The organism is Pseudotabrizicola sediminis, assembly GCF_004745575.1.
Taxonomy (GTDB): Bacteria; Pseudomonadota; Alphaproteobacteria; order Rhodobacterales; family Rhodobacteraceae; genus Pseudotabrizicola; species Pseudotabrizicola sediminis.
Genome location: NZ_RPEM01000014.1, coordinates 1 through 55,253 on the forward strand (window position 1 = coordinate 1; position 55,253 = coordinate 55,253).

A 55,253-nucleotide genomic window follows, 5' to 3' on the forward strand; every position below is an offset into this window, starting at 1 on the left:
AAATTCTACAAATGCACCCCGTCAAAAATGGGGGGATTACCGCTTGACCCTTGCCGATTGGGTGGGTCTCCACATTTTCCGGGCAAATCCAACCCACCTCCGCTCTGTGATCAGTTCAATCGGCTCAGGCCCTGATCTCGACGCCGAAACGGGGTCAGTTTTGCGTGCCTATTGACAGAGAATCCTGAGATTTCAAATCATGCGGATCAACCCGCCTAGGCTTTCGAGTTTGACGACGCCCGAGGATGAAAGTTGGTTTGTCGCGGCGCACTCGTAAATTGCCAGACACTCGCGGCGACGGAGGCGGAAGAAGCAGGGGATGCTCCGTTGCTGTCAGGCCAATCTCTGCCCGACGCAGAACACTCGTCATAGTGGTCGCCACGACCTACAGAACGTCCGCTATGGAGGATTGTCGCAAGTGCCGGGAAGCACCACAATCGGGCTGCTCTCCGCCCTTCACGCGCGACGCACTGTATCAAACCTCGGCGAAATCACTTCAGGTTCGCCATCACTCGCGCCAGAATCACCCTTGCGCCCTCCATATTCTCCGGCGCTGTTCCTGCGAGGGCGCGAGCTTCGACGTCCTGCACGGCCACACGAGCATCGACGAGAACGGTTTTTCCCTTCTCGGAAAGCGAAATGAGCACCATCCTGCTGTTGTTCGGCTCGGTTTGTCGATCGATGAAGCCATCCCGTTCGGTGCGCTGAAGAGTGTTCGTCGTGGTCGAGGTCTCCAGGTCGAGGCGGCGGGCGATCATGGCCGGGCGCATGCCTCCGTGCCGCCCGATCAAATCCAGGATCGCATACTGGGCAGGTGCAAGGCCAAGCGGGGCGAGTGCCGCCGCTATTTCTCGTGACGCGATACGTGCAGCTGGCAGCACCAAATTCGTAAGAAAGCCCCGTTCGTCGGTCATATCAGTGGTCCTCGCAAGCCCCAAGAGATCGGTGCGAATCTGTCGTCTTGCAAGGGGCAATCCATCCGCGACCTCAATATACTAGCATGCTCCTATTATCAAACGCCAACCGACTTACTAGCTTACTAGTAAGTTCGAGCGCCTCGACCTGGACGCGCCTCCCAGTTCTTCTGTCAATGAGCCATCGTCAGACGTACCACTCGTGACGACCATTCAGATGTAGCGCAGTCTCGCGCGCGGCAGGGCGAGTATCATATTTAAGAACAGTGCCCAACCGCTCGTTGAAATGGTTCGACGCTGCCCCCCGGAGACGGATGTAGGCCCCGCCTCATGGGCCTCTGAACTTTTCTTCATCAAAGTTACTAGCATGCTATTGTAATCCGAGCTTCACATGAATATACTAGCATCATAGCCCAAATGGAGTAAATGACATGATCCACCAGCGCCCTTCACAGCTCACCCTTCCGCTGCACATGCCGCGCGACCCCGTCAGCCATATCACGCCGCCGGTGGGCAAGCCTGCCCTTGCGGATGTTCTTGGCAAGGACTTCAACAATCTCGCACGCTTTCCGGCCATCAGCCCGGCTGAGGCATCGCGCCATGCGCCCCAGATCGGTCTGGCAGGTGAAAGTCTGGTAACGTCCTGGGCGGCGCGGCGCGGGCTTGCCCCCGTCTCGATGCCTGCTGGCGCGCCGTTCGATCACATCTTCACGGTTGGTCCGCATCTGGTTCGCGCTCAGACGAAGACAACGACCGGTCCGAGGCGGGATGGTCGTTACAGTTTCAACATGAGCAGGGGGAATTCTGGCGACCCCAATGGAACCTCCGCCTATGCGTCGAATGCATTCGATCTCGCAGCATTGGTCTTCCTTGATCTCGGGGTGATTTACTTCACGACCGAGAAGAAATCACGCTTCCGCTTCACTACTGAGGAGGCGCAGTTGATGTCGCATATCGAGTTCGAATGCTTCTGCGACTGCCTTCTGCAACTGGCGGTGATCGACCGTAGGGCCTTCGACGTCCTGACCGATGAACCGGATTGCGAAGCCGACTGCTGACTGAGATCTGCCAAGCCTGACGGCCCGCACGGGCCACGTTATCCAATCCACTTTCGCCAAACTCATTGATCCGCACGCTGGCGGACTGCCCCTTCTATTGCCCTGGAGACGCACATGACCGATCTCACCACCTCTTCAAAAACGACCGACATCATCCCCGGCAACAACGCGGCGCCGCACGCAGACTGGCGCAGCTTCGCCGCCGAGATCTTGACTACGCTGGCGGATCCGGAGCATCGGATCTGGGCATATGCCGCGTGGCACGGCAGTTCTGTGGTATCGCAGACGGATCACATCCCCGACGCAACGCCGGCGCGCGCAGATGAGGCGGCTGTTGATCCTTGGGCCGAAGATTATGAGGCGAGCGGCATTCTCGGCCTCGACTATCATGTGAATGACGCCACTGACCCGTCCCGGCCTGACCCCGACGCGCCAGAAGACAGTAAAAGGGGTCGTCCGCGCGCATCAGTGTTGACGGCAGTGATGCGGATCGCGCGGCAGTTCGCCACGCTGCGGAATCTTCTCGGAACTCTTGCGGCGCCGGGCGCGATCACTTTCCTGTCCTCTGGAACGCCCGAACTCGACAGCACCATCGAGCAGATCCTGAACGCAATCACCGTATCGGATCAGCGCGCACCAGGCGTGCCGAAACTGACGGCATGTACCATCGAGGAGGTATTCGCGATCGGGGACCGCAAGCGGTCGGGTCCGTTCGGCGCTTTCAGTGTCGGTGTCAAAAGGTGGATCGAAGACGGCCATCCGATCGTCATCACTGGTGCTGGGTCCGCAGTGATGCGTCCGGAACTGCAGGCCATGGTCAGCAATGTCATCCATCTCGTGCCCTTCAGCCGCGAAATGCTGTGTGAGGTGCTCAACAGCCTCTATCCCGGTGGCGAGGTGCGGGCCGACAATCTTCCGGATTGCTTGGGTGCGGCAGAGCTCGGGTGCCTCTCGCCCGAAGCGCTGACCATTGCCACACGTGCCGCGACGCCGACGGATGCAATCCGGCGGCTGGTCGCAGACATTCCGTTGCCAACCGTAGCCGGGCCCGGACTTGCGGACTTCCCGCTGCAGCCAGCGGTTCGGGAACCTGTTGAACAGCTGCTTGCGGATATGCTGGCCTGGCAGAACGGGGACATCCCATGGTCCGATGTGTCGCGCGGCATTCTGCTGGTTGGGCCCCCGGGCTGTGGCAAAACCGAACTGCCTCGTCTCATTGCGAAAGAAGCCGGGATCACGGTCCATCCGGCCTCGATGGCCAAGTGGCAGTCCACCGGTGCGCGGTCGTCCGACATCTGCCGCGAGATGCGCAGTTTCTTCACCAAGGCTGCGGCAGCGGCACCCTGCATTGTCTTCATCGATGAGTTGGATACTTTCGGAGATCGCGGTCGACCCCAAGACCACAACAGCTCCTGGACCGACATGGTGATCGGGGCACTGCTCGAATGTCTCGATGGATATGAAACCGGCGAAGGCGTCGTGGTGATGGCCGCGACGAATCTTCTGCACAAGATCGATGCCGCCCTGCGCCGGCCCGGCCGTTTCGACCGTGTTGTGACCGTTGGCCACCCCACGCCGGATCTGATGCCCTCGGCCTTCCGGTGGCACCTACGCGATGACCTGGAGGGGGCCGACCTGCCGGCCATCGCTGCGGCGGCGACCGGTATGACCGGAGCCGAGGTCGCTGAAAGTGTCCGGCGCGCACGGGCGTTGGCGCGGCGTGCCTGCCGTCCCCTCACGCCGGAAGATCTGGGCACTGCTATCGCGGAGAGGCGTCCGCCGCTCGCCGAGCAGTTGCGTTGGCAGGTGGCTGTCCATGAGTGCGGTCACGCGATCGTCGCGCATGCAACCGGCCGGGCGCGACCGAAGCTGCTTTCCTTGCATACGGGGGGCGGCTCGGCCGACATGACGCGGGCTGCGAGCAACTTGCGCCGCGCTGATATCGATGATGAAATCGCCTGCTGTCTCGCTGGCCGCGCTGCGGAGCGCCTAATCGTCGGCTCCGCGAGCGGTGGGGCTGGCGGTACGGAGGACAGTGACCTCGCCCATGCGACCAGAGTGGCCGCGGGCATTGAACTGTCCTACGGTCTCGGCACCAGCGGAACCGCTTGGCATGGATCGCCGGACGCCGCACTGTATCAGATGCGCCTTGACCCGAACATCCTCGCACGGGTTCAGATTCATCTTGATGACGCGGAGGCCTTCGCCTTCGAGTTGCTGAAGACTAACCGAGCGCTTCTTGAAGACATGGCGCGGGAGCTTATGCGGACCTGCCTGCTGACTGGCCCGACGCTGGCGGCACTCCTCGCACGCACCGACCCGCAACCCACGGTGCGCAGGGCGGCGGGCCCGCCCCAGCAGGCACCTTCGGACCTCACCCGGACGACCACGCCAGCGCGTGCCGACAGGTTGTGGGGGCGGCGACGGAAGTGACGGGGGCTGAGATCGCGGCCAGTGTGCGCCATGACCGCGCTCACCGACCGCTCGGTCCCGACGATCTGATGGCAGCCGTCAACGAAATCCGCCCGCCGCTCGAAGACAAGTTGCGTTGGCAAGTGGCGGTCCATGAGGTCGGCTATGCGATCATGGCACACGCGACCGGCTGCGCTCGTCCGCACCTGCTGTCGTTCCATGCTGTCGGCGGTGGGGCCGAAATGACCCGTGTGCCGAATGCCCTGTACCGTAGCGATCTGGATAGTGACCTGGCCTGCCTACTTAGCTGGCCGGGCCGTGGAACTCCTGGTTCTCGGCTCGGCGAGTTGCGGCTTCGGAGGGCCGAAGGACAGCGATCTGGCACATGCGACAAGAACGGCAGCGGCGATCGAGCGGTCGTTCGGCCTCGGCGGCAGCGGAACGGCACATGTTGCGGGCTGGCGGACAGCACGCTCCAGCAGGTGCGTCTGGACATTGAACTTCTCGTGCGGGTGCAGATCCGCCTCGACAATTCCGGGGGTGTTGCGCTCGAGTTGCTGAAAACCAATCTCGCGCTTCTTGAGGAAATGTCCACGCACCTGAGGCGCACCACGGTCTTGAGTGACCCGGCCCTCGCAGACTTCCTTGCTCAGATAGATCATCCGTCCCCAGACATGATCAAACAGCCAAGCCCGCGGCAAACAAAGCTTGGGGACGCCCATGTCACGAGCAGCAACAATGCCCAACCTCTCGTGGAAATGCCGGGCTCCCGCACGACCGGACCGCAGTCGTAATCAGTAGCCATCTCTGAATTCTACCCCATCACTTCTTTTCAATAGGAAACCGCGCCCGTGAGGGCGCGGCGCGGCGCCTTACATATTGGGTAATTTGTCCAAGAAGCCGCGAGAAAACTGGAAGACCGAACTTGGGCCAAGATCACCGACAATCTTGAAATCCATGACCACCGGCTTCGTTGTGACGGTTCTATGTCCAGGCAACTTCGCGGTGCATTCGACGCGGCAGTTATTCCAGCACCGATGACCAGGAGGCCGCGATGTACGACTCCCTGGCGCTCCGCGCGCGGAAAAAAACTTGTTGATATACGCGGCAACGAGAAAGAAGCGCATATTCGGAGCACTGGCATACATGGAACGAGCTGGATGTTCTGGAACATCCCGACTTGGTGGCCACGGCGCCATCTGATTTACCTCGGAAAACATTTTGTGGAACACCGGCAGGGCATGGGGCTTCCCATCGACAAATCTTCCGGAACATTTGAGGCTCCGGCGATCAAACTTTCCCCTTTGACCGCTTTCGGAAAACGGGGAAATCGGTTGCACGTGTTCCGCGACTTTGGACGAGAGAAGTCCCAACATACAGTGAAACAGTCAAGCGCAAAATCGACATTTTTTATCGCTTTTTGCGGGAGTTATCCACAGGCAATCCCATGTTCCGGATAAGTATCCTTGGGATCTTGTGAACGGCTCAACTATATTTGGATGCGAGCCACAGACCTGATGCGCCTGAAACCGACCATGGCCACGACCCTCCTCGATCCGCGAATAGCGGGCCAAAGCAAGACACCGAGAGACCAAAAAATGAAGAGCTTCCAGAACGCCATGACTTGCGCAACCGGGCTGCAACGCGACGATGTCGCTGTGCATTATGGAGCTGGTCCCAGCCTCTCTTTCAAGCTTTTTGCAGCTTTCTATTTGCCCCTCGAGTGTCGGTCTGTCGAGATTCAGAAGGCATATGAAAAGTCCTTGGTGTCGCATAGCTGTGGAATGAAGAACGCGCCCGTCGTTTCCCGCCCGAGTCTATCGATCCGACTTCCTGACCTCACTGACATCAGGAGGCTTCGACGATGCCCGGACCGCGCCTAAGTAAAGCGAGCCTCTCGAATGCTCTGTCCGCGTTAATGGACCTTGGGATGACGCCTCGCCAAGTGTCGATAAACACCGACGGGACCTTCACCATTGACCTCGGTGAGACGCATGCGGAACAATCAGCAGACCGTGCCACCGTGCCGAAGAAGTGGGCTTCACAGGGAGTGATCAAGTGAGATACCGATTTCCCGGTCTTTTGCGGGACAAGACCGCTGCAGGGACGGTTCGCTGGCGCGTTCGTGTCGAGGGACTTCCGAACAAAAAGGTTCGGATCTTTTGCGGACCCGGTGAGCCGGGCTTCGAAATGCAGTACTGTGCCGCGCGTGCAAGCCATTCCGTGGAGGTCGTGAAGCCGGTGTGTCCACAAAAGGGTACTCTGGACGAGTTGTGCGACAAGTTTCTGGAATGGATGCAAGTCCAAGTCGAAGGAAAGAACCTGTCCCCGCTGACGCTTTCCGGACGCCGTACAGGCTTGACGCAGGCGCGCGAAGTCAAGGATCCGGACGGCGACCGCATGGGATCTCTCAGTGCCGACATGCCCGAGGACGCGTTCATCCATATCTACGACTCCTTCGGGTCGAGGACCGGCGCAGCCGAGACCAGCCTCAAAGCTCTACGTGCAGCGTACAAATGGGGACAGGATAGAGGTTTTCCCAAAAACAGCGCTGTGTTGAGGGTGAAGTCCACCCATCGAAGCAAGGGAGGGGCAACGCCATGGAGTTCAGCGGACGCGATTAAGTTTCTGAAATACCATGGCCCAGGCACCATGGCCCGGCTCTGGTTTTGTCTTGCTTACGCAACGCATGGCAGAATCGGGGATGCTCCAACCCTTGGGCCAAGCAATGAGTTCGTTCATGATGGTAAGCGGCATCTCGAATGGCAGCCAAGAAAGAAGGGGTCGGCATACGTTTCATTTCCATTCGACGGCGCGCTGGCCGAGGAACTCGAAAACCATCCCAAGCGTGAGACCTACCTTGCAACGGACTACGGAAGGCCGTTCGCTTCGTCCGGCAGCCTCGACAACCGTGTCCGGAAGTGGATCATTGCGGCTGGCCTGTGCGTAGAAGCAACGGCGACTGACGGAAGTCTGGTCTACGAAGGCACGGGCAAGAGAAAGGTCGTCAAGAAATTGGCCACCCGCTCGCAGCATGGCATTCGCAAAGGTGTCGCGGAACTTATGGCTGAAAACGGAGCTACGGAATACGAGCTCATGGCGTCTTTCGGCTGGACGGACGCGAGGACCGCAGCAATCTATACGAAAAAATTCCAGCGACGTGGTGCAGCAACTGCCGCTTCAAACCGGATCCTGACTGCGCAAGGTGGACCACGGACCAAGCGTCGTGGTCCACAAGGCCACGAAAACACCAGAAAAATAAAGGAAAAATCAATGGTGTGGCAGCCCGTAGGGGAGTCGAACCCCTCTTCCCAGGTTGAAAACCTGGTGTCCTAACCGATAGACGAACGGGCCACTGGCGGGGTGAATAGGGCAGCGGGCGGCAGCGCGCAAGGGGAAAAGTGACGGCCCTGCCACCGATGCATCACGGCTCAGCCGTCGATGCGTTTGGCCATGATTGCGATGGCCTGCTGATAGACGGTGGCAGCGTTCCACTGCTGGATCACGGCAAAGTTAGGCTCGCCTTCCTGATAACCGGCACCGGGGCGCCAGCCCTTCTGGCGCAGGAAATTCGCGGTCGAGGCCATGGCATCGGTCAGGTTGTTCAGGTCGACCTTGCCGTCACCATTGCCATCCACCCCATAGATCAGCGCATTGCCGGGCAGGAACTGGGTATGACCCCATTCCCCATGCTTGGCCCCCACGGTTGATGCAGTGATCGCGCCCTCATCCACCAGTTTCAGCGCGCCGATCAGATGCGGGCGGAAAAACGCGCTGCGGCGGCAGTCATAGGTGAGCGTGGCGATGGCCGAGACAATTCTGGTATCCCCCATGAAACCGCCAAACCCGGTTTCCATCCCATGGATCGCCACCAGAACCCCGGCCGGCACGCCATAGCGCTGCTCGATCGCGGCAAACAGATTGGCGTTCTTTGCCTTGCGCGACCTGCCCTGACTGACAATCGTATCCGCCCCGCGCACCTGCATGAATTTTTCCAGCGTATAGCGAAAGCTGCGCTGGTTGCGGTCTGCCGCGATGGTGGGCCCGGAATAGCTGGACCCCATCAGCGCCGCCAGCCCGCGCTGCCCCACGCCTTCGGCCCGCGCCTCTGCCGCCATCTCAGTCTTCCACGCCTCATACCGCCCGCCGGTATCGGAACACGAGGCGGCAGAGGCGGACGAGGCGAACAGCGCAACACAGATGGCGAGGGAAAACGATTTCAAGGCAGGCATCAATACACTCCGGCAGATGAATTTCCGTGCAGTGTAGTGACCCCCTCACGCGGCACAAGCGATTGCTGGGCCCGGGCGTGGGGATTGCCGTCAAGTTTGCGTCAGCAGGGCGGGTTTCCGTCAGACCGGCGGGCCAGACGGTCGGGCGGCTGCGAGTCAGACCGCAGGCGCGTCTGTCGTGCCGGTGTGGCCTGCTTCCAATGCGGCGATCCGCGCCTCCAGCGCCGCGTTTTCTTCGCGCGCCTTGATCGCCATCGCCCGCACCGCGTCAAATTCCTCACGCGTCACGAAGTCGCGATCCGCCAGCCAGCGGTCGATCAGGCCCTTCATCGCCGTTTCCGCCTCGGTCTTGGCCCCTTGCGCCACGCCCATGGCGTTGGTCATCAGGTGGCTGAGGTCGTCAAAGATCTTGTTGCGGCTTTGCATGGGGATGTCCTTACGCTGTCCTGTTCCTTATATGGTCTGGTCCGCTCACGCCGCAAGACGGCGCTGCACATTCAAGAGACCACGCGCCGCAATCGGGCACGGCTCATTGACAAGTCGGCCCCACCTGCCGACAACGCGGGGGTTCGATAGCCGAGGTGCCATGTCCTATATCCCGTTCCCGCAGATCTCGCCCGAGATCTTTGCCATTGATCTGTTTGGCATGACCTTTGCCCTGCGCTGGTATGCGGTGGCCTATATCGTCGGGCTGATCGGCGGCTGGCGCCTGGTGCTGGACACGCAAAAGCGCGCCCACCTGTGGAACGGCACGCCCCCGATGACCGCCGATCAGGTGGAACGCCTGCTGACCTGGGTGATCATCGGGGTCATCCTGGGGGGGCGGCTGGGATTTGTGCTGTTCTATCAGCCGGGGGTCTATCTGCAGAACCCGGGCGCGATCCTGCGGGTGTGGGAAGGCGGCATGTCCTTCCACGGTGGGTTCCTTGGCGTGGTGGTCGCAGGCATCATCTTCTGCCGCCGCGAAGGTATCCCCATGCTCAAGGCCGCCGATGTCATGGCGTTGGCCGCCCCGCTGGGGCTGTTCCTTGGCCGGGTGGCAAATTTCATCAATGCCGAGCTTTGGGGCCGCCCGACAACCCTGCCATGGGGCGTGGCCTTCCCCGGCGAGGCGGCGCAGACCTGCCCCGGTGTTGCAGACATCTGCGCGCGCCACCCCAGCCAGTTGTATGAGGCGCTGCTCGAAGGCCTGCTGCTGGGCGCGGTCCTGTTGTGGCTGGCCTACCGGCGCGGCTGGCTGAAATGGCCCGGCGCGCTGACCGGCCTGTTTGTGGCGGGCTACGGCGCGGCCCGCTTTGCGGTGGAATTCGTGCGCCAGCCCGATGCGCAGTTCATCACCGAAGGCAACCCCCTGGGCCTTGCCCTGCAGGTCGGCGGCTATGGCCTGACCATGGGGCAGATCCTGTCGCTGCCGATGATCGCGGTGGGGCTATGGCTGACCTTGCGCGCCCGCCCTGCATGACGGAACTCGTCGGAACACCCCTTGGCCAGATCATCGCCGCGCGGATCGCGGCCACCGGGCCGATCACCCTGGCCGAGTATATGGCCGAATGCCTTTTGCACCCCGACCACGGCTATTACACCACCCGCACGCCCTTTGGCGCGGCAGGCGATTTCACCACCGCACCCGAGATCAGCCAGATGTTCGGCGAGCTTCTGGGCCTATGCCTCGCCCAAAGCTGGCTCGATCAGGGCGCGCCGAACCCCTTCACGCTGGCCGAACTTGGCCCCGGCCGTGGCACCCTGATGGCCGATGTGCTGCGCGCCACCCGCGCGGTGCCGGGCTTTCACGCGGGCGCGCAGGTGATGCTGGTCGAGGCCTCCCCCGCATTACGCAGCGAACAACTCGCCCGGCTGGCCCCGCGTGACATCACCCACGCCGACAGCATCGCGGCACTGCCAGACCAGCCCCTGTTCCTGCTGGCCAATGAATTCTTCGATGCGCTGCCGATCCGTCAGTTTCAGTTCGACGGCACCCATTGGCGCGAACGGCTGGTCGGGGTGCAGGGCGGCCTGCTGGCGTTCGGCCTGTCCGACCCGCTCACCCTGCCCTTCGTCGCCCCCGCCTTCCGGGACCCCGCACCCGGCCGCGTGGTCGAGGTCTGCCCGGCGGCGCAGCCCATTGCCGAAACCATCGGCCAGCGCATACATGCTCATGGCGGCGCGGCGCTGATTGTGGATTACGGCGGCTGGCGCTCGGCGGGCGATACGTTTCAGGCGGTGCGCGCCCATGGCTTTGCCGACCCGCTGGCCACTCCGGGACAGGCTGACCTGACCGCGCATGTGGATTTCGAAGCCCTGGCCGCCCATGCCGGGCTGCCGCATGCCTATACCGGGCAAGGGCCGTTCCTGTTGCGGCTTGGCATCGAGGCCCGCGCCGCGCGGCTTGCCCATTCGCTCACCGGCGCGCCGTTGCAATCGCACCTTGCCGCGCATCGGCGCTTGACCCATCCGCAGGAAATGGGTTCGGTGTTCAAAGTGCTGGGCCTTCACCGCCCCGGCACCCCACCACCACCTGGATTCGCCTGACACAATGACACTGGCCCCCATCACCTCTGACGCGCTGACCGTCCGGCACGGCTTCTTCACCCGCAAGGGCGGGGCATCCTCGGGCATCTTTGCCGGGTTGAATTGCGGCGCGGGGTCGACCGATCTGTCGGATGCGGTGGCCATAAACCGCGCCCGCGTGGCGGCCACGATGGATGTGCCGCTGGACCACCTTGTCGGCGTGCATCAGGTGCATTCGGCGCAGGTCATCACCGTGACCGGCCCGCTGCCGGTGCGCCCGCATGCCGATGCGCTGGTCACCGCCACGCCCGGCGTGGCCTTGTCGGTCCTTGCTGCCGATTGTCAGCCGGTGCTGTTTGCCGACGCCCGCGCGCAGGTGATCGGGGCCGCCCATGCCGGCTGGCGCGGGGCCATGGGCGGTGTGCTGGAAGCCACGGTCGACGCGATGGAGGCGTTGGGTGCCTCGCGCGACAGTATCGCCGCCGTGATCGGCCCCTGCATCAGCCAGCGCGCCTATGAGGTCGGGCCCGAGTTTTTCGACAGCTTCGTGGCGGATGACCCCGCCAACAGCCGGTTCTTTGCCAATGGCACCGGCGACCGGATGCTGTTTGACCTGCCCGGTTATGGCCTGCACCGTCTGCGCCAAGCCGGTGTGGGGCATGCCGAATGGACCCGGCACTGCACCTATCACGACGCCGAGCGATTCTTTTCCTTCCGTCGCACCACCCATGCGGGCGAGGCGGATTACGGTCGGCTGATATCGGTGATCCGGCTGTAGCCATCTCCGCTGCGGTGCCGCCGGAATATGGCAGCAATTGGCGCAAAATCCGAAAACAATGCTGCATCATTCACCCGGATTGTCGCCAAATCCAGCCATATCAAACAGATAGCAAAGTCGACACTGCAAGCCAATTGCCTTGCCCCGCAGCGGTCTGACCACAATCTTACACAGATCACGCCCCGACCCTGCCCCAAAGTCTGGCCAGACTGGTCGCAAGAGCCAATGCTTCAAAGACCAAGGAACAGTGATCATGAAAAAAGAACGCCGCTGGCTGAAATCCGCAATCGCCGCCAGCCTTGACCCTCAGATCGCGCTGCCCTGGGCGCGGGCTGCGCGCCGGAAGCCGCAAGCACTGAAAGCGGTCATCGCCCCTGCCCGGGCACAGGCCGCGCGCTGATCGAATCGCGTTGAAAACAAACGGGCCGCGCCTTGCGCGGCCCGTTTGCGTTTGTCCGCAGGGCACGCACTAGCGGTTCAGATGACTGTCCAATTTTAACCACATTTGACCGGTTTTCGTTGCTCAAAACGCAACAATCCAGGCCCCTGTTGCCGACTGGTGAAAAAGAACGATCAATGCCAGAAAAACTTTGACGCAGCGCCGGATTTTCGCCATGTTCCGACCATAGCGATTTACCATCGAAATGGTGGACTGGTTCCCGGTGTAAGACCCCCGCGCATCTGCGGTGGCAGCGTAAACCAGAACGGTCGTTGCTTTGGCAAAAGCGGTCCCGGTGCTCCTCTGGCACGTTAACGGGGCCGCTTTTTGCATTCTGGGTATCAGCCGCCCACGAACCGCAGCGACGCGGTCAGGCCGTTTTGGCCAGCCGCGCTTCCAGCACATCGAACGGCACGCCGGGGTCATCCTTGGCGCAGCGGATCACCAGACTGGTTTTCACATTGGCCACATTCTCGGCCTTTAGAAGGTCGCCGGTCAGAAAGCTCTGGAACGACGACAGATCGGGGGCCACGCATTTCAGAATGAAATCGATCTCGCCATTCAGCATATGGCACTCGCGCACCAGCGGCCAGGCGCGGCAGCGCGCCTCGAACGTCGCCAGATCCGCCTCGGCCTGGCTTTGCAGCCGCACCATGGCAAAGACCTGCACCTCGAACCCCAGCTCGCGCGCGTCGATATCGGCGTGATAGCCCTTGATGTACCCCGCCTCTTCCAGCGTGCGCACGCGGCGCAGGCAGGGCGGCGCCGAAATGCCGACGCGCTTGGCCAGTTCCACATTGGTCATCCGCCCGTCAGCCTGCAATTCCGCCAGAATCTGACGGTCGATCGGATCAAGCTTTGACACGGCCATGGGGCACTCCTTTTGCGCCTATCTAGGCGCGGCCCCTGCTTCGCGCAACAATGTTTCAACACTGCGCAGGAATATTTCGTCAATCCACCGCGCAGCCCGCTGTTTACGCAATGCTGCGTGCGGTCACAGGGGCTTTCCGCCCCGCCCGCAACCGCCTATATCTCTCTTGCACGAAAACGGATGAGGGCACCATGGGCAACACTCGGCATACACGCGTTCTGATCATCGGGTCGGGCCCGGCAGGATATACGGCGGCGGTGTATTCGGCCCGCGCCATGCTGAACCCCATTCTGGTGCAGGGCCTGCAACCCGGCGGCCAGCTGACCATCACCACCGAGGTCGAAAACTGGCCCGGTGACACCCATGTGCAAGGCCCCGATCTGATGGTGCGGATGCAGGATCATGCCACCGCGATGGGGGCAGAGATCATCAGCGATTACATCACCTCGCTCGACCTGAGCCGCCGCCCCTTTGTGGCACAGGCCGATTCCGGCACCACCTACACCGCCGATGCCGTCATCCTTGCCACCGGCGCGCAGGCCAAATGGCTGGGCCTGCCGTCGGAAGAAAAGTTCAAGGGCTTTGGCGTGTCCGCCTGTGCCACTTGCGACGGGTTCTTTTATCGCGGCAAAGAGGTCGTGGTGATCGGCGGCGGCAATACGGCGGTGGAAGAGGCGCTGTTCCTGACCAACTTTGCCACGAAGGTGACGCTGATCCACCGCCGCGACAGCCTTCGCGCCGAAAAGATCATGCAGGACCGGCTGTTCAAGCACCCCAAGATCGAAATGCTGTGGAATTCCGAAGTCACCGAAATTCTGGGCGACGAGGCACCGCTTTCGGTCACCGCCGTCCGCACCCGCAACCTGCTGACCGGTGAGGTCAAGGATGTGCCCTGCCACGGCTTCTTCGTCGCCATCGGCCACGCCCCGGCATCGGAACTGGTGAAAGATCAGCTGGACCTGCACTCGGGCGGTTATGTCACGGTGGAACCCGGCACCACCCGCACCGCCATCCCCGGCGTGTTCGCGGCGGGTGATCTGACCGATCATGTCTACCGCCAGGCCGTCACCAGCGCCGGCATGGGCTGCATGGCGGCGCTGGATGCCGAACGTTTCATCGCCGCGCAGGAAGCGATGCTGAAGGCCGCCGAATAGACGCGCGCCTAGTACCGCGTGCGCGACCGCTCACGCGACGGCAGCTCGCCTGCGTGGTCCAGGGCACCGGACGGCGCGATGTTGCGCGCCTTGTCCGCCATCGCCCCCTTGCCGGGGTCGGCCTCGGGGTCTTCGGGGTGCAGCGGGCCGCCGTCTTCCAGCATGACGTTGGCCTGCGCCCCCGACTCCTTTAGTTCCATCGCGTTTTCGGCCAGATCCTGCTGGCTGACCGCAGCTTCGGGTTCACCATCGGCCTCGGCCCGGCGCTGGCGTTCCTGTGTCACCAGATCCAGCGCAAGGCCCAGCACCCGCGCCTTGCCTTCGGTGCCCGCGTTCTGGGTGGCGGCGGCCACCCCGGATGGGTCTGCCTTGCCCCGCGCCTCACGGCGCTGACGGTTGGCCATCTCGCGCGCACGGTCGCGCCGGTCACGCAAGCGCTGCAACGTGTCGTTCAGCTCTGACTGGCCGATCTGCTGCAGATCCCCGCGCCGGGCGGTTTCGACCAGTTTCGCCTCGTCCAGATCCAGAAGACGCAAATCATCCGCGTGAAAGGTGTGGCTGTCTTGTGCGGTCATGGCTGCATCTCCTTTTTGAAACATCTGTCCTGAAAGGAACGCCCGACTGCCCCGGTGGTTCCGCACACCCGGGGGGCTGCGCCACCGCGGCCCCGGATGAACGAAATCATCGGGCCGCGCGCGCAATGCGGAAAGGCTTCCGCTTTGCGGCGCGGATGCAGCATTTTCGCCCTCGTTTGCGGCCATACCCCTGTTTTGCTTGAATTGGGCCGCATTCACACGCTACAGCCCCGCGCGAATGACGAGGGTAAGCCCTCGCCCGGCTGTGCATGTGAAAGGCCCGTATCCGATGTCGCTTCCCAACCTCGCCCCGATCCCCGAGCTCTATGTTTCGTATGAATCCGCCCAGAAGCTGAAGGCCGAGGCGGGCAATCTGCCATCCTGGGATATGACCGCGCGGCAGATCTGCGATCTGGAACTGCTGATGAACGGCGGCTTCAACCCTCTCAAGGGGTTCATGTCGGAAGCCGATTACGACAGCGTGGTGGAAACCATGCGCACGGCCAGCGGGGCATTGTTCCCGATCCCGATCACTCTGGATGTGAACGAGAAATTCGCCGAAACCATCGAGCCGGGGCAGGACATTGCGCTCCGCGATCAGGAAGGCGTGATCCTCGCCATCCTGTCGGTCACCGACAAATGGCTGCCCAACAAGGCGAATGAGGCCGCGAAGGTCTTTGGTGCCGACGATCTGGCCCACCCTGCCGTGAACTACCTGCACAATCAGGCGGGCCGCGTTTACCTCGGCGGCCCCATCACCGGCATCCAGCAGCCGGTGCATTACGACTTCAAAGGCCGCCGCGACACGCCCAACGAACTGCGCGCGTTTTTCCGCAAGATGGGCTGGCGCAAGGTGGTGGCGTTCCAGACCCGCAACCCGCTGCACCGCGCGCACCAGGAACTGACCTTCCGCGCCGCGCGTGAAGCACAGGCCAACCTGCTGATCCATCCGGTCGTCGGCATGACCAAACCGGGCGATGTCGACCATTTCACCCGCGTCCGCTGCTATGAGGCGGTGCTGGACAAATACCCCCAATCCACCACCACCATGAGCCTTCTCAACCTCGCCATGCGCATGGCCGGCCCGCGTGAGGCCGTGTGGCACGGCATCATCCGCAAGAACCACGGCTGCACCCATTTCATCGTGGGCCGCGACCACGCGGGCCCCGGCAAGAACTCTGCGGGGCAGGATTTCTACGGCCCCTATGACGCGCAAACCCTGTTCGCCGAACACGCGACAGAAATCGGCATCGAGATGGTCGATTTCAAACACATGGTCTATGTGCAGGAAAAGGCGCAATATTACCCCGCGAATGAGGTGCCGGAAAACACCACCGTGCTCGACATTTCCGGCACCGAACTGCGCCGCCGCCTGCGCGAAGGCATCGACATTCCCGAATGGTTCAGCTTTCCCGAAGTGGTGCGCGAATTGCGCCGCACCTCGCCGCCGCGCGCGCAGCAGGGGTTCACGGTGTTCTTCACCGGCCTGTCCGGCAGCGGAAAGTCCACCATCGCCAATGCGCTGATGGTCAAGCTGATGGAAATGGGCGGCCGTCCGGTCACGCTGCTGGACGGCGACGTGGTGCGCAAGCACCTGTCCTCGGAACTCGGCTTTTCCAAGGAACACCGCGACATCAACATCAAGCGCATCGGCTATGTGGCGTCGGAAATCACCAAAAACGGCGGCATCGCCATCTGCGCCCCCATCGCCCCCTACACCGCCACCCGCCGCGCCGTGCGTGAAATGGTCGAGGCGTTCGGTGCCTTCATCGAGGTGCATGTCGCAACCGCCATCGAAGAATGCGAACGCCGCGACCGCAAGGGGCTGTACAAGCTGGCGCGTGAAGGCAAGATCAAGGAATTCACCGGCATTTCAGACCCGTATGAAGCGCCCACCAAAGCCGAACTGGTGGTCGATACCGAAGGCACCGATGTCGACCATTGCGCGCATCAGGTGATCCTGAAACTGGAATCGCTCGGCCTGATCCGGGGCTGACCTGAACCGATCCCCCGCCATCCGGGCTGACCGGATGGCGGGGATCTGACCGGCAGAACCCGCTGCCGCCCCTCACGCCTTAACCTGTCCGAAAGCCGCCCCTGCGATGCTGGTGTCACCATCTTCGGGCAACAGCAGGGGAAATGGCGATGAAAGACACCGGCCTGATCACCGCCGGCGCCACAGGCGCAGATCCCATCCCCACCGCCCGCAGGCGCGGCTTTGCCCCGGCCCGGCACCCCGCCTACCGCAGCCTTGTCGCCGGTACGCTGGTCCGCACCCCTGATGGCACCGTGCTGATTGATGATCTGACCCCGGGCGATCTGGTGCTAACCGCCGATCACGGCCCGCGACCTCTGCGCCGCATTCTGCGCCGTCGTATCGGCGGGCGCGGTGCCGCCGCCCCGGTTCTGATCACGGCAGGCACCTTTGGCACCTGCCGCGATCTGCACCTGTCGCAGGATCAGCGCATTGTGCTGTCAGACCCGCGCGCCACCGCCCTTGTCGGTGCCGCACAAGTGCTGGCCGAAGCGCGCCATCTGCTGAACGGCACCACGGTCCGGCTGTCCCCCTGCGCGGGGGTCGATTACATCCAGCTGGTGTTTGACCGGGCCGTGCTGATCTTTGCCGAAGATATGCTGATTGAAACCGCCTCTGCCGACACCCATCCGATGGGTCCGGCACTGCGCCCCATAGCCAGCGCGTCCGATCTGGCAGCCATGATGCAGGCGCTGATCCGCCCGCCCGCGCCGCCTGCCCTCATCCCGGCAGGCAGCCCCTTGGCCGCCCCCGGGGTCAGATCTGCGGCCGCAAAGCCGCAAACCCCCTAATGCGCGCTGACCGGGGCCAGATCGTTCTGCCGTGCCAGTGAAAACGCCATGCTGCGGTCACGCACCAAAGCCAGCCGCTCGCCATCCGGGCGATGCACCGAATACACCGTCTCGACATCGCCGATCTGCTCACGCAGGTCATCCGGCAAATCGGCCACCATAACCGGTCGCACGTAAACGATCGGGCTTTTTGCCTCGGCAACCACTTTGAAAGGACTGTTCATCTATCGTCTCCTTATCCGCGGCCGATACGGATGGTCTGCACCACCGCATCCGGAACCGATCGTTTCAGATCAATGTGCAGCAGGCCATGATCCATGCTGGCCCCTGCCACCTCGACACCGTCGGCCAGAACAAAGCTACGCTGAAACGCGCGTGCAGCAATCCCCCGGTGCAGGAACACACGGTCTTGTGTGTCTTCGGGCTGCCGTCCGCGCACCACCAACTGCCGGTCCTCGACCGTAATGGCCAGGTCATCCTCGCGGAAACCGGCCACCGCCAGCGTGATGCGATAGGCGTTGTCCGCCGTGGCTTCGATGTTGAACGGCGGATACCCCTCGCCCGAGGCTTTCGCCGTCCGTTCCACCAGCCGTTCCAGCTGCTCGAACCCCAAGAGGAACGGATGTGCGCCAAAACTCAGTTTCGTCATCTGTCTGATGCCCTTTGCAAAAGCGACATTATGCGGTGCGGGCCCCGTGACAGGCACCCGCATCTGATCAAATATGGGGAAGGCAACCGCAGGGTGCAAGGGTGCAGCCCCCGGCCCAAACCTGCGGCCCAAGGGCCTGCGCCTGTCGCACCGCGATGCATCCCGGGCCCGGCCTGAAAATCCATGCCGCTCCCGCCATTATCTTTGCCGAAAAGCCAAAGACTCCCTATATTCTATCCACAGACAGTGACGCGACTCAGCCCCCCTCCGGCAAGCAAACCCAGCAAGCGAACATCATGAACGCGCCCAGCGAACTCAACTTCGAAGACATGCTCCGCATCCGGCTGGAAGTGCTTCGGCGTGAACATCGCGATCTGGACGAAGCGATCCATGCGCTGGAGGCGACGGGCCGCCCCGATCAGCTGACCCTGCGCCGCCTGAAAAAGCAAAAGCTGTCGCTGAAAGACCAGATCGTGAAGATCGAAGATCAGCTGATCCCCGATATCATCGCCTGATCCGCCCGGCACCTGGCCCCCGACCCTTGCCCCCGCCCGCATCCTGTCGTAATCGCGCCCAAGGCACTTGGGATCAAGTCACTCGGGGGAATGCGCATGGCCGTTGACGTCGGACTCATCATGGGGTCGCAAAGCGACTGGCCCACGATGAAAGAAGCCGCCCTGATCCTTGATGAACTGGGCATCCGCTATGAGGCAAAAATCGTCAGCGCCCACCGCACGCCCGACCGGCTTTGGTCCTACGGGCGCGACGCTGCGGGCCGCGGGCTGAAGGTGATCATCGCAGGCGCAGGCGGTGCCGCCCACCTGCCGGGCATGATGGCCAGCAAAACCCGGGTGCCGGTGATCGGCGTGCCGGTGCAGACCAAGGCCTTGTCGGGGGTCGACAGCCTCTATTCCATCCTGCAGATGCCCAAGGGCTATCCGGTCGCCACCATGGCCATCGGCGCTGCGGGTGCCGCCAATGCCGGGCTGATGGCCGCAGGCATCCTCGCCCTGATGGACCCCGCCCTCGCCGAGCGGCTCGACGCCTGGCGCGCCGCCCTGTCGGCGTCCATCCCCGAGGAGCCGAAGGATGACTGAACCGCTGCATCCCGGCGCCACCATCGGCATCCTCGGCGGCGGCCAGCTGGGCCGCATGCTGTCGGTCGCCGCCAGCCGCCTTGGCTTTCAGTGCCACATCTATGAACCCGGCGCCGCACCCCCCGCAGGCCACGTTGCCGCCCGGGTGACCACCGCGCCCTATGAAGACCTCGCCGCGCTGCGCGCTTTCGCGCAAAGCGTCGATGTCATCACCTATGAATTCGAGAACGTCCCCACCGCCTCGCTCGACGCGCTGGAGGCGATTTGCCCGATCCGCCCCAACCGCCGCGCGCTGGCGGTGTCGCAAGAGCGGATTGCCGAGAAGGACTTCCTCACCGGCCTTGGCCTTATCACCGCGCCCTATGCCCGCGTGACCGATCTGGCGTCGCTACAGGCGGCCATCGCGCAGATCGGCACCCCCGCCATCCTGAAGACCGCCCGTCTGGGCTATGACGGCAAGGGTCAGGCCCGGATCATGACGCCGGAAGACGCCCCCGCCGCATGGGCCGCGATGAACGGGGCCGAATCGGTGCTGGAAGGCTTCATCGACTTCAGTCACGAGGTCAGCGTGATCGCCGCGCGCGGCCTCGATGGTTCGGTCGCATGCTACGACCCGGGTGAAAATGTGCACCGCGCGGGCATCCTGCACACCACCACCCTGCCCGCCCGCCTGTCGCCCACCCAGCGCAGCGACGCGGTGCTGATCGCCGCCCGCATCCTGAACGCGCTGGACTATGTCGGCGTTCTGGGGGTGGAGCTGTTCGTGACGCCGCGCGGCCTGATCGTCAACGAAATCGCCCCGCGCGTGCACAACTCCGGCCACTGGACCCAGGCCGGCTGCGCGGTCGACCAGTTCGAACAACACATCCGCGCCATCGCAGGCTGGCCGCTGGGTGACGGGTCACGCTACGCCGATGTGGTGATGGAAAACCTGATCGGCGAAGACGTGGACAAGGTGCCCGCCCTCGCCCGCGAGCGGGCCACCCAGATCCACCTTTACGGCAAGGCCGAGGTGAAACCCGGCCGCAAGATGGGCCACGTCAACCGCGTGATCAACAGGCTGACCTGAGCACAGGGAGCCGCCCGAAGGGGCATCGAGCCCCCGCGGGCGGCATTGCCATGGCGTGGTTCTGACATCGGAGCCCTGCGGATATGGAAGAGCTTCCGGCGGGGATACTCAACAACAGGAAATAAGCATTTTCTGTCTTTGAAATATCCTGAGGGTTTGGGGGCAGAGCCCCCGGGCTTACGCCCCCACGCCGACTGACGGCAGCAGTTGCACGCCGTTGATCTGCCAGCCATCGGGCGTCTCGATCATCTGGTAGTCAAGCAGATGGGTGCGGCCCTGCTGGTCGGTGATCATCACCCTTTGCCACAGGTTCCCCGCCACCTCTCGCAGGTCAAGCATCTTCACCTCACCGGAGCGGTGAACCATCGGATAGCCCTGGCGAACCATCCTGCCGAAATTGTCCGGCGTGCCGAAAAGGCCCTTGATGGTCGGGCTGGCAAAGCTGAAGGCCGTGGCGAAATCATCCTGCCCCAGCGCGGACAGCTGGTTGCGGATGGTGTCCCGGATCGGGTCGTCCTGCGCGGCGGCGGGCAGCGCCAGCAGGCTGGCGGTCAGGAAGGCGGCGGTCAACACGGTGGTGCGCAGGCGCATGGCTTTGGTCCCTTCGCAAATATCCCCTTGCGAAAGGGTAGACCGGGCACGCGCCCGGTCAATGCCATCAGTCCTCGCCCTGCGTCAGCCTCCGGTGTCAGGCGGTTGCAAAATCGCCCGCCAGCCCCTTGTCGATCAGCGCAATCGACTCGGGCACCCCGTAAAGCGCGATGAAGCCACCAAAGCGCGGGCCGTCCGACGCGCCCAGCAATACCTCATACAGCGCCTTGAACCAGTCACGCAGCGGCTCGAACCCGTGGTCCTTGCCCACGGCAAAGACCATGGTCTGCAGCGCATCGGCATCAGTGCCGCCGTCCCACGCCGCAAGGCGCGCGCGCAGATCCTGCATCGCGGCGCGCTCCTGATCATTGGGCAGGCGGAACACCCGGTTGGGTGCGATCTTGTCAGCAAAGTAGCGCACCGCATAGCCTGCCGCCGCATCCAGATCAGGGTGGGTTTCCGGCGACGCCTCCGGCGCATAGGCCCGGATATAGCCCCACAACCCCTTGGCATCCTTGGCCCCCGCCACCGATGCCAGGTTCAGCAGCATCGAGAACGGCACCACCATCTTCGACCCGGGCGGCATACCGCCATGGATGTGCCAGACCGGGTTGTTCACCTGCGCGTCCGCGTCCTGATCCGCGTAGGCGCGCAGCTGCTGGTGGTATTCATCCACTGCGCGCGGGATCACGTCGAAATGCATCCGCTTCGCCGTCTTGGGCTTTTGATACATGAAATACGACAGCGATTCCGTCGCCGCATAGGTCAGCCATTCGTCGATGGTCAGGCCATTGCCCTTCGACTTCGAAATCTTCTGGCCAGACTCGTCCAAAAACAGCTCATAGCTCATGTGGTTGGGTTTCCGCCCCCCCAGCACTTCGCAGATGCCGTCATAGATCGGCGTGTTGGTGGAATGGTCTTTGCCGTACATCTCGAAATCCACCCCCAGCGCCGCCCAGCGCGCGCCGAAATCGGGCTTCCACTGCAGCTTTACGTTGCCGCCCGTCACCGGCAGCGTCCACTCGCGACCCGACTCGTCGTCAAAGGTGATTTCGCCGCGCACGGCATCCACATTCTTCATCGGCACATAAAGCACCCGCCCCGTCTCGGGGTGGATTGGCAAAAACGCCGAATAGGTCTGCTGCCGCTCTTCGCGCAACGATTTCAGCATGATGGCCATGATCGCATCATAGCGTTCCGCGCACAGGCGCAGCGTGTCGTCAAACCGGCCCGACTTGTAGAACTCGGTGGCCGAGATGAACTCATACTCGAACCCGAAGGTGTCCAGAAACCGGCGCAGCATGGCGTTGTTATGCGCGCCAAAGCTGTCGTATTCGCCGTAGGGGTCCGGAACGCTTGTCAGCGGCTTTTGCATGTGGCTCCGCAGCATATCCTGCTGCGGCACGTTTTCCGGCACCTTGCGCATGCCATCCACATCATCGGAAAAACAGATCAGCCGCGTCGGAATGTCGCTGATCACCTCAAACGCGCGGCGGATCATCGTGGTGCGCGCCACTTCGCCAAAGGTGCCGATATGCGGCAGGCCCGATGGGCCATAGCCGGTCTCGAACAGCACATAACCCTTTTCGGGGGCCTGTTTTTCATAGCGTTTCAGGATGGCGCGGGCCTCTTCAAAGGGCCAGGCCTTCGATTTCATCGCCGCATCGCGCAAAGCAGACATTGCTTTCATCCTTGAACCGCCCCCGCACCCCATGCGCGGGGAAGCCCTCGTCCTCTATTGCCGGAACCCCGGCGCGTCAATATTGTCGCCCCCAAAGCATAAGGATCACGCCATGCCCAATATCCCCCCGTCTCTGTCTGCACCCGATGCGCTGGTGGCCGTGATGGTGGCCGTGTCGGCGGCGGATGAACAGATGCGCACCTCGGAACTGGTGGCGATCCAGCGTATGGTGAACCATATGCCGGTGTTTACCGGCTATGACAGCGACCGCATCCGCACCGTCAGCCAGACCGTGTTCGACCTGTTCGAGGAAGAAGACGGGCTGGACGCCCTGTTCGGCCTGATCCGCGATGCGCTGCCGGAACGCTTGCGCGAAACCGCCTATGCTCTGGCCTGCGATGTGGTGGCCGCCGATGGCAAGCTGCCCGATATGGAGCTGCGGATGCTGGAAGAGGTGCGCGAAGAACTGGCCATCGACCGGCTGCACGCCGCCGCCATTGAATGGGGCGCGCGGGTACGGCATATGAAGCCCTGACCGCCGCCGCGCACGCCCACCGGTTTTGCACGGCGCTTCCACCATCCGTAGGGCGGGGTTCACCCCGCCTTGCCCGCCAGAAAAGGCGGGGTGAACCCCGCCCTACCGCGGGCGACAGGTGTCAGCCATAGGTCTGCGACCAGCGCGACAGCAGCTGCCGTTGCAGGTTGCGTGCCCGCGTGGTCCATGCCGACCCACCCGCCGGGGCCTCACGCTCCGACTCCGGCAGGGCATCGCGGCGGGCGGTATCGCCAAGGAATATCGCAAAGATCAGCTCCTTGCCTTGCGGGTTCACGATATGCCCCGACAGGGCCGAGACAAAATTCAGCGTGCCACTTTTCGCGGTCACCCGAACCGGAGAGTTGGCAATTTCCTTGCCCTTGGCATCACGCAGCCCCAGATCGCGCAACAAGGGCTGCAACCCCGCATCCGCCCGTCCCGCCAGCCGGATGATCTGCGCCATATCGGCGACGGTGACGCGCGAGGCAGAGCCTAGCCCGGAATGGTCGACAAAGCGGCACCCCACGCCATAACGCGCCGCCGCCCAACCCGACATCGCAGCGCCCGACGCCGCAAGATCAACGGCACCTGATGCGCGCAGCCCCACCGCTTCGGCGGTGATATTGGTGGAAAACCGCAGCATGTCGCGCAGGATCTCGGTCAGCGGTGCGCTGTCCACCCCGGCCAGTTCCTGCCCCGCAGGCTCGGCCTGCTGCGGCTGCGGGTCGGGCAGGGTGATGCCCTGCGCGCGGGCCAGCGTATGAAACACCTCGCCCACATAAACCGCTGGCCGCCGCACCGGCAGCCAGCGACTGCCGCCCTTGCCCAAAGCCCCTGCGGCCACCGTCCATTCCTCTGCCGTGCCCCCGGCATCATAGGTGAACACCGGTGCCTCACGCGCCACCACCTGCATCCGCGCCATCTTCACCGCGGGCACAAAGCGGTTGCCGCGCGCATCCATCGCGGTCGCCCAGCCGTCATTGGCCCGCTTCCATTCAAAATGCACCCGGTTGAAATTCAGGTTCAGCCCGCCGATCGACGGGTTATAGCCCACCTGCACCGGCTGTTCGTCGCTGATGCGCACAACCGGCGGCAAGGCCCGGTCCCAGGTCAGGAAGCGCCCGGTGACAGATGTCACCCCGCGCGCCGCCAGCGCCGCCGCCAGATCACCCAGCTGATCGGTCTGCAAGGTCGGGTCGCCCGCCCCCGCCAGCACCAGATCGCCCTGCACCACGCCGTCCACCACCGGCCCCGTCGCCAGCACGCGGGTGCGAAAGCGGAAGTCCGGCCCCAGCTGTGCCAGCGCATACAGCGCCGTCACCGCCTTGGCCACGCTCGCAGGCGGCATCGGCACCTGCGCCTCGCGCTGTTCCAGCACGGTGCCGGTCTCGGCCTCCATCACCACATAGCTGGCCACCGCCGCATCGCCAAGCCGGGCACCGGCGATCAGCACCTCAGCCGATGTGGCGGGCAGTCGTGCCGCCGGCACGCCGCGCGGCATCGGACGCACAGACCGGGCCGGTGCCTCTGCCAGCGCGGGCAAGGCCAGCCAGACAGCCCCACCGCCCAGCACCCCGCCCAGAATCTGCCGCCGTGAAATCATTGCCCGTCCCATATCCGCTCCGCACACCCTAGGCGATGCGCGCGCCCCCAGGCAACCGCCCGCCCGTTCACGTTCCCGCGCCAAAGCGCCAGCCGCCCTGCGCCCGGATCTCACTGCTGCTGGCGTCAACCATCGGCAGGTTGATGAAAGCCCAGACCGGCGGCCGCCGCCCGCGCAAGCCTTCCCCCCGGTCCAGCTGCTTGCCGCGAAACGCCTGTGCCGCCCGGCTCAGCCGTGCCTTCACCCCCGCCCCGGGCCGCGCCAGCACCGCCACCGGCACCACACGCAGAATATCGCGCCAGCGATCCCAGCGGTGAAACTGCACCAGATTGTCCGCCCCCATCAGCCAGACAAACCGCACCCCCGGATACATCGCCTGCAACCGCACCAGCGTCTCATAGGTAAACCGCGTGCCCAAGCGCGCCTCCAGATCGGTCACCTTCACCCGCGGGTGCCGCATGATCCCCCGCCCCCGCGCAATCCGGTCCGCCATCGGGGCCGGCTGGCGTGCCTTCAGCGGGTTGCCCGGGCTCACCAGCCACCACACCTGATCCAGCCCCAGCCGCTTCATCGCCTCGCGCGTGATGTGGGCGTGCCCCTCATGCGCCGGGTCAAACGACCCGCCCAAGAGCCCCACCACCATCCCGCGCGCAGCTACCGGAAACCCGACCCGCATCCATAGCCCCCCATTCGGCACGCCAAACTGCCCCTGCCGCGTTGCCCTTGTCCAGCAATATCGCTACATCAGGGGCAATCCAAGCACATGCGCGCAGGCGCCCCCCCCGATACCGGAGAGTACACATGGCCAGCTATCAATACGTTTACCACATGGAAGGCGTCTCAAAGACCTATCCCGGCGGGAAAAAGTGCTTTGAAAACATCCACCTGAACTTCCTGCCCGGCGTCAAGATCGGCGTTGTCGGGGTCAACGGCGCGGGCAAATCCACCCTTCTGAAGATCATGGCGGGCATGGACACCGACTTCAAGGGCGAGGCCTGGGCCGCCAAAGGCGCCAAGGTCGGCTATCTGGCGCAGGAACCCTACCTCGACCCAAGCCTGAACGTGAAAGAGAACGTCATGCTCGGCGTCGCCAAGCAGACCGAAATTCTGGAACGCTACAACGAACTCGCCATGAACTACTCTGACGAGACGGCGGATGAAATGGCCGCCCTGCAAGACCAGATCGACGCTGGCAACCTGTGGGAGTTGGAGGCCACCGTCGGCGTCGCGATGGATGCCCTGCGCTGCCCGCCGGATGAGGCCAATGTCGAAGACCTCTCGGGCGGCGAGCGTCGCCGCGTCGCCCTGTGCAAGCTGCTGCTCGAAGCGCCTGACATGCTGCTGCTGGACGAACCGACCAACCACCTTGACGCCGAATCCATCGCCTGGCTGCAAAAGCACCTGATCGCCTACAAGGGCACCATCCTGATCGTCACCCACGACCGCTACTTCCTCGACGACATCACCTCCTGGATTCTCGAACTCGACCGTGGCCGCGGCATCCCGTATGAGGGCAACTATTCCGCATGGCTCGACCAGAAGGCCAAGCGCATGCAGCAAGAGGCGCGCGAGGACAAATCCAAGCAAAAGGCGCTGGAAAAGGAACTGGAGTGGATCCGCTCCGGCGCCAAGGCCCGTCAGGCCAAGGGCAAGGCGCGTCTGTCGCGCTACAACGAAATGGCCAGCCAGACCGTCACCGAACGCTCCTCCAACGCGCATATCATCATCCCCAACGGCGAGCGTCTGGGCAACAAGGTGATCGAGGTCACCGGCCTGAAAAAAGCCATGGGCGACAAGCTGCTGATCGAAGATCTGACCTTCACCATCCCGCCGGGCGCCATCGTCGGCGTCATCGGCCCCAATGGTGCCGGCAAATCCACCCTGTTCCGCATGCTGACCGGGCAGGAACAGCCCGATGAAGGCACGGTCACGCTGGGCGACACGGTCAAACTCTCCTACGTCGACCAGTCGCGCGACGCGCTCGACCCCAACAAGAACGTGTGGGAGGAAATCTCGGGCGGCTCCGAAGTCATCCAGCTGGGCGACATGCAGATGAACTCCCGCGTCTACACCGGGGCGTTCAACTTCAAGGGCACCGACCAGCAAAAGAAAGTCGGCCTCCTGTCAGGCGGCGAGCGGAACCGCGTCCACATGGCCAAATTGCTGCGCTCGGGCGGCAACGTGCTGCTGCTCGATGAACCGACCAACGATCTCGACGTGGAAACCCTGCAAGCGCTTGAGTCGGCCATCGAAGACTTCGCCGGCTGCGCCGTGATCATCAGCCACGACCGTTTCTTCCTCGACCGCCTCTGCACCCATATGCTGGCGTTTGAAGGCGACGCCCATGTGGAATGGTTCGAAGGCAACTTCCAGGCCTACGAAGAAGACAAGATCCGCCGTCTGGGGCCAGACGCGCTGGAGCCAAAGCGGGTGAAGTACAAGCGGTTCAGTCGGTGAACGTGTAGGGCGGGGTTCACCCCGCCTACCCTTCACCACCCGGAGACGGCGGGGTGAACCCCGCCCTACCCCCTCCACCCCGAACTGCGCCCATGTGGCGTCACGCGTCATGAACCATCCGTCCATGGTCACCCGTAGGGCGGGGTTCACCCCGCCTTTCTTTCGTCCACCCGGGGCGGCGGGGTGAACCCCGCCCTACTCCCCAAATTCCCCCGCCTCATACGATCCACCCCATTCCGGCTCCACCAATCCCAACCGGATATCGCGGTGAATTGACGAATGCGGCCAATCCACGGGCCGTTGCACAAATCCATGCTTCACCGGATTGCCCCAACAATACCGGACATGGGCGGCGTAATCCGCCTCATCCCGGATATGATGTTCCCAAAACCGTGGCTGCCAAAGCCCGACCTCTCCCTTGCGCCGTAGGGCGGGGTTCACCCCGCCATTCCTGCGCCCAACCGGCAAAGGCGGGGTGAACCCCGCCCTACGCATGCCCATCGAGAACCGCGCCTTGATCGCCCCCCACCGCACCGCATAATCCCCATCCCCCGCCGGCATCTGCCACACGCAATGCAGATGGTCCGGCAGCACGACCCAAGCCTCGATCCCGAAGGGCCGCTCCGCCCGCGTCTGCGCCACCGCGCGCCGCAGCAAATCAACCTCCCGCAGCAGCAGGTCACTGCCGCGCGCAGCAAGGCAGAGGGTGAAGAACACCCGTCCGCCGGTCGATCTGGGGCGATGATAGTGCGGCATCCCGCAACGCTGACAGGGCGTGGTTAACCACCCGTTACCGCCCGCCGGGAACGACCTGCCTGCGCACACACGTCATGACGTAAACCATACGCCCGCCATACGCGAACCAGACGCGTCGCATACCTAAAAAATCGCATTTTTTCAGCATCTTGACGCTTCCCCGCGCCCGCAAGGGAACCTTCCCCCGACGCGCGCGTTTCTCCCCCAGACCCAAGGAAAGGACATTCCATGAAAGGCGCATTGGCCTGGCTGATCGGCATTCCGATCCCGATCATCATCATCCTCTACCTGATCGACGTGTTCTGATCAGGCTCACATCAGGCCCCAACCGGCCTGACAGGCGGCCCGCCGCCGGAACGACCCCCGCTTTGCCCGAAGCGGGGGTTTTTTTCACATCTGCAAGGCAGGACCGCCGTTGAAACCCGGCAAATGCCGCCAGACCAAGCCCTTGAAAACAAAGGGGGCACCAGCCCGCAACACAGATCGAAAAGGGGAATGGTGAACCCGGAGCGATTCGAACGCCCGACCCTCAGATTCGTAGTCTGATGCTCTATCCAGCTGAGCTACGGGTCCACTATGGGGGCGGATTTAGCGGCGCCCGCCGGGGTTTGCAAGGGCAAAAGTCAAACTGACACAAGACTGTTTTCCGAAACCTGCTTGGGCAGGTAAATCAGGAACTGCGTCCCCTCGGCATCGCTGCGCGCCAGCTCCAGCCGCCCGCCATGCCCGCGCACCAGCTCGGCCGAGATCGCCAACCCAAGCCCAGCCCCACCCTTGCGGGTGCCCCCCTGAAAGGCCGCGAACAGATGCTCCCGCGCCTTGGCGGGCATCCCCGGCCCGGTGTCGCCGACCCGCAGCCACCAGGCGGCGTCATCCTCACCGCCAGACACTTCCACAACGCCACCCTGCCCCACAGCCTCCATCGCCTGCCGCGCATTGCGCACCAGATTGGACAGCACGCGGTACAGCTGTTCGCTGTCGGCGCGTAGGGTAAAGCCGGGGGGGATGTCGATCAGCGCCGTCACCGGGCTTTCGCCCAACAGGCCTTCGGCCTCCACCACCTCTTCGACCAGCGGGCGCAGCGCCAGCCGTTCCAGACGCGGCGGCGGCTCTTCGGCCTTGCCGAAGGCGAGTGTCGACTCGCACAGGCTGACGGCACGGCTGATCGAGCCCACAAGCTTGGGCGCGGCGCGGGCCACCATCGGGTCAGCGCTGCCCTCGATCCGATCGGCAAAAAGTTGCGCAGTTGTCAGGATGTTGCGCAGATCATGGCTGATCTTGGCCACCGCCCCGCCCAGTTGCGCCAGCCGCTCTTTCTGTCGCAGGGCCCCGGTCAGCTGCTTTTGCATGCTTTCCAGCGCATCCTCGGCCGCGCGCAACTCTACCACCGGCGAGGTGGGTGCAATCACCCGGCGCGCATCCTCGGGAGCCTCGGCATAGGCCTGCATATGGCGCACCACCCGCTGGATCGGGGTCACGATCATCCGCTGCACTGAAATGAACAGCAAAACCGCCGTCACCGCCGAAATCAGCACCGACAGCACCAGGATGCGCATTCCGTATTCGATCATCGCCACGCGCAGCGGACCGGTCTCCATCGTGACCTCGATCAGCAAGCCCGCCTGCTGCACCGGGTTGCCGATGACCCGGATCACCCGGTTCACCGGATCACGCAGCACGACGAAGGCGTCTCGGATCAGCTCCCACGGGCCAGACATGCGCAGGTCATACGTGCCTGAAATTGCGGCGGGAATCGGCGAGGACAGCACCAGCTGCCGCACCTCGTCGCGCCGCAGCACCACGTTGAACACGCCCGCATTCACCAGCAGCTCCGCTTCCAGATCGGGGGCGATCACCTCATCCGTGGTCAGCAGGGCCAGCGAGGCGATCTGCGCCTTTTCCAGACGCAGCAGCAGATAATCGGCCCGGAACCGCGCGATGGACGGCACAAGGATCAGCACCTCGGCCAGCATGACAAAGGCGACCGTCAGCAGCAGGAACCGCCCAGAGAGCGTCTTGAAAAACCCGCCACGCCCCGCCTTCACCTTGTTTCACCCTCCTGTAACGGCGGCTCAGGGCAAAACCTTTTGCACCAGCCGCACAAACCCCTTGAGTGTAGGATTATCAAAGAGTTTAGGGGAAAAATAGGCGCCTGCAGCGCGTTTCGAGATTTCGCCCAAGGTCGGGTAGGGTGCCACCATTCCAGCGATGGCCGACAGTTTCGCACGCGAAGCAATCGCAAAGGCCCAAAGCCCGATCAACTCGCCCGCCTGCGGCCCCACGATGGACGCCCCGACCGGGCGGCCCTTGACCACCATCACCTTCAAGAGGCCCACGGGCTTGCCCTCGGCTTGTGCGCGGTCGTTGTGCGCGAACTCCTGCCGCAGCACGCTCACCGCCGTGCCATGCGCCTTGCGCGCCGCGGCCTCGGTCAGCCCCACCTGCGCCAGTTCCGGGTCGGTATAGGTGACCCAAGGGATGTGGCGGGTGCTGGTCTTTGCCGGCAGGCCCAGCACGATCTGGCGGATCACGATGCCCGCATGATAGCCCGCAACATGGGTGAACTGCAGCCCGCCCGCCGCATCCCCCACCGCATAGACCCGGCGGTTGGTGCTGCGCAGATCTGCCCCCACCGTGACGCCTTTGCCGTCATGCTTCACCCCGGCAACCTCAAGGTTCAGCCCGTCCAGATGCACCTTGCGCCCCGCCGCCAGCAGCAGATGCGTGCCCTGCACCTGGCGGCCGTCTTCCAGCGCCACGGTGATGTCACCCGCCTGCCCCGACAGCGCGACCACCTTGGCGCCTTCCAGAACCTCTACCCCCTCGGCCCGCAGGTTGGCCAGCACGATGGCAGACAGCTCCGGATCATCGTGGCCAAGTGCTTTGGAGCCCTCGATCACGGTCACCTTGCAACCCAGCCGCCGGTGGGCCTGCGCCATCTCCATCCCGATGGGACCACCCCCAATGATCAGCAGATGCGCGGGCCTGTCGCGCAAGCCAAAGATCGTCTCATTGGTAAGGTAAGGCACTGTATCGACGCCCGGAATCGGAGGGACCAGCGGGCGGCTGCCGGTGGCGATGACAAAGCGGCGGGCCTTGATGCGGTGGCCGCCGGCCTCGACCGTGTCAGGCCCGGAGAACTTTGCCCAGTCGCGGATGACGCGCACACCCAGGCCCTCGAACCGCTCCTGGCTGTCGACCGGCGCGATGGTTTCAATGACCCGCGCCACGTGATCCTTCACCGCGCCGAAGTCCACCTCCGGCTCTGTCGGGGTGATCCCGAACCGCGCCCCGTCACGCATCGCCTGCGCCGCCTTGGCCGCCGCGATCAGGGCCTTGGATGGGATGCAGCCCGCATTCAGGCAATCGCCGCCCATCTCGCCGCCCTCGATCAGCACGACCCGAGCGCCCATCTGGACCGCTCCCGCAGCAATAGACAACCCGCCAGAGCCCGCGCCGATGATGCAGATGTCGGTGGTGATCAGGCTCATATCAGGCCCCTTTGTTGAAGTGTTTCAGCACAATGGGCACCGCCGACAAAACTGCCAGCCCCAGAATCGGCCCAAGTATATGCGGTGCAAACAGGATCGACAGATCGGGGGTCTCGCTGCGGGCAAACACCTCTCCCAGACCGGCCCCCACCCAGGTAAACACGAACGTCCCCGGAATGATCCCCAGAAATGTTGTCACGACAAAGCGGAACAGCGATGTGCCGACAAAGGCGGGCAGCAGATTGGCGATGAAGAACGGCACCGCAGGCACCAGCCGCATGATCAAGAGCGCCGACCATTCGTTTTCGCGCAAGCCTTGCTGCAACCGCGCCGCCGCCCCGCCCCGTTCGGTGATCTTCGCCGCCACATCGGCCCCGAACCCGGCGCGCGCGGCCAGAAACACACCCGCCGCGCCGATGGTGGCTCCGCCGACATTGTAGAAAACGCCCGGAAACAGCCCGAACAGAAAGCCCCCCGTCAGCGTGGCAATCGTCGCCCCCGGCAGGCTGAAGGCCACGATGACGACATAGGCCGCAACAAAACCAAGGCTGGCCAAAGCCGGATTGCTGTCGCGAAACGCCAGCAGCGTATCGCGGTGCCGGGCCAGAGCCTCAAAACTGATCTGATCGCGCAGCAGGACCGCGCCCAGCACGGCCACGCCAAGGATGACAAGAAAGGGCAGGCGTTTCAGCCATGGGTTGGGGGGTCGCTTGGGTGTGGCGGGCATGGCATCCTCATTCTCTGTCACTGGGCCTGTTACGCGGACCGTCCTGAACTTGTTTCAGCAAAGCCCAAATGCGACAGCCCGATCACGCCGCCTTGATCGAATGGGAGGGGTTTGACACACCATCGGCGCTGAACGACCCGGCGCAAGCGCCATCTGCGATTTGTTGTGCAAAATCGGGCTGCCTTGCGTTGACTTGGGGTCCAAGCCTGCGTAAAGGACGGGCTTCAAGTTCCCTGCCCTCGAATCCTTGGGGTTCGGGCAAGCCGTCTGATGGAGAGCCGCGATGAAGCGCACATACCAACCGTCCAACCTGGTCCGCAAGCGCCGCCATGGTTTCCGCGCCCGCATGGCCACCAAAGGTGGTCGTCTGGTGCTGGCCGCCCGCCGCGCCAAGGGCCGTCACAAGCTGTCCGCATAAGATTTCCGGCCCCGGTCAGGGCCGCTTATGGACAAGCAAGACATGACGCCGCCGGAGGAAATGGGCCAAGGCATCACTGCCGAGGTTCCCATTGCGCCTCCGGCGGTTTCGTTTTGCATTACGACCATGCGCCACCGTCCAGAATTCCTGCGCACCGCTTCGGCGCGCAGGCAGGGGGCCGGTGGGTTTCTGGTGCAGGCGCGGTTCCGGGCGGACGGCAAACCGGGCGTGCAGGTCGGCTTCACCGCATCCAAGAAAATCGGCAATGCCGTGTTCCGCAACCGCGCCAAGCGCCGCCTGCGCGAGGTGGCGCGCGCTGTGCTACCGCATCTGGCGCAACCCGGGTGGGATTATGTGCTGGTCGCCCGCCCCGGTGTGACCGTAGACCGCCCCTTTGCCCAATTGCTGATCGACCTTGAAACAGCCCTGCGCGCCATCCACGGTGCGCGTGCATGACGCCTCTGGCGCATGTCATCGCCCTTCCCGTGCGCGCCTATCGCCTGTTGCTGAGCCCTTGGGTCGGTCACGGCTGCCGTTTCCAGCCCACCTGCTCCACCTACGCGCTCGATGCGCTACAGCGCCATGGCGGGCTCAGGGGCGGCTATCTGACCGCGCATCGGATCTGCCGCTGTCACCCTTGGGGCGGTCATGGCTATGACCCGGTGCCGGGCGCGGACCCCGCCCATGACGCATCACACCAAAGTGGCGATGATCGCGCGTAGGGTCTCGACCCCCTCACCCTTTTCCGAACTGGTCACCACGATTTCCGGGTAGGCCGCCGGGTGCTTGGTCAAAGATGCCTGCACCTGTGCAATCGTCTCTTCGCGCGTGGCGGCGTTCACTTTGTCGGCCTTGGTCAGCACGACCTGAAAGGTTACGGCAGACTTGTCCAGCAGCGACAGAATTTCCTGATCCACCGCCTTGACGCCGTGCCGCATGTCCACCAGCACAAAGGCCCGCCGCAGCGTCTGGCGGCCCTGCAGGTAGGACCGCAGCAGCGCCTGCCATTTTTCGACCACGGCCAGCGGGGCCTCGGCATAGCCATAGCCGGGAAGGTCGACCATATAGCGCTGCTCGCCAAGCGCGAAATAGTTGATCTCTTGCGTCCGGCCCGGCGTGTTAGACGCCCGCGCCAGCGTCTTGCGCCCGGTCAGCGCGTTGATCAGGCTGGATTTGCCAACGTTCGACCGTCCGGCAAAACACACCTCAACCCGGTCTGCCGGGGGCAGACCAGACATCGCGACCACGCCTTTGACAAAATCCACCGGCCCGGCAAACAGCAGGCGGCCCTTTTCGCGGGAGTCAAACTCCGGCAGGTCAGCAATGGGGAAACGTGCAGCGCTCATAGCACCTCCACCCGATCGCCACGCGCAATGGGACCGGACTTTATGACCAAGGCATAGGTGCCAAAGTCCTGATGGCCAAATGTGGCCCGCAATGCGCCAAGGGTGTCGGCGTCTTCGGTTCCGGTGACGGGGTTGACGGTGGTGGCCTTGCAGCGGGTGATGCGTTGCTCAACCCGGACCTCTGCCCCGCCGATGCGCAGGGTGCGACCCAGAAGATCCCACTCGGCCCAAGGCTCCATCCCGTCCAGCCACAGATTGCCGCGCCAGCGGTGGATCGACAGATCCTGCCCCATCCGCGCGCCCAGGTCGGCGTTGGAGGCCGCGTTCAGCACCGCCACATAGGGTTCTGGCACATCCGTCATTGCCTGCCCGGGCAGATGATCCACCCGCACAGGTGCCGGTTTGTCTGCGGGCCACAGCGGACGCAGCCAGTCCAGCAGCCGGTCGCCGTCGGTATCGGGCGCAACCGTGATTTCCCCGGCCGTGGGGTGAGTCAGCGTCACCCGGCGCAGGTCTTCGTCCAGCCGCGCGCGGATCGCCATCAGCTCCGGCCCCGCCACACCGCGCAGAAAGTTCATCTTGTGAACCCATTCGGTCAGCGCACCGACCTTGGCCGCATCGTGCAGCACCGCCCATTCCCGATCAAACGGCAAAACGCGCCCCTCTGTCAGGGGCGCGCTTGCCAGTTCCTCAAAGCCGATGGATTTGATGGGGTGGCGGCAGATCCGGGTCAGCCGTATCATTTTTTCTTTGGCTTCGCGCTCTTGTCAGCCACCGGCACAACTGCGGGCTTTTTCTTGAAGCCCGATTTGATGTTGCCGAACAGGTCCGGCTTGTGCCCATGGCTGCGCATGATGGCGTATTGCTGGGCAAAGGTGATCACGTTGTTGGTGATCCAGTACACCACCAACCCGCTGGCAAAGCCGCCGAGCATGAACATGAAGACCCAAGGCATCCACGCAAAGATCATCTGCTGGGTCGGGTCGGTGGGGGCCGGGTTGAGCTTTTGCTGCAGCCACATGGAGACGCCAAGCAGGATCGGCAGGATGCCGATGAAGATCAGCGCAAGAATCGTGCCCGGCTCGGGGGCCGCCCAGGGCAGCAGACCGAACAGGTTGTAGATCGAAGAGGTATCGGGGGCCGACAAGTCTTGCAGCCAGCCAAAGAACGGCGCGTGGCGCAGTTCGATGGTGACAAAGATCACCTTGTACAGCGCGAAGAAGATCGGAATCTGGATCAGGATCGGCAGGCAGCCCGCGGCCGGGTTAACCTTTTTGTCCTTGTACAGCTTCATCATCTCGCGCTGCATCATCTGCTTGTCTTCGCCCGCACGCTCCTTGAGCGCTTCCATCTCGGGCTGCAGTTCTTTCATCCGCGCCATGCTGACATAGGATTTGTAGGCCAGCGGCAGCACGAGCAGCTTGAGGATGAAGGTCAGCCCGATGATCGCCAGACCCATGTTGCCGATATTGGCATTCAGCCAGTGCAGAACGGCAAAGATCGGCTTGGTCAGGAAAAAGAACCAACCCCAGTCGATCGTGTCGATAAACCCGGGAATCGGCTGGGCCGACCCCTCGACTGCGCCCTCGTTCTGATAGGCGCGCAGGGTTTCCCACCGTTTGGCCCCGGCAAACAGCCGCTGGGTCGATGTCACGGTTTCGCCCGGGGCCACAGCCACCACAGGCTGCCGGGTTTCGGTCTGGTAAATATCGGCCTGCGGCACGTATTTGGTGACCGAGGTGAAAGGCTTTCCCTGTTCCGGCACCAGAACCGTCATCCAGTACTTGTCGGTAAAGCCAATCCAGCCATCGGTCTGCGCCTCGACGACCGTCGCCTGTGCGCCTTCGCGCTGCACCAGCGGCAGGTCTGCCACATCGTCGTAATCGGTCTCGGTCAGCTTGCCATCGGCACGGGCCACGACACCTTCATGGCTGACAAAGAAATTCTCAAGATTGTTGGGTTTGCCATGGCGGGCGACGATGCCATAGGGGAACAACCGCGCCTCTGCCGTGCCAGTGTTCTGCACGCTTTCGGTCACGGTGAACATGAAATGCGCATCCACCGCGATTTCGCGGGTGAAGCTCAGGCCGTTGCCGTTGTCCCAGCGCAGGGTGACCGGCTGACCGGGGGCAAGCGTGCCACCACCGGCGGGCGTCCATTCGGTATTGGCACCCGGAACGTCCTCAAACCCCAGCGCCCCGGCAGGGCCCCAGCCGAACAGCGCATAATACGCATTCGCCTGCCCCACGGGCGCAAGCAGACGCACGATGCCAGAGCTGTCATCCTGAGTCTGCTGGTAGGCTTTCAGCTCCAGGTCATCAATACGGCCACCCAACAGCGAAATCGAGCCGGTCAGCTCGGGCGTGTCGATGGTCAGGCGTGGTGCCTCGGCGGCGGGCGCTGCCCCATCTGCGGCTGCCGTGGCAGCTGGCTGCGACGCCGCGGGGGGCGTGGTGCCATCCACGGCGGTCACCGCAGGCGCGTTCGGGTCGATCACCGGTTCGGGCGGTGGAAACAGCACGAACCAGACCATGATGACCACGAAGGACAGCACAGTTGCGAGGATGAGGTTCTTGTTTTGATCGTCCATCGGGACTTCCGCCGGCATTGTTCAGGTCAGCGGTCGTTCAACAGAAGGGGGCGGGAAAGGTCAAGCGGTTTTCCTGTTTGCCCGCCAGTATTGATCCCGCGTGGTCGTTGTCGGCAGGAAACGCGCAGGGATGGAAGGGCACATCGCCGCCGCGCCCGGTGCGGCCCGGCCATCAGCGCCTTTATCCGAACGGGGTGGCGTGCTGCCGCGCACGTTCGTGCCTGTCGATCCAGCCAAAGGTGTCCTCTATCGCCATTGGGCGCGCAATGCCGAAGCCTTGGACATGCCCGCACCCCAACTGTGCCACGGTCACATGCTCACCAGGTGTTTCAACCCCTTCGGCGACCGTTTCCAGCCCCAGATGCTCACACAATGACAAGATCGCCGCGACCATGCGTTTCTGATCCGGGTCAGTGTCGCAGCGGGTGACAAAGCAGCGGTCGACCTTGATCCGCCGGATCGCAAACCGCCGGATATTGACGATGGAGGCCTGCCCGGTGCCGAAATCATCCAGATCAATGCCGCAGCCCAATTCCGCGATCCGCGCCAGATTGGCCACGATCACATCATCGTCAGACCGCGCCGCCACCGTTTCCAACACTTCGACCGTCAGCCGGTCGGGCGACAGGGCAAAGCGGTCCAGCTCCCAATGCAGCCTGTCGGGCAGGCGCGGGTTGCGCAGTTCGACCCCGGAAAAGTTGACCGAAACCCGGGCAATGGAATGGCCGGCTTTGTCCCATCGGTTCAGGGCTGACAAGGCACCATACAGGATCACCTCTCCCAGCCGCTCTGACAGACCGGTATCCTCGGCAAGCGGCAGAAACTCTGACGGCGGAATAATCCCGCGCTCTGGGTGCTGCCAGCGGGCCAAGGCTTCGAACCCGGTGATTTCCCCGGTGTCGGTTGACACCTGTGGCTGAAACCACGGGCGAATATGCCCTTCGTCCAAAGCAGCCTCCAGCCCCGCGCGCAATTCCGCCCTGTCGGCGCGGCGGCGGACCAATTCTGGCTGAAAGGCACGCAGCGCAGCGGGACCATGGCGCAGCGCCTCATCCGCAGCGGCCCACGCGGCATGCAGGAGCGACGCGCCCAGCAAGGCAGGGGCCCGGTCGGCCAGACAAAAGCCCCCCGACAGCGACGGGTGCACCGTCAAGTCATCAATGACAAGCGGGGCATTGACTGCCGCCAGCAGACGCGCTGCCATCTGCACAGCGCTTTCCAGATCAAACCGCCGCGTCGGGGCAAGGCTGACAGCAAAGCCGTTGCCGGGCAGCATTGCCACCACATCACCTTCGCGCAAGGCGCGGCCCAGCCGTTCGCCCGTGCGCCGTATCACCCGGTCAAGCGCAAGTCGCCCATTCCGGTCTGCCAGCACAGTCAGATCATCAAACATCAGCACAAAACAGACGGTTGTCCGGCCATGCGTCACGCCGTCAGCCAACAAACGGTCAAGATTGGCCACAAACCATGCTTCACTGGCGAGCTCTTCCGCCGTGCCGCCATCATCCGGCTGAGCCATCATTTGCTTGCGCCAGACGCTCAGCGCAAAACCCACAGTCGCGGCGGCCGCGAGCGTCAGCAACCCTGCCTCACCCCCCAGCCAGAACCCCACCAATAACATGGCAGGCAACAGGATCAATCCGAGTGTACTGGAATACCTGCAAAGCAGCGCCCAGACCGCTGATGTTTTGGACGCATTTTCGTGCATGCCGCCCCCCCGGACGCGGAGGGCCATCCCCCTTGACCAGAAAGGCTAGGGTGATGCGGTATCTGAACCGTTAATCCGGGTCCCGAAGTTGCGGAGGATTTTCTGTATCTGTTCCCATTTGCTGCATCAGCCCGGCAAAATCGAACAGACCCGGGTCGGCCAGATGCGACGGGCGCACATTCATCAGCGACCGGAACATCACCTGCCGCCGCCCCGGCGCCCGCGCTTCCCACTCATCCAGCAGCTTTTTCACCTGCGCACGCTGCAACCCTTCCTGGCTGCCGCACAGATCACAAGGAATGATCGGATAGCCCATGGCGCGGGCAAAACGGTCGCAATCCACCTCGGCGACAAATGCCAAGGGGCGGGCGACAAACAGATCACCATCCTCATTCAGCAGGCGCGGCGGCATCGAGGCCAGGCGACCGCCGTGGAACAGGTTCATGAAAAAGGTTTCCAGAATATCATCGCGGTGATGGCCAAGCACGACGGTCGAACAGCCTTCCTCGCGCGCGATGCGGTACAGATTGCCGCGCCGCAGCCGGGAACACAGGCTGCACATCGTGCCGCCCGGTTTGATCTTGTCGATGACGACCGAATAGGTGTCCTGATACTCGATGCGGTGCGCAACCCCCATCCGGGTCAGAAACGCAGGCAGCACGGTGGCGGGAAAGCCGGGCTGGCCCTGATCGAGGTTGCAGGCCAAAAGGTCCACCGGCAACAGCCCGCGCCATTTCAGCTCGTGCAGAACGGCCAGCAGAGTATAGCTGTCCTTGCCGCCTGAAAGGCAGACCAGCCAGCGTTCGCCCGGTTTGGCCATGCCATAGGTCTCAATCGCCTCGCGCGCCTGTTGCACCAGCCGCTTGCGCAGCTTGCGGAACTCCAGCCCCTTGGGGGCACCGTAGAACAACGGGTGAATGTCGTCGGCATCATCAAGCATATCGGCCTCCGCAGGGTTGCCCGGATATGCGGGTCGCGGGCGCGCGCGTCAAGCTGTGCCGCTTGTCCCACCTGCAACAGCGCGAGTCGGTGCGTCACACATGCTGGGCACCGTTCACCTCGATCTCGGCCCCCGAGATATAGCTCGACTGGTCCGAACACAGGAACCAGATCACATCGGCCACCTCTTTGGGCTGCCCCAGCCGCTGCATCGGCAGCTTTTCAACAATCTTGTCAGTGCCCGGCGACAGGATCGCGGTTTCCACCTCGCCCGGCGCAATCGCATTCACCCGAACCCCCAAGGGCCCGAAATCATGCGCCATCTCGCGCGTCAGCGCGGCGAGCGCGGCTTTCGACGTGGCATAGGCCGCCCCGGCAAAGGGGTGCACCTTCACCCCGGCAATCGAGGTTACATTGACCACAGACCCCTTGGCCGCCGCCAGCTCCTCCTTCAACCCGCGCGCCATGATCACGGAAGAGAAGAAATTGACATGGAACACCTGTCCCCAGATCCGCAGATCGGTGTCCAGCGTGTTCAGCCGCGCGCCATCCGCCCCTTTGGGGCTGATTCCGGCATTGTTGACCAGCGCATCGAGGCGACCGTTGATCTTGGTCTTGATCGTCTCGATCGCGACAATGGTCTTGTTCGGGTCGGCCAGGTCGATCTGGATATGATTGTCCTCACCCCCTGGCCAGGGGCAGCGCGCATCGAACGGCTGGCGCGAACAGGTCAGCACGCGCCAGCCCTCGGCTGAAAACCGCTTGACCGTGGCATGGCCGATTCCGCGCGATGCGCCTGTCAGAACGATGGTTTTCTGCTCGGTCATGGCCTACTCCTTGAGCTTGGCCAAACCCTACGCTTATGGTCGGAAAAGACAAGCCAGACCCTTGAGCGGACACTGCGCTTGGCAGGCTGCGGCAAAGGGGTTACCAACCACCCTAACCCGGAGGCCCCCATGAAACAGCAGACCCTGACCATGCAAGATGCCCTGAACACCGCCAAGATGCTCTCTGAGGCCCTGCCCTATCTGCAACGATACGCAGACTCGGTCGTGGTGGTGAAGTTCGGCGGCAATGCCATGGGCGACGATGCCGCCATGGCGGAGTTCGCCCGCGACATCGTGCTGATGCGGCAAGTCGGCGTGAACCCGGTTGTGGTGCATGGCGGCGGGCCGATGATCAATGACATGCTGAACAAACTGGGCATCCACAGCGAATTTGTGCGCGGCAAGCGGGTGACCGACAAGGCGACCGTGCAGGTGGTCGAGATGATCCTGTCGGGTCTGGTCAACAAGCGGATCGTGCAAGCGATCATGGACGCAGGCGGCCGCGCCGTGGGGATTTCAGGCAAGGATGACGACCTGATGGTGTGTGAGGCCGATGACCCGGAGCTTGGCTTCGTTGGCCGCCCGGTCGAGATGAACGTGCAGGTGCTGCGCGACCTCTACAAGGCCGGGATCATCCCGGTGATTGCCCCCGTGGGCACCGGCATGGCGGACAACGAGACGTTCAACGTGAACGGTGACACCGCTGCAGGGGCGATTGCGGGTGCCTTGCAGGCCGACCGCCTGCTGCTTTTGACCGATGTTTCCGGCGTCAAGAACGCGGCCGGAGAGGTGATGACCCAAATCACCCCGGACGAAATCCGGCAGATGACGGCCGAGGGTGTGATCTCTGGCGGGATGATCCCCAAGACAGAAACCGCGCTGCTGGCGATTGAACAGGGCACCCGGGCGGTGACCATTCTGGATGGACGCATTCCCAACGCCTGCTTGCTGGAGCTGTTCACCGACCACGGTGCAGGATCGCAGATCCGTTCCTCCGAGCCGCGGGTGAAGCCGCTGGTGCGGCGGTGATCTGACGGCGGCTCTTGTGGCCACTGTCGTTGCGCGCCGCGCGGGAGTAGTTGGAGAAGGTGCAAATGGCAGAGCTGAGCGTCGACCGTCTGACCGCCCTACTGGAGCCGCATTTTCTGGAAGTGCTGGGTGGATTTGACTGCACGGGCGAGGTGGAGTTTCCGGTCTGGGCGCGCAGCGTGGTGTTGCTGGCGCCGCGTGAGCCGGGGTTCTGGCCGCATCTGAAGGCGCAGCCTGAATGGGGCGGGGCAGATCCGGTGGATCGCTGGTCGCGCCGGGTGATCGGGCGGCTGGCCTGCGATCTGGGCGGCAAGGCGCGATTTCCCTTTGGCGGGCCGCCCTATGATCCGTTCTATCAATGGGCGCTGCGGACCGGACGGATCTGGGACAGCCCGGTGCGGTTGCTGGTGCACGGCAGCCAGGGGTTGATGGTCAGCATCCGGGGGGCGTTGGTCCTGCGCGAGGCGGTGGATCTGCCCGGAGCGGACAAGCCGTGTGATGGCTGTGCGCAGCCATGTGCTGCGGCCTGCCCCGTCACCGCGCTGACGACGGGCGGCTATGATCTACCGGCCTGCCACGCCTTTCTGGACCAGGCGGAGGGGGCAGACTGCCTGTCGGGCGGCTGCCGGGTTCGCCGCGCTTGCCCGGTGTCGCAAGGCTATGCAAGACTTGCCGAACAGTCGGCCTATCACATGGGGCGATTCCACAGGGCGGAGTAACCGCCCGTATTCGGGGGGAGTGGGAATGAAGCGCCTGATCTTGACGCGACATGCGAAATCGAGCTGGGATGATCCTTTGACGCCGGACCATGACCGGCCCTTGAACGAACGCGGCCGGGCCGCGGCGGCGGATCTGGGGCAGTGGCTGGCCAGCCGGGGCTATGTGCCGGGGCAGGTGCTGTGCTCGGATGCGGCGCGGACGCGCAAGACCTGGGCGGGGATTGCGCCCGCCCTCCCCGCGACGCCGGTGCTGGAGCTGAAACCCTCGCTTTATCATGCCGGGCCCGATGTGATGCTGGCGGTGCTTCGGCATGCCACCGACGACACGGTGATGATGATCGGGCATAACCCTGGCATTGCCGAGTTTGCGACTCGGTTGGTGGCGCATGCTCCGGTCAATCCCGAGTTTTCCCGCTATCCGACCGGGGCCACGCTGGTGGTGGATTTTGTCGCCTCCTCGTGGGCGGATGTGGGTTATGGGCAGGGTGTGGTGGACGATTTCATCGTGCCGCGGGAGATCATGGCCTGAGACTGCCCGTAGATGCACCTGTGTTGCAAGCTGTGGAAATTAATAAAATCAAAGGTTTGAACTTTTGATCTTTGCCAACTATTCAAAATCGCCCTATTCCATGGCACATCGGGCACCGCTTGCGGCGGTGCCCGGTTTCAGGCATGACGCGTGATCAGGATCTAAAACAAGGCGACAGCCCATGGATTATGCAAAATCAGGCAACCCGAAACTGAGCAAGGATCAGGGCCGCCAGAAAGACCCCAGCGCCAAGCCGGGCAAGGAATTGAAGGCCAAGGCACCGACCAAGACCCCGAACCTTCGGCCCAGCAAGGAAGAACTGCTGGAGCGGATGAAGGCCAAGACGGCGTCCAAAAGCGCCGAGTGACGCACCTACCACCGGCAAAGGGTCGCTCAGCCTTTGATCAGGCGAAGATCAGCGCGATCTGACTTTCGTCCAGCAGCGTCCACTGACCGGGGGACAGGTCTTCCGGCAGGGACAGCCCACCCAAACTCTCGCGGTGCAGGTCTTCGACATGGTTGCCGATGGCCGCAAACATGCGGCGCACCTGATGATAGCGACCTTCGGTTACCGTCAGAAGGGCATTGGTGTCGGAGATCACCTGCAGATGTGCTGGGGCCAGCGGCTTCGCCTCACCCTCCAGCATCAGAGTGCCTGACGCGAACAGCGCGGCCTCGGTGCCAGCCAGCGGGCGGGCCAGCCGGGCGTGATAGGTTTTGCAGACGTGACGGCGCGGGCTGATCACCCGGTGCAGCAGCGCGCCATCATCGGTCAGCAGCAACAGGCCCGACGTCTGCTTGTCGAGCCGCCCAATGGTGGAAATCGCCGGGCTGCGCTGCCGCCAGCGTGGGGGCAAGATGTCATAAACCAGCGGCCCGGCTTCCTTGTGCGAACAGGTCATGCCAAGAGGCTTGTTCAAAAGGATGACCAGTCCCGCAACCGGATCAAGCGGTTGACCGGCGATCTTCATCCGGCTGGGCAAGTCGGGGGTGACAGCGATGCGGGCGGATGCGTCCGGCAGCGCGGTGCCGTCCAGCAAAATGCGGCCCGCCTTGGCCAGTTGCCCCATTTCGCTGCGCGAGCCATAGCCCATCGACGACAGGAGCTTGTCAACGCGGGTGGTCGGGGGCTTGGCCATGGTCTTTTCTGCTTTCCCGGCTGGTGCGTCTTGGCTGCTTGCACCGCTTTTCGGACAGGACGTGCCGGGACACAAGATGCAAAAAGGGCCCCGAAGGGCCCTTTTCCTGCCGGTTGAGGCGCGTGTCAGTGCCCGAGGATCTGCGACAGGAACAACTTGGTCCGGTCGCTTTGCGGGTTGTTAAAGAACTCTTTCGGATTGTTCTGTTCGACAATCTGGCCCTGATCCATGAAGATCACCCGATTGGCGACAGCCTGCGCAAAGCCCATCTCGTGCGTGACGCAGAGCATGGTCATGCCCTCTTCCGCCAGTTCGATCATGGTGTCGAGCACCTCTTTGATCATCTCGGGGTCGAGCGCGGAGGTGGGTTCATCGAAAAGCATGATGCGGGGTTTCATGCACAAGGACCGCGCGATGGCGACACGCTGCTGCTGGCCGCCCGAAAGCTGGCCGGGGTATTTGTTGGCCTGTTCCGGAATTTTGACCTTGCGCAGGTAGTGCATGGCGACTTCTTCGGCCTCTTTCTTCGGGGTCTTGCGGACCCAGATCGGGGCGAGCGTCAGGTTTTCCAGAATGGTCAGATGCGGGAACAGGTTGAAGTGCTGGAACACCATGCCAACCTCGGACCGGACCTTGTCGATGTTTTTCAGGTCGGACGTCAGTTCGGTGCCGTCGACAATGATCTGGCCCTGCTGGTGTTCTTCCAGCCGGTTGATGCAGCGGATCAGGGTGGATTTGCCCGAACCGGATGGGCCGCAGATCACGATCCGCTCCCCCCGGTTGACGGTCATGTTGATGTCGCGCAACACATGAAAAGTGCCGTACCACTTGTTCATCTGGGTGATCTGTATGGCGACTTCGTCGCTGACCTTCATCTGGCTCGGGTCAATCTGGCGGGCAGTCAGGTCGAGGGCTGTGGCTTCGGACATGTTCCGGCTCCCTTAGCGATGATCGGTTTTCAGCTTGGATTCCAGATACATCGAGTACCGGGACATGCCAAAGCAGAAGAGAAAAAAGATAGCGCCGACGAAGATGTAGGGTTCCCAATAGATCCCCTTCCAGTCGGTGGAGGCGCGCACGGCGTCAGTGATGCCCTTGAGGGGGTCAAGCAGGCCCACGAAGACCACCAGCGTGGTGTCCTTGAACAGGCCGATGAAGGTCGACACGATGCCGGGGATCGAGATTTTCAGCGCCTGCGGCATGATGATCAGGCGTTGGGCTTTCCAATAATCCAGCCCCAGTGCATCGGCGGCTTCGTACTGGCCGCGCGGCAGGGCGGCGAGACCGCCGCGCACCACTTCGGCGATATAGGCTGCAGCGAACAGGACCACCATGATGATGACGCGCAGGATGATGTCGAAATCGGTGCCCGGCGGCAGGAAATAGTTGAGCAGCAAGGATGCCGTGAACAGCAGGGTGATCAGCGGTACGCCCCGGATGAATTCGATGAAGCCGACCGACAGTTTGTTCACGATGAACATGTCTGACTGACGGCCAAGCGCCAGCATGACCCCAAGCGGCAAGGAAAAGGCGATACCGGTGAAGCCAATGGTGAAGGCAAGGATGAAGCCGCCGAATTCCCGCGAGCGCACACCTTGGAGCGCGATCGGAAGGATGGACTGAAGGGCATCTGCGGCGGGGCCGGCGAGGAACAGCCACCAAAGCACCGGTGCAAGGACGGCGGCGATGGTGGCAAGGATGGTTCCGGCCACGGGCTGCACAACTTTGACAGCCGCGTAGCCGATGGCAAAGCCCGCCACCGCCATGACCGGCACCCAAACCGAGCCGCCCCACAAGAGCCAGAAGCCGACCGCAGGGTAGATCAGCGAAAACCAAAGCATCTTGCGCGGCAGTCTGTCGAACAGCACAGGTGCGACGGCAACGCAAAGCAGCACAAAGGCCAGCACCGGACGCCAGTAGAGGTGCGAGGGGTAGAAGCCGAACAGGTATTGCGGCCAGCGTTCGCGGATCACCGCCCAGCAGGCACCGGTGACGCCTTCGCCCCAGCGGTCTGCGATGATCTGGCGGCATTCGGACAGGCTGCCCGCATTCCAGACCGAACGTGACAGCCAGGGTGCGATGCCGATGACAAGGTAGGCCACCACCACGATGCCCAGCACGGTCAGGATACCGTTCAGGATGGAGGAGAACAGGTTTTCGCGCACCCACTTGACCGCCCCGGCCTCGGTTAGCGGCGGGGCCTGTTCGGGCAGCATTTCGGTGCGGACGAAGGTGCTTGTGCTGGTGTTCATCTCAGCGCTCCTTCAGTTTGACGGAATTGTTGTAGACGTTCATCGCCGATGAGATCAGCAGGCTGACGATCAGGTAGATCAGCATCAGAAGCATCATTGCCTCCAGTCCCCGCCCGGTCTGGTTCAGCGTGATGCCGCCCAGCGTGCCGCGCAGATCCATGTAGCCGACCGCGATGGCAAGCGACGAGTTCTTGGTGAGATTGAGGTATTGCGAGATCAGCGGCGGGATGATGACCCGAAGCGCCTGCGGCAGAATGATCAGGTTCATCGTGCGGCCAGGGCGCAGACCAAGGGCGAAAGCCGCCTCGGACTGCCCGCGTGAGATGGCGTTGATCCCGGCGCGCACGATTTCGGCGATGAAGGCGGCGGTATACAGCGTCAGCGCCAGCCAGAGTGCCACCAGCGAGTTTGACACCTGCAGCCCGCCGGTGAAGTTGAAGCCTTGCAGCGAAGGGCTGTCCAGATGCGTGCCAAGGGCCAAGAGGACCAGAAAGATCGGCCCGAACAGGGCAAGGGTGCACTGCCACCAGGTGGTTGGGCGGTCGCCGGTGGCTTCCTGAATGCGGGTGGCGCGGCGCAGGATGAAGCGGTTGAGCAAAAACCCCCCCACCAATGCGGCGACAATCGCCGCCAGATCAAGGTTCAGCCACAGCGGGCCCAACGGCAGCCAGCCAAGCGAGCGGTCAAACATCGGCCACGGAATGGCGGTATAGCGGTTGGTGAAGGCCACCGTATCGAACATCACCATCGACGCGGCCGGCGTATCACCACGGAATGCGTTAGGGGCCGGAAATGCCTCGGTAAAGATGGTGTAGATCATCAAGATCCACAAAAGCAGCGGGATGTTGCGGAAAATCTCTACATAAACAGTCATCAGCCGGGCGATGACCCAGTTGTTTGACAGGCGCAGAACCCCGGCAATGACACCCACAACCGTGGCCGCGATACAGCCCAGAAAGGCGATCAGCAGCGTGTTGAGCAGCCCGACCAGCGTGGCGCGGGCATGAGTGCTGTCATTGGTGTATTCCACCAGTGTCTGATTGATGTCATATCCGGCGCGGTTCCACAGAAACCCGAAGTCGATCCCCCGCCCCAGTGCTGCCAGATTGCTCAGCAGGTTGTCGATCAGCCAGGCAACCCCCAGCATGACAAGCATCAGCACGACGATCTGGATGGTGATGGAACGATAGCGGGTGTCGTAGATGAGCATCCCGAGCCGAAAGCCAGCTTTCGGTTCTTCCGTGACTACGGCCATTTATTTTCCCCTGAAGTCCGCGCGGTCCCGGGCTTTGCCCTTGTGTGTGGGGATGCTCCCCCGACGCTGCGGATTACCCTGTTCTTGCTTTTGGAAAGGTCTGCTTTTGAAAGAGGCGCGCCATACAGGCGCGCCCCGATGTCTTAGCCGATCAACGGAACGGCGGGGTATAGAGCAGACCGCCCTGGGTCCACTGTGCGTTCAGCCCGCGCGCCAGACCGATCGGGGTCGATTCACCGATCGTTGCCGCGAAGATCTCGCCATAGTTGCCGCCGGCCTTGATCGCGTTCAGGGCCCAGTTGGCCTCCAGCCCGATCATTCCGCCCAGATTGTCCGAGGTGCCCAGCAAGCGCTGAACTTCCGGGTTTTGCGACGAGGTCGCCAGCTCGTCGATGTTGGCCGAGGTGATGCCGAATTCTTCGGCAGCGACCAGAGCGTTCATCGTCCAGCGGACCACATCACCCCATTCGCTGTCGCCATGGCGCACTGCAGGCCCAAGCGGTTCTTTGGAGATGATTTCCGGCAGGATGACGTGGTTTTCCGGGTCTGCAAAAGCAGCGCGGGTGGCCGCCAGACCGGAAGCGTCGGTGGTATAGGCGTCGCAGGCACCAGCCAGATACTGCTGTTCGCCTTCGGCGTTGGTCTCAATCGGAACCGCCGTATAGGTCATGTTGTTGGCCTTGAAGTAGTCGGCCAGGTTCAGTTCCGTGGTGGTACCGGTCTGGATGCAGATCGTGGCACCGTTCAGCTCTTTGGCTGAAGACACGCCCAGATCGTTGCGGACCATGAAGCCCTGACCGTCATAGTAGTTCACGCCAACGAAATCCATTTTCAGGTCCGTATCGCGCGAGAAGGTCCAGGTGGTGTTGCGGATCAGCATGTCGATCCGGCCCGAGGTCAGCTGTTCAAAACGGTCCGACGAGGTCGTGGGGATATAGACCACTTTCGAGGCATCGCCGAAGATCGCGCCAGCAACGGCTTTGCACAGAGCCACGTCAAAGCCCTGCCAGTTGCCGCTTGCGTCCGGAGCGGCGAAGCCGACCAGACCGGTGTTGACGCCACAGTTCAGTTCGCCACGGTCCTTGACGGTTTGAAGCGTCGAGGTGCCCTGCGCCAGTGCCGCGCCTGCAAGCAGGGTGGTGGCCGCGAGGGTGCCGAGGAATACGGATTGTTTCATTCTTACCTCATCCTGAGTTGTCGGCATTGTGCCGACGTTTTTTATGCCCCGAGGCCGGTTGATGGGCGGACGGGGGCGAAACTAGTGGAGGTGAGCCTCTCCCAGTTGGGTTAGTTTCCTCCGAAGCGGTTTGAAAGGTCAAGCGGGTCGCGGAAATTTGCCTAAATTCTTTGCAGAATAACGCTTTAGAGGCTGCTGCGGGCAAGCTTGCACCGCAATGCCTGCGTTTTGAGCAGGATTGTTACCCGCACAATGCAAAGAATCGCTCTGCGGTGAGCAAGGCATCGCGGCGCAGGGCCTCCATCGCGGCGGCGTCTTCATCTGTGCCCCAGAGCTCATTCTGCCAGGATTCGTCGATTCGGCTGAGGGCAAAAGCCTCCGCCCCGGTCAGCCGCCGCCGCGTGACGGCAAGGCCCAGAATCAGCGAGCCAGAAATGGCCACAAGGTCATGCACGGCGGCCAGCTGGAAGGGCCCAAGTGCCGCCACATGGGCGCGCAGGCGGGCAGCGCTGGCGTCGGGTTGCGACACCGGGATGACCCCTTGGGTGACCTTCAGCGGCGCTTGAAGTGCGTCGCGCGCCCAGTCCAGTAACGGATCCCAGCCCGCCGCCTGCCGGTCGATCAGCGGCTGCGGCGCGGTGGCACGGTAGCACAAGAGATCAGTGCTGCCGTAATTTGCTATCTCATCCACTACGCCGTCCACTTGCGGCGCGACCTTGTCGATCGCGGAATTGGCAGCGCGGGTCAGCGGCATGGTGTCGGGCCGGATCAGGCCCTGCTGCTGGTCCCATTCGGCGGCGATAGCCTGCGCCATGGCAAGCCCGGGCAACACCAGAGGCTGCTTGGCCGGGGTCTTGACTGGCTTTGCATCCAGTCGGACGGTGAAACCGCCGTCACAGGCTTCGGCCTGCGCCGCAGCCCAGAACCGTTTGGCCGCCCAGGTGCTCACCGTAGGCTCTCGAATGGGTCGGCTGGCACGTCTTTCTCGTTCCAGTCCAACAGCTTCCAGGTCCGCGCCATGTGTTCTGGCAAGGGTGCGGTGAAGGTCATCATCTCTTTGGTGATCGGGTGCTGGACCGACAGGCTGCGGGCATGCAGGTGCATCTTTTTGGACATCTCGCCCCCCGCCTGCGCGCCCCAGCCGTCGCCCATGTTTTCCTGCGCCGTACTGCCGTATTTGCCATCACCGATGATCGGGTGGCCCAGTTCGGCCAGATGCGCGCGCAGCTGGTGCGTGCGGCCTGTCACCGGCTCCAGCGCCATCCACGACATGCGGGTGCCAAGGAACCAGAGCGTGAAGAAATCGGTGTGCGCACGCTTGGCATCGGGAAAGTCCGACATCTTGGCCGGGTGGATGCAGAGCATCTTCTCGCCCTCGCCCCGCCCGCCGCCGGGGGCCTTCATCAGCCCGTATTTGATCGACCCTTGCCGCGGGTGCGGCACCCCGGCGACCAGCGCCCAATAGATCTTGCGGGTGTTACGGTGGCGCAACGCCTCGGACAGCGCGCGCGCGACACGGTCGGTGCGCGCCAGCATCAACAGGCCCGAGGTATCCTTGTCCAAGCGGTGCACCAGTTTGGGCTTGTCCTTGTAGCCGAATTTCAAGGCTTCTGCCAACCCGTCCACATGACGCTCTCCCTGCCCTGATCCGCCTTGCGACGGCAGGCCGGCGGGCTTGTTCAGGATGATGATATGCTCATCCTTCCACAGCACCGCGTTCTGAATCAGCTTAGTATCGGCGGCGGAAATCCTGCTTTCAGGCGACCGGCTTGGCGCTTCGGTATCCGGCAAGGGCGGGACGCGGATGGTCTGGCCGGGCGCGATGCGGTCAGCCGCCTTGGCCCGCGCGCCATCGACCCGGATCTGCCCGGTGCGGCACATCTTTTCGACATGGCCTTGCGTCAGCTGCGGAAAGCGGCGCTTGAACCATTTGTCCAGCCGCTGTTCGCCTTCGTCTTCGGACACCGTCAGGGTTTTCACGCCACTCATATCATCGACCTTGCAAGTTGGAGGCCCGCGCCGAGCGCGCTGAGCGAAAGAATGACCGAGGCCCCGACATAGCCGAAGGAGAGCCAGCTCTCCCCGCGCTCCCACAGGCTGATGGCGTCGAGCGAAAAGGCCGAGAATGTGGTGAACCCGCCAAGGATGCCGGTCATCAGAAACGGGGCCAGACGCATGCCGCCCTTTTCCGCCAGCACCACCACCAGCATCCCCATCAGGAACGACCCTGCGACGTTGATCATCAGTGTGCCAAAGGGAAAGCCGGTGCCAAACAGGCGCAGGCTGCCAAGCTGCACCAGATAGCGCAGCGACGCACCAATGGCCCCCCCAAGGGCGACATGAGACAGGGTCATTATCATGCCCCGGTCTTTGCGTCTGTTGGGGGGAATTGTCAACGTGCGCGCGCAAAAGGTGGCGTCGGTGCGCCTTTCCCCGGGCCAGCAACGTTTCGAAACACTCCCGACGAGAGCCCTCTCGCCAAGCACACTGTCAGCCACTCTGCCGCTTTGCCCGCAACTTGGCGAAATACTCCACCCGCTTTTTCAGCTCGCGCTCATAGCCGCGTTCGGGGGGCAAATAGAACACCGGGCGCTTCATGCCTTCGGGGAAGTAGTCCTGCCCGGAAAAGCCATCCTCGGCCTCGTGATCGTAAGCATAGCCCGACCCATAGCCGATATCCTTCATCATTTTGGTCGGTGCGTTCAGAATGTGGCGTGGCGGCATCTGGCTGCCGGTCTCGCGCGCAGACGCCCGTGCCGCCTTGTAGGCGACATAGACCGCGTTCGATTTGGGCGCGAGCGCAAGGTAGACCACCGCATTGGCAAGCGCCAGTTCACCCTCGGGGCTGCCAAGGCGTTCATATGTGTTCCACGCGTCCAGACAGACCGAATGGGCCTGCGGTTCGGCAAGGCCTATGTCCTCCACCGCCATCCGGGTTAGGCGACGGGCGAGGAATCGCGGGTCTTCGCCACCTTCCAGCATGCGGGCGAACCAGTAGAGGGCTGCGTCCGGGTCCGACCCGCGCACCGATTTGTGCAAGGCAGAGATCAGGTTGTAGTGTTCCTCGCCCGATTTGTCGTATTTCGCGGCGCGGCGCATCAGCCGTTTGGCCAGCTGGTCGCGGTCGATGGGTTTTTCCACCCGCCACGCCGCCACCTGCTCGATCAGGTTCAAAAGCGCCCGCCCATCGCCATCGGCCATTTCCAGAAGCGCCTCGCGCGCTTCACCGGTCAGGGGCAGTACCCGGTCGATTTCCTTTTCGGCGCGCTGCATCATGCGTTCCAGATCGGCGAGCGAAAGGCGCTCCAGCACGATGACCTGCGCGCGCGACATCAATGCCGCGTTAAGCTCGAAACTCGGGTTTTCGGTGGTGGCCCCGACCAGAAGGATGGTGCCGTCTTCCATGTGCGGCAAGAAGCCGTCCTGCTGCGCCTTGTTGAAGCGATGGATTTCGTCAACAAAAAGCAGCGTGCCCTGCCCGTTCTGCCGACGGATCTTGGCGGATTGGAACACCTTGCGCAGATCGGGCACGCCGGTGAAAATCGCGGAGATCTGGACAAAGGCAAGATCGGTTTCCTGCGCCAACAGCCGTGCAATCGTGGTCTTGCCCACGCCGGGCGGACCCCAGAGGATGAGAGAGGACAGCGATTTCGCCGCCAGCATCGCCCCCAGCGGCCCCTCTGGCCCAAGCACCTGCGCCTGCCCGATCACTTGCGCCAACGTCTGCGGGCGCAGCCGGTCAGCCAAAGGACGCGGGCCATCGGCTTTCGGGGTCGCGCTCGCGGTGTCGAAAAGGTCTGCCATGGGACCAACCTACGCCGCTGCGCGCACAACCGCTAGAGCCGGAAACGCAGGCGCAGGATCTGACCGCCCCGGTTCACGTCGATGGCCCAGAGCCGGGTTTGCTCCTGCGCGGCAGTGGCCACATCTTGCGGGTCGGCGATGGCGCGGCCGTTGATCGACAACAGCACGTCGCCGGGGCGCAGCCCCACTTGCGCGGCCAGATCCTGCGCCGCCGTCACCACCACGCCTGCGGCGTCCATCAGCAGGCCCATTTCGGCCATCAGCGCAGGGTTGATGCGCGCCACGCTCAGTCCCCGCAGGGCAACCGGGTCGGTGATGCTGACCGGATCGCGGGACGGCACCTCGGGCGGCGCGATCAGGGTGACATCGACGGTCGAGGTGCCATTCTCGTGCAGGTAGGTCACCGGCACCGTGGCCCCGATGCCAAGGGCTGACAGGCGGAAGATCATCTCTTGCGGGGTGTTCGTCGGCTCGCCGGCGACGGACAGCACCACATCGCCGGGACGAAGGCCTGCTGCGGCAAAGGGGCTTTCCGGGTGCAGATCGGAGATCAGCACGCCATCGGGGCGCGGCAGACCCATCGCCGCTGCAAGCCCGGCATCCATCGCCTGCCCGTTCACCCCAGCCCAAGGCCGTTTAAACCGCGTGCCGCCCGCCACCGCCTGCGCCACCACCGTTTCCACCAAGTTGGCGGGGATCGCAAAACCGATGCCGTTCGAGCCGCCCGAGCGGGTCAGGATCGCCGTGTTGATGCCGACCAGCCGCCCTTGCATATCCACCAGCGCGCCACCCGAATTGCCCGGGTTGATCGCCGCATCGGTCTGGATGAAATAGCCGCGCCCCAGTTCGACCGAGCTGCGCGCAAGGCCCGAGACGATGCCCGACGACACCGTCTGCCCCACCCCGAACGGGTTGCCGATGGCCAGCACCAGATCGCCCACCTCCACGTCATCCGAATCTCGGAAGCTCAGCGCGGGCAGATCGGTCGCATCCTGCAGACGCAGGATCGCCAGATCGCTTTCCTCATCACCAAGGATCAGGTCGGCGGCATATTCGCGGCGGTCGTTCAGCACGACGCGAATCTGGGTCGCCCGGCCGACCACGTGATAATTTGACACCACGATGCCATCCGCCGAGACGATCACACCCGACCCCAGCGAGTTCTGCACGCGGGGCTGGCTTTGACCGTAGCCGTTGAAGAACTGGTCAAAGAAGGGGTCGCCGGCAAAGGGGGATAGGCGTTCCTCGACCACGCGGCTGGCGTAGATGTTGACCACGGCGGGAGCGGTGGATTTGACCACGGGAGCGAAGCTGAGGCTGATCTCCACAGCGTTGGCCGGGGGACGGGTCTCAACCTGCGCTGCAAGCGGGGCGGCGAAGATCAGCGACAACGGCAGGATCAGAGCGGTGATGCGGTGCATGATGGGCGTCCCTGTGGGGTTTTGGCAGCGATATGGCAAAATCGCGCCCGTTTTCAACCGCCTCATCCGCAAAACAAAACCCGCCCCTGTTGCCAAGGGCGGGCTTAGAAAAAAACGGTGGCCGGGTGGCTTATTCTGCCTCGAACGCTTCGGTGCGCGCGTGGTCGGCGGCGCCTTTGGCATTCGGATCGCGGTCAACAAACTCGATGATCGCCATCGGGGCCATGTCGCCATAGCGGAAGCCGGCCTTCAGCACGCGCACATAACCGCCAGCGCGGTCCTTGTAGCGGGGGCCGAGGATTTCGAACAGCCGCGCGGTGTGCATGTCCTGCTTGAGCTGCGAATGGGCCTGACGGCGGGCGTGCAGATCGCCGCGCTTGGCCAGCGTGATCAGCTTTTCGATGATCGGACGCAATTCCTTGGCTTTCGGCAAGGTGGTCTTGATCTGTTCGTGTTCAATCAGCGAACCGGCCATGTTGGCGAACATCGCCTTGCGGTGTTCATGGGTCCGGTTCAGTTTGCGGTAGCCGTTCGAATGACGCATGGGAATCTCCTAAAGACGCGTGTTTTGCTTTGTCCGGTGCGGCCTACGATTGGCTGCACTCACCTTGGGGCCGTGTGGCCCATGTTGTCCCCGGCAGTCCGGGCATTTGTAGCTGGGGGGCGTTGCCGCCCCCCGATTGTCAGAACTGGTCTTCGAAACGCTTGGCCAGATCTTCGATGTTCTCTGGCGGCCAGTCTTCGACTTCCATGCCAAGGTGCAGACCCATGCCCGACAGCACTTCCTTGATCTCGTTCAAGGACTTGCGGCCAAAGTTCGGGGTGCGGAGCATTTCGGCTTCGGTTTTCTGGATCAGATCGCCAATGTAGACGATGTTGTCGTTCTTCAGGCAGTTGGCAGACCGGACCGAAAGTTCCAGCTCGTCAACTTTCTTCAGAAGCAGTGGGTTGAATTCAAGCCCTGCATCGACTTCGCCCAGTTTCGCAGATTCCGGCTCGTCGAAGTTAACGAAGATCGACAGCTGGTCCTGCAAGATGCGCGCGGCATAGGCCACGGCGTCATCCGGCGTCAGCGAGCCATCGGTTTCCACCTTCATCGTCAGCTTGTCATAGTCCAGCACCTGACCTTCGCGGGTGGGCTGCACTTCGTAGCTGACTTTCTTCACCGGCGAATAGATCGCATCGATCGGGATCAGACCGATCGGCGCGTCTTCGGGGCGGTTCTTGTCGGCCGAGACATAGCCTTTGCCGGTGTTCACGGTCAGCTCCATGAACACATCTGCACCGTCATCCAGGTGGCAGATCACGTGTTCGCGGTTCAGAATCTCGATGCCGTTCGATTCCGAGATATCCGCCGCCGTCACAACGCCCGGACCCTTGGCCGAGATCGACAGGCGCTTTGGCCCCTCGACGTCCATCTTGATGGACACGCCTTTCAGGTTCAGCACGATGTCGGTCACGTCTTCGCGCACGCCAGCGACGCTAGAAAATTCGTGCAGCACGTTATCGATCTGTACAGATGTGATGGCCGCGCCTTGAAGGCTGCTCATCAACACGCGGCGCAGTGCGTTGCCCAGCGTCAAGCCAAAGCCGCGCTCCAGCGGTTCTGCAATCACGGTCGCCACGCGCGCTGCGTCCGAACCCGGTTTCACAACCAGTTGGGTCGGTTTGATCAGT

At 63.2% G+C, this 55,253-nt stretch carries 55 protein-coding genes and 2 tRNA genes (1 of these 57 running past the window's edge); 22 read left to right on the forward strand and 35 right to left on the reverse strand.

The annotated features are described in order from the left end of the window. Positions 1–491: 491 nt before the first annotated feature. Positions 492–914 (reverse strand): MarR family transcriptional regulator, encoded by a 423-nt coding sequence (locus EEB11_RS16530; protein WP_135433259.1) that lies wholly within the window; start codon positions 912–914, stop codon positions 492–494. A 431-nt stretch (positions 915–1,345) separates the two neighbouring features. On the opposite strand from EEB11_RS16530, the gene EEB11_RS16535 reads away from it, so the two are divergent. The 3 genes from EEB11_RS16535 (at position 1,346) to EEB11_RS16545 (ending at position 5,178) form a co-directional block, all read left to right on the forward strand. Then, positions 1,346–1,972, forward strand: a complete 627-nt coding sequence (locus tag EEB11_RS16535; RefSeq protein ID WP_135433262.1) for a PDDEXK-like family protein — start codon at positions 1,346–1,348, stop codon at positions 1,970–1,972. A 114-nt stretch (positions 1,973–2,086) separates the two neighbouring features. Next, positions 2,087–4,405 carry an AAA family ATPase gene (locus EEB11_RS16540; protein ID WP_135433264.1) on the forward strand — a complete coding sequence of 773 codons (2,319 nt, stop codon included), beginning with the start codon at positions 2,087–2,089 and terminating at the stop codon, positions 4,403–4,405. Positions 4,406–4,473: 68 nt separating this feature from the next. Further along, the gene (locus EEB11_RS16545) at positions 4,474–5,178 is read left to right on the forward strand and encodes a hypothetical protein (protein WP_135433266.1); all 705 of its coding nucleotides are present in this window, start codon (positions 4,474–4,476) and stop codon (positions 5,176–5,178) included. Between the two features lie 2,485 nt (positions 5,179–7,663). On the opposite strand, the gene EEB11_RS16555 is transcribed toward EEB11_RS16545, so the two are convergent. The 3 genes from EEB11_RS16555 to EEB11_RS16565 all read right to left on the reverse strand — a co-directional run bounded on the left by EEB11_RS16555 (position 7,664) and on the right by EEB11_RS16565 (position 9,042). Then, a tRNA-Glu gene (locus EEB11_RS16555) sits at positions 7,664–7,738 on the reverse strand. A 77-nt stretch (positions 7,739–7,815) separates the two neighbouring features. Next, positions 7,816–8,616: a lytic murein transglycosylase gene (locus tag EEB11_RS16560; RefSeq protein ID WP_135433268.1), complete on the reverse strand. Its 801-nt coding sequence runs from the start codon at positions 8,614–8,616 to the stop codon at positions 7,816–7,818. Positions 8,617–8,772: 156 nt separating this feature from the next. Beyond that, positions 8,773–9,042 (reverse strand): accessory factor UbiK family protein, encoded by a 270-nt coding sequence (locus EEB11_RS16565; RefSeq protein WP_135433270.1) that lies wholly within the window; start codon positions 9,040–9,042, stop codon positions 8,773–8,775. A gap of 160 nt (positions 9,043–9,202) precedes the next feature. On the opposite strand from EEB11_RS16565, the gene lgt reads away from it, so the two are divergent. The 4 genes from lgt to EEB11_RS19635 all read left to right on the forward strand — a co-directional run bounded on the left by lgt (position 9,203) and on the right by EEB11_RS19635 (position 12,302). After that, a complete protein-coding gene (gene lgt / locus EEB11_RS16570) occupies positions 9,203–10,078 on the forward strand; it encodes a prolipoprotein diacylglyceryl transferase (RefSeq protein ID WP_135433272.1) in 876 nt (291 codons plus the stop codon). After that, the gene (locus tag EEB11_RS16575; RefSeq protein WP_245298959.1) at positions 10,048–11,145 is read left to right on the forward strand and encodes a class I SAM-dependent methyltransferase; all 1,098 of its coding nucleotides are present in this window, start codon (positions 10,048–10,050) and stop codon (positions 11,143–11,145) included. The genes lgt and EEB11_RS16575 overlap by 31 nt, the downstream gene beginning before the upstream one ends. A gap of 4 nt (positions 11,146–11,149) precedes the next feature. Continuing rightward, positions 11,150–11,902 (forward strand): peptidoglycan editing factor PgeF, encoded by a 753-nt coding sequence (gene pgeF, locus EEB11_RS16580; protein ID WP_135433274.1) that lies wholly within the window; start codon positions 11,150–11,152, stop codon positions 11,900–11,902. Positions 11,903–12,155: 253 nt separating this feature from the next. Then, positions 12,156–12,302 (forward strand): hypothetical protein, encoded by a 147-nt coding sequence (locus tag EEB11_RS19635; protein ID WP_167852779.1) that lies wholly within the window; start codon positions 12,156–12,158, stop codon positions 12,300–12,302. 409 nt (positions 12,303–12,711) lie between these two features. Here EEB11_RS19635 and EEB11_RS16585 read toward each other — a convergent pair whose 3' ends face one another. Further along, on the reverse strand, positions 12,712–13,212 hold the full coding sequence (locus tag EEB11_RS16585; RefSeq protein WP_118150404.1) for an Lrp/AsnC family transcriptional regulator: 501 nt from the start codon (positions 13,210–13,212) through the stop codon (positions 12,712–12,714). A gap of 191 nt (positions 13,213–13,403) precedes the next feature. Here EEB11_RS16585 and trxB point away from each other — a divergent pair, with 191 nt between their 5' ends. Then, positions 13,404–14,366 carry a thioredoxin-disulfide reductase gene (gene trxB / locus EEB11_RS16590; RefSeq protein ID WP_135433276.1) on the forward strand — a complete coding sequence of 321 codons (963 nt, stop codon included), beginning with the start codon at positions 13,404–13,406 and terminating at the stop codon, positions 14,364–14,366. 8 nt (positions 14,367–14,374) lie between these two features. Here the strand turns inward: trxB and EEB11_RS16595 are convergent, their stop codons facing one another. Beyond that, positions 14,375–14,941: a hypothetical protein gene (locus EEB11_RS16595; RefSeq protein WP_135433278.1), complete on the reverse strand. Its 567-nt coding sequence runs from the start codon at positions 14,939–14,941 to the stop codon at positions 14,375–14,377. Positions 14,942–15,230: 289 nt separating this feature from the next. On the opposite strand from EEB11_RS16595, the gene EEB11_RS16600 reads away from it, so the two are divergent. Both EEB11_RS16600 and EEB11_RS16605 read left to right on the forward strand, forming a co-directional pair. Next, a complete protein-coding gene (locus tag EEB11_RS16600; RefSeq protein ID WP_135433280.1) occupies positions 15,231–16,937 on the forward strand; it encodes a bifunctional sulfate adenylyltransferase/adenylylsulfate kinase in 1,707 nt (568 codons plus the stop codon). 149 nt (positions 16,938–17,086) lie between these two features. Continuing rightward, positions 17,087–17,767, forward strand: coding sequence for a Hint domain-containing protein (locus EEB11_RS16605; protein WP_167852780.1), 681 nt, complete (start codon positions 17,087–17,089; stop codon positions 17,765–17,767). On the opposite strand, the gene EEB11_RS16610 is transcribed toward EEB11_RS16605, so the two are convergent. Both EEB11_RS16610 and EEB11_RS16615 read right to left on the reverse strand, forming a co-directional pair. Then, complete coding sequence (locus EEB11_RS16610) at positions 17,764–17,991, reverse strand: DUF1150 family protein (RefSeq protein ID WP_135433284.1); 228 nt, start codon at positions 17,989–17,991, stop codon at positions 17,764–17,766. The two genes, EEB11_RS16605 and EEB11_RS16610, sit on opposite strands and share 4 nt — an antisense overlap. An 11-nt stretch (positions 17,992–18,002) precedes the next feature. Beyond that, positions 18,003–18,416 carry an Hsp20 family protein gene (locus EEB11_RS16615; protein ID WP_135433286.1) on the reverse strand — a complete coding sequence of 138 codons (414 nt, stop codon included), beginning with the start codon at positions 18,414–18,416 and terminating at the stop codon, positions 18,003–18,005. A 296-nt stretch (positions 18,417–18,712) separates the two neighbouring features. On the opposite strand from EEB11_RS16615, the gene EEB11_RS16620 reads away from it, so the two are divergent. The 3 genes from EEB11_RS16620 to EEB11_RS16630 all read left to right on the forward strand — a co-directional run bounded on the left by EEB11_RS16620 (position 18,713) and on the right by EEB11_RS16630 (position 20,582). After that, complete coding sequence (locus tag EEB11_RS16620) at positions 18,713–18,931, forward strand: YdcH family protein (protein ID WP_135433288.1); 219 nt, start codon at positions 18,713–18,715, stop codon at positions 18,929–18,931. Between the two features lie 96 nt (positions 18,932–19,027). Beyond that, positions 19,028–19,513: a 5-(carboxyamino)imidazole ribonucleotide mutase gene (purE, locus tag EEB11_RS16625; RefSeq protein ID WP_135433290.1), complete on the forward strand. Its 486-nt coding sequence runs from the start codon at positions 19,028–19,030 to the stop codon at positions 19,511–19,513. Further along, entirely contained in the window at positions 19,506–20,582 is a 1,077-nt protein-coding gene (locus EEB11_RS16630) for a 5-(carboxyamino)imidazole ribonucleotide synthase (RefSeq protein ID WP_135433292.1), read from the forward strand. Before purE ends, EEB11_RS16630 begins: the two co-directional genes overlap by 8 nt. Before the next feature lie 177 nt (positions 20,583–20,759). Here EEB11_RS16630 and EEB11_RS16635 read toward each other — a convergent pair whose 3' ends face one another. Beyond that, positions 20,760–21,173, reverse strand: a complete 414-nt coding sequence (locus tag EEB11_RS16635) for a DUF4864 domain-containing protein (protein WP_135433294.1) — start codon at positions 21,171–21,173, stop codon at positions 20,760–20,762. Positions 21,174–21,270: 97 nt separating this feature from the next. Then, the gene (locus EEB11_RS16640) at positions 21,271–22,854 is read right to left on the reverse strand and encodes a lysine--tRNA ligase (RefSeq protein WP_135433296.1); all 1,584 of its coding nucleotides are present in this window, start codon (positions 22,852–22,854) and stop codon (positions 21,271–21,273) included. Between the two features lie 112 nt (positions 22,855–22,966). On the opposite strand from EEB11_RS16640, the gene EEB11_RS16645 reads away from it, so the two are divergent. Beyond that, positions 22,967–23,389: a tellurite resistance TerB family protein gene (locus EEB11_RS16645; protein ID WP_135433298.1), complete on the forward strand. Its 423-nt coding sequence runs from the start codon at positions 22,967–22,969 to the stop codon at positions 23,387–23,389. A gap of 121 nt (positions 23,390–23,510) precedes the next feature. Here EEB11_RS16645 and dacB read toward each other — a convergent pair whose 3' ends face one another. Beyond that, entirely contained in the window at positions 23,511–25,004 is a 1,494-nt protein-coding gene (gene dacB / locus EEB11_RS16650; protein ID WP_245298960.1) for a D-alanyl-D-alanine carboxypeptidase/D-alanyl-D-alanine endopeptidase, read from the reverse strand. A 55-nt stretch (positions 25,005–25,059) separates the two neighbouring features. Further along, positions 25,060–25,668: a nicotinate-nucleotide adenylyltransferase gene (locus EEB11_RS16655; RefSeq protein ID WP_135433300.1), complete on the reverse strand. Its 609-nt coding sequence runs from the start codon at positions 25,666–25,668 to the stop codon at positions 25,060–25,062. Between the two features lie 125 nt (positions 25,669–25,793). Between EEB11_RS16655 and ettA the strand changes: the two genes are divergently transcribed. Then, complete coding sequence (gene ettA / locus EEB11_RS16660) at positions 25,794–27,449, forward strand: energy-dependent translational throttle protein EttA (protein WP_135433302.1); 1,656 nt, start codon at positions 25,794–25,796, stop codon at positions 27,447–27,449. A 195-nt stretch (positions 27,450–27,644) separates the two neighbouring features. Here ettA and EEB11_RS16665 read toward each other — a convergent pair whose 3' ends face one another. The 5 genes from EEB11_RS16665 to EEB11_RS16685 all read right to left on the reverse strand — a co-directional run bounded on the left by EEB11_RS16665 (position 27,645) and on the right by EEB11_RS16685 (position 32,423). Further along, positions 27,645–28,205 (reverse strand): REP-associated tyrosine transposase, encoded by a 561-nt coding sequence (locus EEB11_RS16665; RefSeq protein WP_135433304.1) that lies wholly within the window; start codon positions 28,203–28,205, stop codon positions 27,645–27,647. Between the two features lie 496 nt (positions 28,206–28,701). Next, positions 28,702–28,778: transfer RNA gene (locus EEB11_RS16670), tRNA-Arg, on the reverse strand. 50 nt (positions 28,779–28,828) lie between these two features. Continuing rightward, a complete protein-coding gene (locus EEB11_RS16675) occupies positions 28,829–30,178 on the reverse strand; it encodes a sensor histidine kinase (RefSeq protein ID WP_135433383.1) in 1,350 nt (449 codons plus the stop codon). A gap of 99 nt (positions 30,179–30,277) precedes the next feature. After that, the gene (locus tag EEB11_RS16680; protein ID WP_135433306.1) at positions 30,278–31,696 is read right to left on the reverse strand and encodes a dihydrolipoyl dehydrogenase family protein; all 1,419 of its coding nucleotides are present in this window, start codon (positions 31,694–31,696) and stop codon (positions 30,278–30,280) included. Between the two features lies 1 nt (position 31,697). After that, positions 31,698–32,423: a TVP38/TMEM64 family protein gene (locus EEB11_RS16685; protein WP_135433308.1), complete on the reverse strand. Its 726-nt coding sequence runs from the start codon at positions 32,421–32,423 to the stop codon at positions 31,698–31,700. A gap of 283 nt (positions 32,424–32,706) precedes the next feature. Here EEB11_RS16685 and rpmH point away from each other — a divergent pair, with 283 nt between their 5' ends. From rpmH to yidD, 3 genes are read left to right on the forward strand one after another with little or no spacing between them, the layout of a single operon-like run. Then, positions 32,707–32,841, forward strand: a complete 135-nt coding sequence (rpmH, locus tag EEB11_RS16690) for a 50S ribosomal protein L34 (protein ID WP_100195973.1) — start codon at positions 32,707–32,709, stop codon at positions 32,839–32,841. A 42-nt stretch (positions 32,842–32,883) separates the two neighbouring features. Further along, positions 32,884–33,297: a ribonuclease P protein component gene (gene rnpA / locus EEB11_RS16695; RefSeq protein ID WP_135433385.1), complete on the forward strand. Its 414-nt coding sequence runs from the start codon at positions 32,884–32,886 to the stop codon at positions 33,295–33,297. Further along, a complete protein-coding gene (yidD, locus tag EEB11_RS16700; protein WP_135433310.1) occupies positions 33,294–33,563 on the forward strand; it encodes a membrane protein insertion efficiency factor YidD in 270 nt (89 codons plus the stop codon). The genes rnpA and yidD overlap by 4 nt, the downstream gene beginning before the upstream one ends. On the opposite strand, the gene yihA is transcribed toward yidD, so the two are convergent. The 6 genes from yihA to EEB11_RS16730 all read right to left on the reverse strand — a co-directional run bounded on the left by yihA (position 33,534) and on the right by EEB11_RS16730 (position 40,251). After that, a complete protein-coding gene (yihA, locus tag EEB11_RS16705; RefSeq protein WP_135433312.1) occupies positions 33,534–34,187 on the reverse strand; it encodes a ribosome biogenesis GTP-binding protein YihA/YsxC in 654 nt (217 codons plus the stop codon). The two genes, yidD and yihA, sit on opposite strands and share 30 nt — an antisense overlap. Further along, complete coding sequence (locus tag EEB11_RS16710) at positions 34,184–34,930, reverse strand: MOSC domain-containing protein (RefSeq protein ID WP_135433314.1); 747 nt, start codon at positions 34,928–34,930, stop codon at positions 34,184–34,186. Before EEB11_RS16710 ends, yihA begins: the two co-directional genes overlap by 4 nt. After that, positions 34,927–36,777 carry a membrane protein insertase YidC gene (gene yidC, locus EEB11_RS16715; RefSeq protein ID WP_135433316.1) on the reverse strand — a complete coding sequence of 617 codons (1,851 nt, stop codon included), beginning with the start codon at positions 36,775–36,777 and terminating at the stop codon, positions 34,927–34,929. The genes EEB11_RS16710 and yidC overlap by 4 nt, the downstream gene beginning before the upstream one ends. A gap of 181 nt (positions 36,778–36,958) precedes the next feature. Then, entirely contained in the window at positions 36,959–38,398 is a 1,440-nt protein-coding gene (locus EEB11_RS16720; protein WP_245298963.1) for a putative bifunctional diguanylate cyclase/phosphodiesterase, read from the reverse strand. A gap of 157 nt (positions 38,399–38,555) precedes the next feature. Continuing rightward, the gene (gene ttcA / locus EEB11_RS16725) at positions 38,556–39,425 is read right to left on the reverse strand and encodes a tRNA 2-thiocytidine(32) synthetase TtcA (protein WP_135433320.1); all 870 of its coding nucleotides are present in this window, start codon (positions 39,423–39,425) and stop codon (positions 38,556–38,558) included. A 94-nt stretch (positions 39,426–39,519) separates the two neighbouring features. Next, positions 39,520–40,251, reverse strand: a complete 732-nt coding sequence (locus tag EEB11_RS16730; RefSeq protein WP_135433322.1) for an SDR family oxidoreductase — start codon at positions 40,249–40,251, stop codon at positions 39,520–39,522. Positions 40,252–40,401: 150 nt separating this feature from the next. Between EEB11_RS16730 and argB the strand changes: the two genes are divergently transcribed. The 4 genes from argB to EEB11_RS16750 all read left to right on the forward strand — a co-directional run bounded on the left by argB (position 40,402) and on the right by EEB11_RS16750 (position 42,895). Further along, positions 40,402–41,280 (forward strand): acetylglutamate kinase, encoded by an 879-nt coding sequence (gene argB, locus EEB11_RS16735; protein WP_435531120.1) that lies wholly within the window; start codon positions 40,402–40,404, stop codon positions 41,278–41,280. Positions 41,281–41,345: 65 nt separating this feature from the next. Continuing rightward, complete coding sequence (locus EEB11_RS16740; RefSeq protein ID WP_245298961.1) at positions 41,346–41,999, forward strand: ferredoxin; 654 nt, start codon at positions 41,346–41,348, stop codon at positions 41,997–41,999. A gap of 25 nt (positions 42,000–42,024) precedes the next feature. Then, positions 42,025–42,528, forward strand: a complete 504-nt coding sequence (locus EEB11_RS16745; RefSeq protein WP_135433326.1) for a SixA phosphatase family protein — start codon at positions 42,025–42,027, stop codon at positions 42,526–42,528. Positions 42,529–42,709: 181 nt separating this feature from the next. Then, positions 42,710–42,895: a hypothetical protein gene (locus EEB11_RS16750; RefSeq protein WP_135433328.1), complete on the forward strand. Its 186-nt coding sequence runs from the start codon at positions 42,710–42,712 to the stop codon at positions 42,893–42,895. Between the two features lie 37 nt (positions 42,896–42,932). Here the strand turns inward: EEB11_RS16750 and EEB11_RS16755 are convergent, their stop codons facing one another. From EEB11_RS16755 to EEB11_RS16810, 12 genes are all read right to left on the reverse strand, one after another. After that, positions 42,933–43,667, reverse strand: a complete 735-nt coding sequence (locus EEB11_RS16755; RefSeq protein ID WP_135433330.1) for a pseudouridine synthase — start codon at positions 43,665–43,667, stop codon at positions 42,933–42,935. A 125-nt stretch (positions 43,668–43,792) separates the two neighbouring features. Next, the gene (locus EEB11_RS16760; protein WP_135433332.1) at positions 43,793–44,596 is read right to left on the reverse strand and encodes an amino acid ABC transporter ATP-binding protein; all 804 of its coding nucleotides are present in this window, start codon (positions 44,594–44,596) and stop codon (positions 43,793–43,795) included. Between the two features lie 12 nt (positions 44,597–44,608). Continuing rightward, a complete protein-coding gene (locus tag EEB11_RS16765; protein ID WP_135433334.1) occupies positions 44,609–45,919 on the reverse strand; it encodes an amino acid ABC transporter permease in 1,311 nt (436 codons plus the stop codon). Position 45,920: 1 nt separating this feature from the next. Then, the gene (locus EEB11_RS16770) at positions 45,921–47,174 is read right to left on the reverse strand and encodes an amino acid ABC transporter permease (protein WP_135433336.1); all 1,254 of its coding nucleotides are present in this window, start codon (positions 47,172–47,174) and stop codon (positions 45,921–45,923) included. Positions 47,175–47,325: 151 nt separating this feature from the next. After that, complete coding sequence (locus tag EEB11_RS16775; protein ID WP_135433338.1) at positions 47,326–48,351, reverse strand: amino acid ABC transporter substrate-binding protein; 1,026 nt, start codon at positions 48,349–48,351, stop codon at positions 47,326–47,328. A gap of 241 nt (positions 48,352–48,592) precedes the next feature. After that, complete coding sequence (locus EEB11_RS16780) at positions 48,593–49,300, reverse strand: ATP12 family chaperone protein (protein ID WP_135433340.1); 708 nt, start codon at positions 49,298–49,300, stop codon at positions 48,593–48,595. Continuing rightward, a complete protein-coding gene (locus EEB11_RS16785; protein ID WP_135433342.1) occupies positions 49,297–50,340 on the reverse strand; it encodes an RluA family pseudouridine synthase in 1,044 nt (347 codons plus the stop codon). Before EEB11_RS16785 ends, EEB11_RS16780 begins: the two co-directional genes overlap by 4 nt. Then, positions 50,337–50,711: a fluoride efflux transporter CrcB gene (gene crcB, locus EEB11_RS16790; RefSeq protein ID WP_135433344.1), complete on the reverse strand. Its 375-nt coding sequence runs from the start codon at positions 50,709–50,711 to the stop codon at positions 50,337–50,339. The genes EEB11_RS16785 and crcB overlap by 4 nt, the downstream gene beginning before the upstream one ends. A 130-nt stretch (positions 50,712–50,841) precedes the next feature. Beyond that, on the reverse strand, positions 50,842–52,155 hold the full coding sequence (locus tag EEB11_RS16795; protein ID WP_135433346.1) for a replication-associated recombination protein A: 1,314 nt from the start codon (positions 52,153–52,155) through the stop codon (positions 50,842–50,844). Between the two features lie 32 nt (positions 52,156–52,187). Beyond that, the gene (locus EEB11_RS16800; protein ID WP_167852782.1) at positions 52,188–53,576 is read right to left on the reverse strand and encodes a Do family serine endopeptidase; all 1,389 of its coding nucleotides are present in this window, start codon (positions 53,574–53,576) and stop codon (positions 52,188–52,190) included. 130 nt (positions 53,577–53,706) lie between these two features. Further along, the gene (rplQ, locus tag EEB11_RS16805; RefSeq protein ID WP_118149541.1) at positions 53,707–54,120 is read right to left on the reverse strand and encodes a 50S ribosomal protein L17; all 414 of its coding nucleotides are present in this window, start codon (positions 54,118–54,120) and stop codon (positions 53,707–53,709) included. Positions 54,121–54,259: 139 nt separating this feature from the next. Then, positions 54,260–55,253, reverse strand: partial view of a DNA-directed RNA polymerase subunit alpha gene (locus EEB11_RS16810; protein WP_135433348.1) — the 3' portion only. It continues 23 nt past the right edge of the window; the window shows 994 of its 1,017 coding nt (coding positions 24–1,017); the start codon falls outside the window, past its right edge; it ends in the stop codon at positions 54,260–54,262.

Coding starts and splice junctions, on each gene's coding strand:
- EEB11_RS16620 (WP_135433288.1), top strand. CDS start 18,713: ATGAACGCGCCCAGCGAACTCAACTTCGAAGACATGCTCCGCATCCGG.
- EEB11_RS16630 (WP_135433292.1), top strand. CDS start 19,506: ATGACTGAACCGCTGCATCCCGGCGCCACCATCGGCATCCTCGGCGGC.
- EEB11_RS16640 (WP_135433296.1), bottom strand. CDS start 22,854: ATGTCTGCTTTGCGCGATGCGGCGATGAAATCGAAGGCCTGGCCCTTT.
- yidD (WP_135433310.1), top strand. CDS start 33,294: ATGACGCCTCTGGCGCATGTCATCGCCCTTCCCGTGCGCGCCTATCGC.
- dacB (WP_245298960.1), bottom strand. CDS start 25,004: ATGGGACGGGCAATGATTTCACGGCGGCAGATTCTGGGCGGGGTGCTG.
- pgeF (WP_135433274.1), top strand. CDS start 11,150: ATGACACTGGCCCCCATCACCTCTGACGCGCTGACCGTCCGGCACGGC.
- EEB11_RS16770 (WP_135433336.1), bottom strand. CDS start 47,174: ATGGCCGTAGTCACGGAAGAACCGAAAGCTGGCTTTCGGCTCGGGATG.
- EEB11_RS16745 (WP_135433326.1), top strand. CDS start 42,025: ATGAAGCGCCTGATCTTGACGCGACATGCGAAATCGAGCTGGGATGAT.
- EEB11_RS16750 (WP_135433328.1), top strand. CDS start 42,710: ATGGATTATGCAAAATCAGGCAACCCGAAACTGAGCAAGGATCAGGGC.
- EEB11_RS16675 (WP_135433383.1), bottom strand. CDS start 30,178: ATGCTGGCCGAGGTGCTGATCCTTGTGCCGTCCATCGCGCGGTTCCGG.
- EEB11_RS16605 (WP_167852780.1), top strand. CDS start 17,087: ATGAAAGACACCGGCCTGATCACCGCCGGCGCCACAGGCGCAGATCCC.
- crcB (WP_135433344.1), bottom strand. CDS start 50,711: ATGATAATGACCCTGTCTCATGTCGCCCTTGGGGGGGCCATTGGTGCG.
- EEB11_RS16635 (WP_135433294.1), bottom strand. CDS start 21,173: ATGCGCCTGCGCACCACCGTGTTGACCGCCGCCTTCCTGACCGCCAGC.
- EEB11_RS16785 (WP_135433342.1), bottom strand. CDS start 50,340: ATGAGTGGCGTGAAAACCCTGACGGTGTCCGAAGACGAAGGCGAACAG.
- purE (WP_135433290.1), top strand. CDS start 19,028: ATGGCCGTTGACGTCGGACTCATCATGGGGTCGCAAAGCGACTGGCCC.
- EEB11_RS16775 (WP_135433338.1), bottom strand. CDS start 48,351: ATGAAACAATCCGTATTCCTCGGCACCCTCGCGGCCACCACCCTGCTT.
- lgt (WP_135433272.1), top strand. CDS start 9,203: ATGTCCTATATCCCGTTCCCGCAGATCTCGCCCGAGATCTTTGCCATT.
- EEB11_RS19635 (WP_167852779.1), top strand. CDS start 12,156: ATGAAAAAAGAACGCCGCTGGCTGAAATCCGCAATCGCCGCCAGCCTT.
- EEB11_RS16585 (WP_118150404.1), bottom strand. CDS start 13,212: ATGGCCGTGTCAAAGCTTGATCCGATCGACCGTCAGATTCTGGCGGAA.
- rpmH (WP_100195973.1), top strand. CDS start 32,707: ATGAAGCGCACATACCAACCGTCCAACCTGGTCCGCAAGCGCCGCCAT.
- yihA (WP_135433312.1), bottom strand. CDS start 34,187: ATGAGCGCTGCACGTTTCCCCATTGCTGACCTGCCGGAGTTTGACTCC.
- EEB11_RS16655 (WP_135433300.1), bottom strand. CDS start 25,668: ATGCGGGTCGGGTTTCCGGTAGCTGCGCGCGGGATGGTGGTGGGGCTC.
- EEB11_RS16595 (WP_135433278.1), bottom strand. CDS start 14,941: ATGACCGCACAAGACAGCCACACCTTTCACGCGGATGATTTGCGTCTT.
- rnpA (WP_135433385.1), top strand. CDS start 32,884: ATGACGCCGCCGGAGGAAATGGGCCAAGGCATCACTGCCGAGGTTCCC.
- EEB11_RS16710 (WP_135433314.1), bottom strand. CDS start 34,930: ATGATACGGCTGACCCGGATCTGCCGCCACCCCATCAAATCCATCGGC.
- EEB11_RS16535 (WP_135433262.1), top strand. CDS start 1,346: ATGATCCACCAGCGCCCTTCACAGCTCACCCTTCCGCTGCACATGCCG.
- EEB11_RS16740 (WP_245298961.1), top strand. CDS start 41,346: ATGGCAGAGCTGAGCGTCGACCGTCTGACCGCCCTACTGGAGCCGCAT.
- EEB11_RS16800 (WP_167852782.1), bottom strand. CDS start 53,576: ATGCACCGCATCACCGCTCTGATCCTGCCGTTGTCGCTGATCTTCGCC.
- EEB11_RS16665 (WP_135433304.1), bottom strand. CDS start 28,205: ATGCCGCACTATCATCGCCCCAGATCGACCGGCGGACGGGTGTTCTTC.
- EEB11_RS16685 (WP_135433308.1), bottom strand. CDS start 32,423: ATGCCCGCCACACCCAAGCGACCCCCCAACCCATGGCTGAAACGCCTG.
- EEB11_RS16545 (WP_135433266.1), top strand. CDS start 4,474: ATGGCAGCCGTCAACGAAATCCGCCCGCCGCTCGAAGACAAGTTGCGT.
- rplQ (WP_118149541.1), bottom strand. CDS start 54,120: ATGCGTCATTCGAACGGCTACCGCAAACTGAACCGGACCCATGAACAC.
- EEB11_RS16575 (WP_245298959.1), top strand. CDS start 10,048: ATGGCTGACCTTGCGCGCCCGCCCTGCATGACGGAACTCGTCGGAACA.
- EEB11_RS16730 (WP_135433322.1), bottom strand. CDS start 40,251: ATGACCGAGCAGAAAACCATCGTTCTGACAGGCGCATCGCGCGGAATC.
- yidC (WP_135433316.1), bottom strand. CDS start 36,777: ATGGACGATCAAAACAAGAACCTCATCCTCGCAACTGTGCTGTCCTTC.
- EEB11_RS16680 (WP_135433306.1), bottom strand. CDS start 31,696: ATGAGCCTGATCACCACCGACATCTGCATCATCGGCGCGGGCTCTGGC.
- EEB11_RS16565 (WP_135433270.1), bottom strand. CDS start 9,042: ATGCAAAGCCGCAACAAGATCTTTGACGACCTCAGCCACCTGATGACC.
- ttcA (WP_135433320.1), bottom strand. CDS start 39,425: ATGCTTGATGATGCCGACGACATTCACCCGTTGTTCTACGGTGCCCCC.
- EEB11_RS16760 (WP_135433332.1), bottom strand. CDS start 44,596: ATGTCCGAAGCCACAGCCCTCGACCTGACTGCCCGCCAGATTGACCCG.
- EEB11_RS16540 (WP_135433264.1), top strand. CDS start 2,087: ATGACCGATCTCACCACCTCTTCAAAAACGACCGACATCATCCCCGGC.
- EEB11_RS16610 (WP_135433284.1), bottom strand. CDS start 17,991: ATGAACAGTCCTTTCAAAGTGGTTGCCGAGGCAAAAAGCCCGATCGTT.
- EEB11_RS16795 (WP_135433346.1), bottom strand. CDS start 52,155: ATGGCAGACCTTTTCGACACCGCGAGCGCGACCCCGAAAGCCGATGGC.
- EEB11_RS16755 (WP_135433330.1), bottom strand. CDS start 43,667: ATGGCCAAGCCCCCGACCACCCGCGTTGACAAGCTCCTGTCGTCGATG.
- EEB11_RS16765 (WP_135433334.1), bottom strand. CDS start 45,919: ATGAACACCAGCACAAGCACCTTCGTCCGCACCGAAATGCTGCCCGAA.
- EEB11_RS16600 (WP_135433280.1), top strand. CDS start 15,231: ATGTCGCTTCCCAACCTCGCCCCGATCCCCGAGCTCTATGTTTCGTAT.
- EEB11_RS16720 (WP_245298963.1), bottom strand. CDS start 38,398: ATGTTATTGGTGGGGTTCTGGCTGGGGGGTGAGGCAGGGTTGCTGACG.
- argB (WP_435531120.1), top strand. CDS start 40,402: ATGCAAGATGCCCTGAACACCGCCAAGATGCTCTCTGAGGCCCTGCCC.
- trxB (WP_135433276.1), top strand. CDS start 13,404: ATGGGCAACACTCGGCATACACGCGTTCTGATCATCGGGTCGGGCCCG.
- EEB11_RS16560 (WP_135433268.1), bottom strand. CDS start 8,616: ATGCCTGCCTTGAAATCGTTTTCCCTCGCCATCTGTGTTGCGCTGTTC.
- ettA (WP_135433302.1), top strand. CDS start 25,794: ATGGCCAGCTATCAATACGTTTACCACATGGAAGGCGTCTCAAAGACC.
- EEB11_RS16615 (WP_135433286.1), bottom strand. CDS start 18,416: ATGACGAAACTGAGTTTTGGCGCACATCCGTTCCTCTTGGGGTTCGAG.
- EEB11_RS16530 (WP_135433259.1), bottom strand. CDS start 914: ATGACCGACGAACGGGGCTTTCTTACGAATTTGGTGCTGCCAGCTGCA.
- EEB11_RS16645 (WP_135433298.1), top strand. CDS start 22,967: ATGCCCAATATCCCCCCGTCTCTGTCTGCACCCGATGCGCTGGTGGCC.